General features: G+C 56.7%; 50 protein-coding genes and 4 tRNA genes (2 of these 54 cut by a window edge). 21 read left to right on the top strand and 33 right to left on the bottom strand.

Annotation, left to right across the window (positions count from 1 at the left end):
• A protein-coding gene (locus tag PVT68_RS00520) for a hypothetical protein (protein WP_280320620.1) crosses the window boundary here: on the top strand, nucleotides 1-142 show its 3' portion. It extends 266 nt beyond the left edge of the window; only the last 142 of its 408 coding nucleotides appear in the window; its start codon lies beyond the left edge, outside the window; it ends in the stop codon at nucleotides 140-142.
• Nucleotides 143-320: 178 nt separating this feature from the next.
• On the opposite strand, the gene PVT68_RS00515 is transcribed toward PVT68_RS00520, so the two are convergent.
• The 10 genes from PVT68_RS00515 to PVT68_RS00470 form a co-directional block, all read right to left on the bottom strand.
• Nucleotides 321-397 (bottom strand) — tRNA-Pro (locus tag PVT68_RS00515).
• A gap of 127 nt (nucleotides 398-524) precedes the next feature.
• Complete coding sequence (locus PVT68_RS00510; protein WP_280320619.1) at nucleotides 525-890, bottom strand: MerR family transcriptional regulator; 366 nt, start codon at nucleotides 888-890, stop codon at nucleotides 525-527.
• Nucleotides 871-1,176, bottom strand: coding sequence for an integration host factor subunit alpha (ihfA, locus tag PVT68_RS00505; RefSeq protein WP_010131375.1), 306 nt, complete (start codon nucleotides 1,174-1,176; stop codon nucleotides 871-873). The genes PVT68_RS00510 and ihfA overlap by 20 nt, the downstream gene beginning before the upstream one ends.
• A 130-nt stretch (nucleotides 1,177-1,306) precedes the next feature.
• Complete coding sequence (gene pheT / locus PVT68_RS00500) at nucleotides 1,307-3,691, bottom strand: phenylalanine--tRNA ligase subunit beta (RefSeq protein WP_280320618.1); 2,385 nt, start codon at nucleotides 3,689-3,691, stop codon at nucleotides 1,307-1,309.
• A gap of 79 nt (nucleotides 3,692-3,770) precedes the next feature.
• The gene (gene pheS / locus PVT68_RS00495; protein WP_280320617.1) at nucleotides 3,771-4,784 is read right to left on the bottom strand and encodes a phenylalanine--tRNA ligase subunit alpha; all 1,014 of its coding nucleotides are present in this window, start codon (nucleotides 4,782-4,784) and stop codon (nucleotides 3,771-3,773) included.
• Between the two features lie 225 nt (nucleotides 4,785-5,009).
• The gene (gene rplT / locus PVT68_RS00490; protein WP_280320616.1) at nucleotides 5,010-5,369 is read right to left on the bottom strand and encodes a 50S ribosomal protein L20; all 360 of its coding nucleotides are present in this window, start codon (nucleotides 5,367-5,369) and stop codon (nucleotides 5,010-5,012) included.
• 36 nt (nucleotides 5,370-5,405) lie between these two features.
• The gene (gene rpmI / locus PVT68_RS00485) at nucleotides 5,406-5,600 is read right to left on the bottom strand and encodes a 50S ribosomal protein L35 (RefSeq protein ID WP_280320615.1); all 195 of its coding nucleotides are present in this window, start codon (nucleotides 5,598-5,600) and stop codon (nucleotides 5,406-5,408) included.
• 143 nt (nucleotides 5,601-5,743) lie between these two features.
• Complete coding sequence (gene infC / locus PVT68_RS00480; RefSeq protein ID WP_280320614.1) at nucleotides 5,744-6,271, bottom strand: translation initiation factor IF-3; 528 nt, start codon at nucleotides 6,269-6,271, stop codon at nucleotides 5,744-5,746.
• A gap of 53 nt (nucleotides 6,272-6,324) precedes the next feature.
• Nucleotides 6,325-8,259 (bottom strand): threonine--tRNA ligase, encoded by a 1,935-nt coding sequence (thrS, locus tag PVT68_RS00475; protein WP_280320613.1) that lies wholly within the window; start codon nucleotides 8,257-8,259, stop codon nucleotides 6,325-6,327.
• Between the two features lie 115 nt (nucleotides 8,260-8,374).
• Nucleotides 8,375-8,451, bottom strand: a tRNA-Val gene (locus tag PVT68_RS00470).
• Between the two features lie 344 nt (nucleotides 8,452-8,795).
• Between PVT68_RS00470 and PVT68_RS00465 the strand changes: the two genes are divergently transcribed.
• The 5 genes from PVT68_RS00465 to PVT68_RS00445 all read left to right on the top strand — a co-directional run bounded on the left by PVT68_RS00465 (nucleotide 8,796) and on the right by PVT68_RS00445 (nucleotide 13,973).
• Complete coding sequence (locus PVT68_RS00465) at nucleotides 8,796-10,229, top strand: circularly permuted type 2 ATP-grasp protein (RefSeq protein WP_280320612.1); 1,434 nt, start codon at nucleotides 8,796-8,798, stop codon at nucleotides 10,227-10,229.
• On the top strand, nucleotides 10,223-11,158 hold the full coding sequence (locus PVT68_RS00460) for an alpha-E domain-containing protein (RefSeq protein WP_280320611.1): 936 nt from the start codon (nucleotides 10,223-10,225) through the stop codon (nucleotides 11,156-11,158). Before PVT68_RS00465 ends, PVT68_RS00460 begins: the two co-directional genes overlap by 7 nt.
• Complete coding sequence (locus PVT68_RS00455) at nucleotides 11,155-11,988, top strand: transglutaminase family protein (RefSeq protein ID WP_280320610.1); 834 nt, start codon at nucleotides 11,155-11,157, stop codon at nucleotides 11,986-11,988. Before PVT68_RS00460 ends, PVT68_RS00455 begins: the two co-directional genes overlap by 4 nt.
• Nucleotides 11,989-12,085: 97 nt before the next feature.
• Entirely contained in the window at nucleotides 12,086-12,796 is a 711-nt protein-coding gene (locus PVT68_RS00450; protein ID WP_280320609.1) for a proteasome-type protease, read from the top strand.
• Nucleotides 12,797-12,932: 136 nt separating this feature from the next.
• The gene (locus PVT68_RS00445; protein WP_280320608.1) at nucleotides 12,933-13,973 is read left to right on the top strand and encodes a DMT family transporter; all 1,041 of its coding nucleotides are present in this window, start codon (nucleotides 12,933-12,935) and stop codon (nucleotides 13,971-13,973) included.
• Nucleotides 13,974-14,073: 100 nt separating this feature from the next.
• On the opposite strand, the gene uvrB is transcribed toward PVT68_RS00445, so the two are convergent.
• Nucleotides 14,074-16,083: an excinuclease ABC subunit UvrB gene (gene uvrB, locus PVT68_RS00440; RefSeq protein ID WP_280320607.1), complete on the bottom strand. Its 2,010-nt coding sequence runs from the start codon at nucleotides 16,081-16,083 to the stop codon at nucleotides 14,074-14,076.
• Between the two features lie 250 nt (nucleotides 16,084-16,333).
• Between uvrB and PVT68_RS00435 the strand changes: the two genes are divergently transcribed.
• A tRNA-Asn gene (locus PVT68_RS00435) sits at nucleotides 16,334-16,409 on the top strand.
• Between the two features lie 96 nt (nucleotides 16,410-16,505).
• Nucleotides 16,506-16,581: transfer RNA gene (locus tag PVT68_RS00430), tRNA-Asn, on the top strand.
• A gap of 82 nt (nucleotides 16,582-16,663) precedes the next feature.
• Here the strand turns inward: PVT68_RS00430 and PVT68_RS00425 are convergent.
• The 14 genes from PVT68_RS00425 to gyrA all read right to left on the bottom strand — a co-directional run bounded on the left by PVT68_RS00425 (nucleotide 16,664) and on the right by gyrA (nucleotide 34,061).
• Complete coding sequence (locus tag PVT68_RS00425; protein WP_280320606.1) at nucleotides 16,664-18,664, bottom strand: polysaccharide biosynthesis protein; 2,001 nt, start codon at nucleotides 18,662-18,664, stop codon at nucleotides 16,664-16,666.
• A 168-nt stretch (nucleotides 18,665-18,832) separates the two neighbouring features.
• Nucleotides 18,833-19,750, bottom strand: a complete 918-nt coding sequence (locus PVT68_RS00420) for an MraY family glycosyltransferase (RefSeq protein WP_280320605.1) — start codon at nucleotides 19,748-19,750, stop codon at nucleotides 18,833-18,835.
• On the bottom strand, nucleotides 19,750-20,691 hold the full coding sequence (locus PVT68_RS00415; RefSeq protein ID WP_280320604.1) for an NAD-dependent epimerase/dehydratase family protein: 942 nt from the start codon (nucleotides 20,689-20,691) through the stop codon (nucleotides 19,750-19,752). Before PVT68_RS00415 ends, PVT68_RS00420 begins: the two co-directional genes overlap by 1 nt.
• 115 nt (nucleotides 20,692-20,806) lie before the next feature.
• Nucleotides 20,807-21,103, bottom strand: coding sequence for a ComEA family DNA-binding protein (locus tag PVT68_RS00410; protein WP_280320603.1), 297 nt, complete (start codon nucleotides 21,101-21,103; stop codon nucleotides 20,807-20,809).
• Nucleotides 21,104-21,406: 303 nt separating this feature from the next.
• Nucleotides 21,407-22,123, bottom strand: coding sequence for an orotidine-5'-phosphate decarboxylase (pyrF, locus tag PVT68_RS00405; protein WP_407666114.1), 717 nt, complete (start codon nucleotides 22,121-22,123; stop codon nucleotides 21,407-21,409).
• A gap of 48 nt (nucleotides 22,124-22,171) precedes the next feature.
• A complete protein-coding gene (lapB, locus tag PVT68_RS00400; protein WP_280320602.1) occupies nucleotides 22,172-23,362 on the bottom strand; it encodes a lipopolysaccharide assembly protein LapB in 1,191 nt (396 codons plus the stop codon).
• Nucleotide 23,363: 1 nt separating this feature from the next.
• On the bottom strand, nucleotides 23,364-23,672 hold the full coding sequence (locus PVT68_RS00395) for a LapA family protein (protein ID WP_280320601.1): 309 nt from the start codon (nucleotides 23,670-23,672) through the stop codon (nucleotides 23,364-23,366).
• 77 nt (nucleotides 23,673-23,749) lie between these two features.
• Nucleotides 23,750-24,058, bottom strand: coding sequence for an integration host factor subunit beta (gene ihfB, locus PVT68_RS00390; protein WP_280320600.1), 309 nt, complete (start codon nucleotides 24,056-24,058; stop codon nucleotides 23,750-23,752).
• 140 nt (nucleotides 24,059-24,198) lie between these two features.
• A complete protein-coding gene (gene rpsA, locus PVT68_RS00385; RefSeq protein ID WP_280320599.1) occupies nucleotides 24,199-25,878 on the bottom strand; it encodes a 30S ribosomal protein S1 in 1,680 nt (559 codons plus the stop codon).
• 186 nt (nucleotides 25,879-26,064) lie between these two features.
• On the bottom strand, nucleotides 26,065-26,763 hold the full coding sequence (gene cmk, locus PVT68_RS00380; protein ID WP_280320598.1) for a (d)CMP kinase: 699 nt from the start codon (nucleotides 26,761-26,763) through the stop codon (nucleotides 26,065-26,067).
• Nucleotides 26,764-26,805: 42 nt separating this feature from the next.
• Nucleotides 26,806-29,082, bottom strand: coding sequence for a bifunctional prephenate dehydrogenase/3-phosphoshikimate 1-carboxyvinyltransferase (locus PVT68_RS00375; RefSeq protein WP_280320597.1), 2,277 nt, complete (start codon nucleotides 29,080-29,082; stop codon nucleotides 26,806-26,808).
• Entirely contained in the window at nucleotides 29,083-30,186 is a 1,104-nt protein-coding gene (pheA, locus tag PVT68_RS00370) for a prephenate dehydratase (protein WP_280320596.1), read from the bottom strand. It lies immediately after the preceding gene.
• A gap of 28 nt (nucleotides 30,187-30,214) precedes the next feature.
• Entirely contained in the window at nucleotides 30,215-31,294 is a 1,080-nt protein-coding gene (serC, locus tag PVT68_RS00365) for a 3-phosphoserine/phosphohydroxythreonine transaminase (RefSeq protein ID WP_280320595.1), read from the bottom strand.
• 187 nt (nucleotides 31,295-31,481) lie between these two features.
• A complete protein-coding gene (gyrA, locus tag PVT68_RS00360) occupies nucleotides 31,482-34,061 on the bottom strand; it encodes a DNA gyrase subunit A (RefSeq protein ID WP_280320594.1) in 2,580 nt (859 codons plus the stop codon).
• Between the two features lie 248 nt (nucleotides 34,062-34,309).
• Here gyrA and PVT68_RS00355 point away from each other — a divergent pair, with 248 nt between their 5' ends.
• From PVT68_RS00355 to murQ, 5 genes are all read left to right on the top strand, one after another.
• Nucleotides 34,310-35,677, top strand: coding sequence for a TRZ/ATZ family hydrolase (locus PVT68_RS00355; RefSeq protein ID WP_280320593.1), 1,368 nt, complete (start codon nucleotides 34,310-34,312; stop codon nucleotides 35,675-35,677).
• 131 nt (nucleotides 35,678-35,808) lie between these two features.
• Nucleotides 35,809-36,513: a bifunctional 2-polyprenyl-6-hydroxyphenol methylase/3-demethylubiquinol 3-O-methyltransferase UbiG gene (gene ubiG / locus PVT68_RS00350; RefSeq protein ID WP_280322561.1), complete on the top strand. Its 705-nt coding sequence runs from the start codon at nucleotides 35,809-35,811 to the stop codon at nucleotides 36,511-36,513.
• 34 nt (nucleotides 36,514-36,547) lie between these two features.
• Nucleotides 36,548-37,225, top strand: coding sequence for an HAD family hydrolase (locus PVT68_RS00345; protein WP_280320592.1), 678 nt, complete (start codon nucleotides 36,548-36,550; stop codon nucleotides 37,223-37,225).
• 58 nt (nucleotides 37,226-37,283) lie between these two features.
• Nucleotides 37,284-38,039: a YciK family oxidoreductase gene (locus PVT68_RS00340; protein WP_280320591.1), complete on the top strand. Its 756-nt coding sequence runs from the start codon at nucleotides 37,284-37,286 to the stop codon at nucleotides 38,037-38,039.
• Nucleotides 38,040-38,283: 244 nt separating this feature from the next.
• Nucleotides 38,284-39,210: an N-acetylmuramic acid 6-phosphate etherase gene (gene murQ, locus PVT68_RS00335; RefSeq protein ID WP_280320590.1), complete on the top strand. Its 927-nt coding sequence runs from the start codon at nucleotides 38,284-38,286 to the stop codon at nucleotides 39,208-39,210.
• Between the two features lie 138 nt (nucleotides 39,211-39,348).
• On the opposite strand, the gene PVT68_RS00330 is transcribed toward murQ, so the two are convergent.
• On the bottom strand, nucleotides 39,349-39,720 hold the full coding sequence (locus PVT68_RS00330) for a hypothetical protein (RefSeq protein WP_280320589.1): 372 nt from the start codon (nucleotides 39,718-39,720) through the stop codon (nucleotides 39,349-39,351).
• Between the two features lie 242 nt (nucleotides 39,721-39,962).
• Between PVT68_RS00330 and PVT68_RS00325 the strand changes: the two genes are divergently transcribed.
• The 4 genes from PVT68_RS00325 to PVT68_RS00310 all read left to right on the top strand — a co-directional run bounded on the left by PVT68_RS00325 (nucleotide 39,963) and on the right by PVT68_RS00310 (nucleotide 43,890).
• On the top strand, nucleotides 39,963-40,340 hold the full coding sequence (locus PVT68_RS00325) for a hypothetical protein (protein ID WP_280320588.1): 378 nt from the start codon (nucleotides 39,963-39,965) through the stop codon (nucleotides 40,338-40,340).
• A gap of 360 nt (nucleotides 40,341-40,700) precedes the next feature.
• Nucleotides 40,701-41,849, top strand: coding sequence for a sigma-70 family RNA polymerase sigma factor (locus PVT68_RS00320; protein ID WP_280320587.1), 1,149 nt, complete (start codon nucleotides 40,701-40,703; stop codon nucleotides 41,847-41,849).
• Nucleotides 41,850-42,046: 197 nt separating this feature from the next.
• Nucleotides 42,047-42,631: an acyloxyacyl hydrolase gene (locus tag PVT68_RS00315; protein WP_280320586.1), complete on the top strand. Its 585-nt coding sequence runs from the start codon at nucleotides 42,047-42,049 to the stop codon at nucleotides 42,629-42,631.
• 245 nt (nucleotides 42,632-42,876) lie between these two features.
• Nucleotides 42,877-43,890 (top strand): glycosyltransferase family 4 protein, encoded by a 1,014-nt coding sequence (locus PVT68_RS00310; RefSeq protein ID WP_280320585.1) that lies wholly within the window; start codon nucleotides 42,877-42,879, stop codon nucleotides 43,888-43,890.
• Between the two features lie 11 nt (nucleotides 43,891-43,901).
• On the opposite strand, the gene PVT68_RS00305 is transcribed toward PVT68_RS00310, so the two are convergent.
• Nucleotides 43,902-45,080 carry a glycosyltransferase gene (locus PVT68_RS00305; RefSeq protein WP_280320584.1) on the bottom strand — a complete coding sequence of 393 codons (1,179 nt, stop codon included), beginning with the start codon at nucleotides 45,078-45,080 and terminating at the stop codon, nucleotides 43,902-43,904.
• 345 nt (nucleotides 45,081-45,425) lie between these two features.
• Between PVT68_RS00305 and PVT68_RS00300 the strand changes: the two genes are divergently transcribed.
• Nucleotides 45,426-46,361, top strand: a complete 936-nt coding sequence (locus PVT68_RS00300; protein WP_280320583.1) for a TraB/GumN family protein — start codon at nucleotides 45,426-45,428, stop codon at nucleotides 46,359-46,361.
• Between the two features lie 293 nt (nucleotides 46,362-46,654).
• The gene (locus PVT68_RS00295; RefSeq protein WP_280320582.1) at nucleotides 46,655-47,887 is read left to right on the top strand and encodes an OprO/OprP family phosphate-selective porin; all 1,233 of its coding nucleotides are present in this window, start codon (nucleotides 46,655-46,657) and stop codon (nucleotides 47,885-47,887) included.
• 86 nt (nucleotides 47,888-47,973) lie between these two features.
• Here the strand turns inward: PVT68_RS00295 and PVT68_RS00290 are convergent, their stop codons facing one another.
• Nucleotides 47,974-51,525, bottom strand: a complete 3,552-nt coding sequence (locus tag PVT68_RS00290) for an indolepyruvate ferredoxin oxidoreductase family protein (protein ID WP_280320581.1) — start codon at nucleotides 51,523-51,525, stop codon at nucleotides 47,974-47,976.
• Nucleotides 51,526-51,780: 255 nt separating this feature from the next.
• Here PVT68_RS00290 and PVT68_RS00285 point away from each other — a divergent pair, with 255 nt between their 5' ends.
• Nucleotides 51,781-52,251 (top strand): Lrp/AsnC family transcriptional regulator, encoded by a 471-nt coding sequence (locus tag PVT68_RS00285; protein WP_010131435.1) that lies wholly within the window; start codon nucleotides 51,781-51,783, stop codon nucleotides 52,249-52,251.
• A gap of 195 nt (nucleotides 52,252-52,446) precedes the next feature.
• Here the strand turns inward: PVT68_RS00285 and PVT68_RS00280 are convergent, their stop codons facing one another.
• Together PVT68_RS00280 and PVT68_RS00275 are read right to left on the bottom strand one after the other, a co-directional pair.
• The gene (locus PVT68_RS00280) at nucleotides 52,447-52,956 is read right to left on the bottom strand and encodes a shikimate kinase (RefSeq protein ID WP_280320580.1); all 510 of its coding nucleotides are present in this window, start codon (nucleotides 52,954-52,956) and stop codon (nucleotides 52,447-52,449) included.
• Nucleotides 52,957-52,979: 23 nt separating this feature from the next.
• Entirely contained in the window at nucleotides 52,980-53,702 is a 723-nt protein-coding gene (locus tag PVT68_RS00275; RefSeq protein WP_280320579.1) for an acyltransferase, read from the bottom strand.
• A gap of 155 nt (nucleotides 53,703-53,857) precedes the next feature.
• Between PVT68_RS00275 and PVT68_RS00270 the strand changes: the two genes are divergently transcribed.
• Nucleotides 53,858-54,478, top strand: coding sequence for a class I SAM-dependent methyltransferase (locus tag PVT68_RS00270; RefSeq protein WP_280320578.1), 621 nt, complete (start codon nucleotides 53,858-53,860; stop codon nucleotides 54,476-54,478).
• Here the strand turns inward: PVT68_RS00270 and PVT68_RS00265 are convergent.
• The 3 genes in view from PVT68_RS00265 to PVT68_RS00255 are tightly spaced (each overlapping or abutting the next) and all read right to left on the bottom strand, a layout consistent with a single transcriptional unit that may run on beyond the window.
• Entirely contained in the window at nucleotides 54,404-55,510 is a 1,107-nt protein-coding gene (locus tag PVT68_RS00265; RefSeq protein ID WP_280320577.1) for a prenyltransferase/squalene oxidase repeat-containing protein, read from the bottom strand. The genes PVT68_RS00270 and PVT68_RS00265 overlap by 75 nt on opposite strands.
• Nucleotides 55,507-56,301: a class I SAM-dependent methyltransferase gene (locus tag PVT68_RS00260; protein ID WP_280320576.1), complete on the bottom strand. Its 795-nt coding sequence runs from the start codon at nucleotides 56,299-56,301 to the stop codon at nucleotides 55,507-55,509. Before PVT68_RS00260 ends, PVT68_RS00265 begins: the two co-directional genes overlap by 4 nt.
• A protein-coding gene (locus tag PVT68_RS00255) for a glycosyltransferase family 4 protein (RefSeq protein ID WP_280320575.1) crosses the window boundary here: on the bottom strand, nucleotides 56,301-57,671 show its 3' portion. It continues 36 nt past the right edge of the window; 1,371 of the gene's 1,407 nt are visible here — the last part of the coding sequence; its start codon lies beyond the right edge, outside the window; it ends in the stop codon at nucleotides 56,301-56,303. Before PVT68_RS00255 ends, PVT68_RS00260 begins: the two co-directional genes overlap by 1 nt.

Below are 57,671 nucleotides of genomic sequence, written 5' to 3'. Positions count from 1 at the left end.
ATACTATAAGGCTCCCGAAGGCTGTCACTCCTTCAAGTCAGACCAACACATGGTGGAATGCGTAAGTCACAAAAAACGCGCTAGGCAAGAGTTTGATCGCCTATATAGCCAAGGCCAAATTACTGCAGACATAAGCACCTAATCAGAGCGAACCAGAGACTTTCTGAGCACCATTTCAACATGCCCTACCCCAGTTGCCTGGTAACTCACCCAAGTAGTGTGATCTTTTTCTCTGGACTTAATGTGGACTTAAATTTCAGCCACAAAAAAGCCCGCTCAAGAGGCGGGCTTCTAAGTCGTTGAGAACTCAACGCAAATAATGGTCGGAGTGGCCGGATTTGAACCGACGACCACCACACCCCCAGTGTGGTGCGCTACCAGGCTGCGCTACACTCCGATAAGAGCAAATCAAGCTGCGTGAAAATCGCGTAAGTGCTTGATTTATAAGGGGCATCGCTTGGCGATGAGGCGCAAATCATACCTAAGTGCGGGGGGATTGCAAGCCCGATTTACGCCTTTTTGAATCAGGCTTGGACTTCCAGCAATTCCAGCACACTTTCCAGTTCGGCGATCATTTGCGGGATCACCTGCTGCAGTTGTACGGTCTGCACTTTTTCTGAACTGCCGGTCTCCATCTGCAGGCGGGCGCCGCCGATGGTGTAGCCTTCTTCGTACAGGAGCGCGCGGATCTGGCGGATCAGGATGACATCCTGGTGCTGATAGTAGCGGCGGTTGCCGCGGCGCTTTACGGGGCTGAGCTGAGGGAATTCCTGCTCCCAGTAGCGCAACACATGAGGCTTGACCGCACACAGCTCGCTGACCTCACCGATGGTGAAATAGCGCTTACCGGGAATTACCGGCAATTCGCTGTTATGACTCGCTTCCAGCATCTTCTTCTACTCGTGCCTTGAGTTTTTGCCCCGGCTTGAAGGTAACCACCCTTCTTGCGGATATGGGGATTTCTTCGCCAGTCTTGGGGTTCCTTCCCGGACGCTGGCTTTTGTCACGCAAGTCGAAATTGCCAAACCCTGACAGTTTGACCTGCTCGTTATTTTCAAGTGCGTTGCGGATTTCTTCGAAGAAAAATTCGACGATTTCTTTGGCTTCGCGCTTGTTGAAACCCAGCTCTTCGTACAACTTTTCGGCGAGCCCGGCCTTGGTCAGTGCCTCTGTCATTGGTTCCTGCCCAACAGATTCAGAGGCGTCGACTCCGGTTTTTAAGCCTGGTACCGCTGCGGCTTGTAACCCGGAGGCAGACGCTCTCGGGATACGCTGGCAACTTGCGCATCCCGGAGCGTAGACCGGGTTAACGCAGGCTGGCGTTATATTTTTGTTTTAACTCACCAACCACCGCTTCGATAGCGGCATTGATTTCTTCGTCAGTAAGGGTGCGCGAGGGATGCTGAAAGGTCAAGCCCATGGCGACACTTTTTCTATTAAAATCAATGCCTTTGCCCTGATAGACGTCAAAAATGTTGAAGTCTGTCAAAAATTCACCAGCGGCCTCCACCGCGGTCTGGGCAAGGTGCCCTACCGGGGTTTCCACATCGGCCAGCACGGCCAGGTCGCGGCGCACTTCCGGGAACTTGGACAGCGGTGCGAATGACGGAATCACCGCCTGCCCCATGGCGTCCAGGCTCAGCTCGAACAGGAAGGCGGCCTTGGGCAGATCGAATGCCTGCTGCAGCTGCGGATGCAGGGCACCAATAATCCCCACCGGTACGCCCTTGCGCAGTACCTGGGCGCACTGGCCGGGGTGCAGTGCGGGGTGTTTCGCCGGTGCGAAGGTGAATTCCCCTTCTGCCTCGTAGTGGGTCAGCAGTGCTTCCACGTCCGCTTTGATGTCGTAGAAATCCACCAGATCCTTGCCACCGGTCCAGCCTTCCGGCTGGCGAGTGCCGTAGATCAGGCCGGCAATCATGCGCTCTTGCTTCAGCTCTGCAACGGACTGACCCGGCACGAAACGCAGGCCTGTCTCGAACAGGCGCAGGCGATCCTGCTGACGATTCAGGTTGTATTGCAGCGCCTTGACCAGGCCTGCCATCAAGGTGGTGCGCATTACCGACAGTTCAGCGCTGATCGGGTTCTGCAGGGCCACTGGCTCCACATCCGGATCGAACTTGGCGGAGGACTCACTATCGATAAAGCTGAAGGTGATCGCTTCCTGATAGCCACGGGCCAGCAGGGTCTGCTCCAGGCGGGACTGGGCCACGGCCGCTTCCGCGCGGGGCACGATGTCCAGCGACGCTTTCATGCTCACGCTGGGGATACGGTTGTAGCCGTATACACGCGCCAGTTCTTCCAGCAGGTCGGCTTCGATAGCGATATCAAAACGGAAGCTGGGCACGAGGAAATTCCAGCCCTCTTCGCTTTCAGAAAGCTTTTCCAGACCCAGACGGGTAATGATGTCGACGATCTCCTCGTCTGAGAGGGCGATACCGAGGCCGGTTTTCACCCGCTCGCGGCGCAGTGTAATACGGCGCTCGGCAGGCATGGCTTCGGTGACTTCGCGCAGGTGTACCGGGCCCGGCTCACCGCCAACGATATCCAGCAGCAGCTGGGTGGCGCGTTCAACGGCTTTTTCCTGCAGTCGGTAGTCCACCCCGCGCTCGAAGCGGTGGGAGGAATCGGTGTGCAGTCCGTAAGAGCGCGCTTTACCGGCGATGGCCAGCGGACTGAAGAAGGCGCTTTCGAGGAAGATGTCTTTGGTGTTTTCGGTTACGCAGGAATCGAGACCACCCATGATGCCGGCGATGGCCAGGGGGCCCTTTTCGTCGGCGATTACCAGGGTATCGGACTTCAGTTCCACTTCCTGCGCGTCCAGCAGGGTCAGCTTTTCGCCCTGCTCCGCCATGCGCACAAAAATGCCGCCGCTCAGTTTGGCGAGGTCGAAGGCGTGCATGGGCTGGCCCAATTCCAGCAGAACATAGTTGGTAACGTCCACCACCGGGTCGATGCTGCGCACGCCACTGCGACGCAGGCGCTCCTGCATCCACAGGGGTGTGGTAGCGCTGATATCGATATTGCGGATAACGCGGCCTACATAGCGCGGGCAGGCGTCTTCGGCCAGCAGGGATACCGGCAGGCTGTCGTCGATACGTGGAGTGACGGCTTCAATGGAAGGCTCGGTTACCGCACAGCGGTTCAGTACACCCACTTCCCGTGCGATGCCGGCTACACCGAGGCAGTCGGAGCGGTTGGGGGTCAGGTCCACTTCGATGGTGCTGTCGTTCAGCAGCAGGTATTCACGCAGATCGGTGCCGGTGGGCGCGTCTGCGGGCAGTTCCCAGATGCCGTCGCTGTCGTCACCCAATTCCAGCTCGGTCTGGGCGCACAGCATGCCGAAGCTCTCGACACCGCGCAGCTTGGCTTTTTTGATTTTGAAGTCGCCGGGCAGCTTGGCGCCCACCAGGGCAAACGGGATCTTGATGCCGACGCGGGCATTCGGCGCGCCGCACACGACCTGCATTTCCCCTTCCGGGTGGCCTTTTACTTTACATACGCGCAGTTTGTCTGCGTCCGGGTGCTGTTCGCAGCCAACGATTTCGCCCACTACGACACCGGAAAATTCGCCAGCCACCGCTTCTACTGCGTCCACTTCCAGACCTGCCATGGTGATCTGGTCGGCCAGCTGTTGTGCTGTCAGGTCCGGGTTTACCCACTCCCGCAACCATGCGTTGCTGAATTTCATAATCGTTCTCTAATTCTGAATTCTGTTTTGCGCTTTGCGCGGTTCGCCTGCAAGGCAGGCTCCTACATGGTGGATTCGCTTAGAACTGCTTCAGGAAGCGCAGGTCGTTGTCGAAGAACAGGCGCAGGTCGTTCACGCCGTAGCGCAGCATGGCCATGCGCTCGACACCGAGGCCGAAGGCGAAACCGGAGTATTTTTCGCTGTCGATATCGCAGGAGGCGAATACGTTCGGGTGCACCATGCCGCAGCCGAGAATTTCCAGCCAGCCGGTGCCGGAACACACGCGGCAGCCTTCGCCACCGCAGTTGGTGCACTGGATGTCCGCCTCAGCGGAGGGCTCGGTAAACGGGAAGTATGACGGGCGGAAGCGCACCGGTACGTCCGCTTCAAAGAAGGCCTTGAGGAACTGGTCGATACAGCCTTTCAGGTCCGCAAAGCTCACGCCTTCATCAATCACCAGACCTTCCACCTGGTGGAACATGGGCGAATGGGTGACGTCGGAATCACAGCGGTACACGCGGCCCGGGCAGATGATGCGCAGGGGCGGGTTGGTTTTTTCCATGGTGCGGATCTGCACCGAAGAGGTGTGCGTGCGCAGTACCGTGGTCGGGTCGATATAGAAGGTATCGTGCATCGCGCGCGCCGGGTGATGCGCGGGGATGTTCAGGGCTTCAAAGTTGTAATAGTCACCTTCGACCTCAGGCCCCTGCTCTACGGAAAAGCCGAGACGCTGGAAGATTTCTTCAATGCGGCGCAGGGTGCGGGTGATGGGGTGCATGCTGCCCTGCTCTTCACCGCGCCCGGGCAGGGTAACGTCGATGGTTTCCTTGGCCAGCTTTTCCTCGATGGCGGCCTTCTCCATCGCTTCGCGACGGGCATTGATGGCGGCCTGCACTTGCTGCTTGGCTTCGTTGATCTTGGCTCCCGCGGCCGGGCGCTCTTCGGCAGACAGTTTGCCGAGGCCTTTCAGCAATGCGGTGAGCGGGCCTTTTTTACCGAGGTAATCTACCCGCACCTGATCCAGTGCCGCCAGGTCACTGGCTTCTTCTACCAGCGCAAGTGCCTGTTCGGTGAGGGATTGCAATTCTTGCATTGAAACCTTCTCGTTCTGATCGATGAGTGACAACTAATAAAGTTTTTATTCGCAGCCGTACGTAGCTAGCAACAAGCAACAAAATGTAACTAGCGGATAGTAACGGACGGATGCGTTCAGAATTCTTGCAAAGCAGATAAAAAAATAGGGAAGAGCCGTACAGCCCTTCCCTATTTTCAATGCATAAACCAGCCCTCACGGGCCAGTTCATTCTGCAGGCGCTAATTAAGCTGCCAGGGCTGCCTTGGCTTTTTCAACTACGGCAGCAAAAGCGGCTTTGTCGTATACCGCCAGATCAGCCAGAACACGGCGATCCAGGGCGATATCCGCCTTTTTCAGGCCAGCAATCAGTCGGCTGTAGCTCATGCCTTCAGCGCGGGACTGGGCGTTGATACGCGTGATCCACAGAGCGCGGAAGTTACGCTTCTTGACGCGACGGTCGCGGTAAGCGTACTGACCAGCTTTGATGACTGCCTGCTTGGCTACGCGGAATACGCGAGAACGCGCACCGTAGTAACCTTTAGCCTGCTTCAGAATTTTCTTGTGACTGCGACGCGCCACTACACCACGTTTAACACGGGCCATAAATCTATCCTCTTAAACCTTTGTGACTGGAGCCAATTACTTGGCGCGCAGCATACGATCGACCAAACCAGCATCAGACTTGTTCATAGTCTGAGTGCCGCGCAGCTGACGCTTACGCTTGGTGGACATCTTGGTGAGGATGTGGCTCTTGTTCGCGTGCTTGTGCTTGTAGCCCGAAGCCGTCTTCTTGAAGCGCTTGGCAGCGCCACTGTGTACTTTTGCTTTCGGCATTTTGTACTCCAAAGTAAATAATGACCCACGAGTGGGCTTAGTTAATTGGCCACAGGCCGAAACCTGGGGCTATGCGGGAGTGAGAAGGCAGCCGTCGCCCGACCACATCCCGAAAAGAAGACTCAAATATTGCTATTTGGGTCTTACTTTTTCTTTTTACTGGGCGCGATGACCATGATCATCTGACGGCCTTCCATTTTCGGCCGCTGCTCCACAGTACCCAGCTCCTCGAGATCTTTCTCGATACGCTGCATCATTTCCATCCCCAGCTCCTGGTGGGCCATTTCGCGGCCGCGGAAGCGCAGGGATACTTTTGCCTTGTCGCCGTCTTCCAGGAAGCGGGTCAGGGCGCGCAGTTTGATCTGGTAGTCGCCGATATCGGTACCGGGACGGAACTTCATTTCCTTGATCTGCTGCTGCTTTTGTTTCTTCTTAGCCGCATTTTTAGCCTTTTTGGCCTCAAATACATGCTTGCCATAGTCCATGATCTTACAGACTATGGGATCGGAGTCCGGTGCAATTTCAACGAGATCCAGGCTGGCTTTCTGCGCTGCTTCCAGTGCTTCTTCCAGCGTAACAATTCCTACCTGTTCACCATCCGCACCAATCAACCGCAGCTGAGAAACCTCAATCTGATCGTTAATGCGGGCCTTCTTGGACCGTGCTTTCATATCTCGTTTAATAACGCTCGTCTCCAGTTACCTAAAAAAGCTATCGGGGGCGCTTAGTCTTGCGCGCCCGCAATAGAAGGACGGCCGCGGCGCTCCACGTCCTGGCGGATCAGATCAAGGAAAGACTCATAGGTCATGGTTCCAAGATCCTCACCACTGCGCGTGCGCACGGCGACCGTCTGGTTTTCCACTTCCTTATCGCCGATGACCAGCAGATAAGGGACACGCTGAAGCGTGTGCTCGCGGATTTTAAAGCCGATCTTCTCGTTTCTCAAGTCAGCAGCGGCGCGGAAACCTTCCGCACCCAGCTTGGACTCAAGGTTTTTACAATATTCTGCCTGGCGATCGGTGATATTCAGCACCGCAACCTGCTGGGGCGCGAGCCAGGTCGGGAAAGCGCCTTCGTAGTTCTCGATCAGAATGCCGATAAAGCGCTCGAAGGACCCAAGGGTCGCGCGGTGCAGCATTACCGGCGTCTGACGGGATCCATCTTCCGCCACATACTGGGCGTCGAGGCGACCCGGCATGGAGAAATCCACCTGAATAGTACCGCACTGCCATACGCGGCCAAGGCAGTCCTTCAGGGAGAATTCGATCTTGGGCCCGTAGAAGGCGCCCTCGCCCGGCAGTTCTTCCCACGGCAGGCCAGCAGCATCCAGCGCATCCGCCAGTGCTTTCTCGGCCTTGTCCCAGCTTTCTTCGGAACCGACCCGCTGTTCAGGACGAGTAGATAAACGATAGATCACTTCGTCGAAGCCGAAGTCCTTATACACCGCGTGCAGCAGGTCCATGAACTCGGATACTTCGGATTGAATCTGGTCTTCGGTACAGAAGATGTGGCCATCGTCCTGTACGAAACCGCGCACGCGCATCAGACCGTGCAGGGAGCCAGAGGGCTCGCTGCGGTGACAGGAACCGAATTCCGCCAGGCGCAGCGGCAGGTCGCGGTAGCTGCGCAGGCCCTGGTTGAACACCTGCACATGGCAGGGGCAGTTCATCGGCTTGATGGCAAACTGACGCTCTTCGCTGGTCAGGGTGAACATGCCGTCAGCAAATTTTTCCGCGTGACCGGACTTCTGCCACAGAGAGATATCCACCAGCTGCGGGGTCTTGATCTCTTTATAGCCGCGCTCGCGCTGGCGGCTGCGCATGTACTGCTCCACCGTGCTGTACACGGTCCAGCCATTGGGGTGCCAGAACACCATTCCCGGCGCCTCTTCCTGGATATGGAACAGGTCGAACTTCTTCGCCAGCTTGCGGTGATCGCGCTTTTCCGCCTCGGCAATACGGTGCAGATACGCCTTGAGCTCTTTCTTGTTAGCCCAGGCAGTACCGTATACACGGGTCAGCATTTCGTTTTTGGCATCGCCGCGCCAGTAGGCACCGGCCACTTTGGTCAACTTGAACGCCTTGAGCTTGCCGGTTGACGGCACGTGCGGGCCACGGCACAGGTCTTCAAAGTCGCCCTGGCGATACAGGGAGATATCTTCATTGGTGGGAATGCTGGCGATAATTTCCGCCTTGTATTCCTCACCCATTTCGCGGAAGTATTTCACCGCTTCATCGCGCGGCAGCAGGCGGCGATTGACCGGAAGATCTTCCTTGGCCAACTCTTCCATACGCGCTTCGATCTTCTCGAGATCTTCCGGCGTGAACTGGCGCTCGTAGGCGAAATCGTAATAGAAGCCGTCTTCGATCACCGGACCGATGGTAACCTGGGCACCGGGATAGAGCTGCTTAACCGCCTGGGCCAGCAGGTGCGCGGTGGAGTGACGGATGATTTCCAGCCCTTCCGGCTGGCGCTCGGTCACAATCGCCAGCTCGGCGTCGTGATCGATAACAAAACTGGTATCCACTTCCTTACCGTCAACGACACCCGCCAGCGCAGCTTTGGCCAGACCGGGACCAATATCATTGGCAACGTCAAATACGGAAACAGGATTGGAGAATTCGCGACGGGAACCGTCAGGGAGGGTGACGACAGGCATTGCACTTCCTTTTCTATCAGTGGCGATCCCTACGAAAGACCGCTTGATTCACTTGGGTGATGACGGGCGATTTTGCCCTGTGCAGACTACCTATAAAAAGTACCCTGCAGAAAAGTGGTAGACCCGAGCAGACTCGAACTGCTGACCTCTGCCATGTCAAGGCAGCGCTCTAACCAACTGAGCTACGGGTCTATAAAGTGGCAGACTGGGGATGCACCCCGCTGCAGAGGTCGCGAACTTTAGCACCGCCTTTGAGGCAATTCAACAATTCAAATAGAGTTTTTTGGCGCCAAAATTTCCAATGCTCGGTTCACGCTGAAAATATGTACACACGACCGTTCTGCGCACCAGGAGCGCACTGGTTTGGGGCGAGATGGCGCGATAGTTCACATAGGCACACCGCCAAAACGGCACCGCGGAGCGCAACGGCCGCCATCACCCCCAATATTGGGCAAAACCACGCACTCCGTTGAGGCGCAAGCACTGGCACGGCGCTTGCTATTTTATCCATGCCATACATAAAAACGGATTCACGGATGACTGAGATCCCAGCAGTAGCCCCAGGGCTATACGATGAAATGCTGCGCGGTGAAGGCGCCCGCGCGCACTATCAGGCCTACCTCGACTGGCTGAAAAAAACACCCGATGCCACGCTTGAGCAGAAGCACCGGGAGGCAGACACCCTCTTCCGCCGCTTCGGCATCACCTTCAATGTTTACGGTGAAGAGGAAGGCACCGAGCGCCTGATTCCCTTCGACCTGATCCCCCGCATCATACCCGCCGATGAATGGCAGAAACTGGAACTGGGGTTGCGCCAGCGGGTCTCCGCGCTGAACCGGTTTTTGCACGACATTTATCACGACCAGGAAATTTTGAAAGCGGGCATCATCCCGGCGGAACAGGTGCTGACCAACCAGCAGTTTCAGGTCGCCATGCTCGGCGTCGATCTTCCCGGGGAAACCTACGCCCATATAACCGGTGTCGACCTGATTCGCGCAAGCGATGGAGAGTACTACGTGCTGGAGGACAACCTCCGCACCCCGTCGGGCGTGTCGTACATGCTCGAAAACCGCAAAATGATGATGCGACTGTTCCCCGAGCTGTTTCTGTCCCAGAGCGTGGCGCCGGTAGAACACTACCCGAACCTGTTACTGGATACGCTGCAAAGCGCTATTGAGGCAGACAGCCCCTGCGTGGTGGTGCTGACACCCGGGCGCTACAACAGCGCCTTCTTTGAACACGCGTTCCTGGCTCAGCAAATGGGTGTTCCGCTGGTAGAGGGTGCTGACCTGTTTGTGCAGAAGGGCTGCGTGTTCATGCGCACCACTACCGGCTCCCGCCGCGTGCACGTCATTTACCGGCGTATTGACGACGCCTTTCTCGATCCACTGGCGTTCAACCCGGACTCCATGCTGGGGGTTCCGGGACTACTGTCTGTCTATCGCGATGGCAATGTGATTCTTGCCAATGCCCTGGGTACCGGGGTGGCCGATGACAAGTCCATCTACCCCTATGTACCGGATATGATCCGTTTTTACCTGGACGAAACCCCAATCCTCAACAACGTGCCTACCTGGCAATGCCGCAAGGAAGAAGACCTGAACCACGTCCTGGAAAATCTCCACGAATTAGTGGTGAAAGAAGTGCACGGTGCGGGCGGTTACGGCATGCTCATCGGTCCCAAGGCCAGCCGCGACGAGATCGAGCAGTTTCGTCAGCTTCTGCAGCAGAACCCGGCCAACTACATCGCCCAGCCCACCCTGTGCCTCTCCACCTGCCCCACCATGGTGGCGGAAGGCATAGCGCCCCGGCATATTGACCTGCGCCCCTTTGTGCTTACCGGCCGGGAAATCCGGCTGGTGCCCGGCGGACTCACCCGTGTGGCCCTGCGGGATGGGTCCCTGGTGGTCAATTCCTCCCAGGGCGGTGGCACCAAAGACACCTGGGTACTGGAGGGCAGCCCATGTTAAGTCGTACAGCAAACAATATTTACTGGATGGCACGCAGCCTCGAACGCGCAGAAAACATGACGCGCCTACTGGATGTCAGCCACAACATGGCCCTGATGCCAAATTCCCGGGGCGGCCAACAGGAACTTCTGGCACCGCTCTCGATTACCGGTCGCCGGGATCAGTTTCACGCCCGCCACGACAAGGTAAGCACCGAAGCGCTGCTGGAATTTTTTCTGTTCGATGAGAGTAATGACGGCTCTATTTTCAGCTGTATTCAGCTGGCCAGGGCAAACGCCCACAGCGTGCGCGACCGGCTTTCGGCGGAGGCCTGGGAAAGTATCAATACCACCTGGCTGGAACTGCGTCATCGCCGCCATCGCAGTATCAACCACGAGGGGGTCAAAGGGCTGTTCGACTGGATCAAACAGCGCTCCCATGAATTTCGCGGCGCAGCCTACGGCACCATGCTGCACAACGATGCCTTCCTGTTCATGCGCCTGGGTACGTTTATCGAGCGGGCCGACAACACAGCGCGTATTCTGAACGCCAAGCTGGAAGTCATGGCCGGCGAGCGCGACAGCAATCAGGCCATCGATTTTTACCAGTGGAACGCGCTACTGCAGAGCCTGGGCGCCTATGAGGCCTATCACTACAGCTACACCGGTGGCCTTTCCGCCCGCAACGTCACCGAGCTGCTTATTTTATCCGCGCAACTTCCGCGCTCGCTGCGCTATTGCGTGGGCGCCATCATGGAGCAACTGTCGTCCATCGAGGGCAGCCAGGGACTCGCGGCCAAGCGCCTGTGTTCAGAACTGCATGCGCGACTCCAATACGGTGAAGTGGACTACATTCTGGAGTTCGGCCTGCACGACTATCTCAACGATTTACTACGACGCATCAACACCATCGGCGATGAAATTCATCGCAGCTACTGGGAAGGCGCATGATACTCAATATCGATCACGTAACGGATTTTTCCTACGACGCCGAAGTCACCCACAGCATCCAGCATCTGCGCCTCACGCCGCGGCAACGGAACGGCCAAAAAATATTGAATTGGAAACTGGAAACACCCGGCACGCTGTACAAAACCACCGATGCCTATGGCAACCTGATGCATATCTGCACCGTCGACCAGCCACATCGAGGTATCAACATTCGCGCCCAGGGCACCGTCGAAATCAGTGAAGAAGAGATACCGGAAAGTGAAAACCGGGTGCCTCCCGAGGTGTTTTTACGCAGTACGCCCCTGACGGAAATCAGTGAAGCCATGCGTGAATTCACCCGCGGTTTCACCACTACCAACGACCAGTCGCCTGAGCGCCAGCAGCTGATCGAACTGATGACGGCACTCCTTGAACGCATTCCCTACCGCCCCGGTATGACCCACGTGCAAACCAGCGCGGCGGATGCCTTTGCGCAGGGCTTCGGCGTTTGCCAGGATCACAGCCACATATTTATCGCCTGCTGCCGCTGCCTGCAGATCCCCGCACGCTATATCAGCGGCTACCTGCACACCGGGGATGACCAGCACATCGCCAGTCACGCCTGGGTGGAGGCCTGGGTTGAAAATGCCTGGTTCAGTTTCGATGTCAGCAACGGGCTTGCCAGTAATATTCACCACCTGAAACTGGCGCACGGGGTGGACTATCTGGATGCATCCCCGGTGCGCGGTGTGCGCTGGGGTGGAGGCAATGAAAGTATGCGCGCCTATGCCCTGGTGGATCAGGTCGACCAGCGACAGTCGGTACAACAAGCCCAGCAGACCCAGCAGTAGTAATCCGCTTCATGACAAGCCCCAAACCCCGTGCTATGTTCCTGCGGCGTTTTTTGCATTTTTTATCGTAGTAGTCGTTTTTGCAGACAGGGATTCCATGACGTATTGCATTGCCATGTGGCTGAACGAGGGGCTGATTTTTGCCTCAGATACCCGCACCAACGCCGGTGTTGATCAGATTGCCAGCTTCCGCAAAATGCACCTGTTTCAACAGCCGGGAGCGCGCTGCTTTGCCCTGCTGACCTCCGGCAACCTGGCCACCTCCCAAAACCTGGTCAGCCGACTGCGCTCGCAGCTCGAAAACGACGAACAACCCAACCTGTATAACGCCGGCAATATGTTTGAGGCGGCAGAAATTGTGGGTGAACAGATCAAGGCGATCATCGCCCACAATACCAAGGGGCAACAGAATGCCGGGGTGGATTTCGGCTGCCACGTACTGTTCGGCGGCCAGATCGAAGGCGAGCCACCGCGGCTTTACCATATCTATCCGGAAGGCAACTTTATCGAGGCCACGGAAGACACCCCCTATTTCCAGATCGGCGAAAGCAAATACGGCAAACCGATTCTCGACCGTATCATCCGCCACGACACCAACCTCCATCAGGCGATGAAATGCGCACTGATTTCTTTCGACTCCACCATGCATTCCAACCTGTCGGTGGGCATGCCACTGGACGTGGCGGTTTACCGCAATGACGCCCTAGAACTGAGCAGTGAGCGCATCCAGGAGAACGATGGTTATTTCCAGCGATTGCGGGAATCCTGGAGTACCGGAATCCGGCAACTGTTCAACGACCTGCCCTAGCATCGACTACCGGTAATGTCAGACTTGCCGCCGGGAACCTGCCCCGGCATTTCGCGCGGCCCTTTCCGCGCCCGGAATCAGACATTATCATCTGCCCCCAAAATGGATTTACCCCGCCCGCTTTATAAGGATTTTCGTGTTAACCCCGCCATCTCCATCGACACCGTTGTGGCACAACGGCTATGTGCTTGCGTTTGGCTCCGCCGCGCTTTTTTCGATCAAAGCCATTTTTATCAAGCTGGCGTATCGCTACGGCGTGGATGTGGACACCTTCATCCTGTTGCGAATGTCACTGGCGCTGCCGTTTTACCTGGCCATTATTTTTACCCTCCACAGAAGTGATCATTGGCAACCGGTAACACAGCGCACACTGCTGCAAGTGGTTGTGCTCGGGCTGTGTAGTTACTACCTGGCCAGTTACCTGGATTTGCAGGGGCTGCGCTATATCAGCGCCAACTTCGAGCGCCTGATCATCTACCTCTACCCCACACTGGTCCTGTTTCTGGGCTGGGCATTTCTCGGCCGCCGTATCTCTATGCGGCAGAGTCTGTGCATACTCTGTGCTTACGGGGGAATTCTGCTGATTTTCTGGCAGGATCAGGGATTTACGACCGGTGTAGCGACGCCGGGATGGGTGAATCTCTCCCCTCTCAGCTGGGGGGCGCTGCTGACGTTCGGCAGCGCGCTGTCGTTTGCCATATATGTGGCCTTTAGCGAAAACGTAATTCGCACACTGGGCAGCCGCCAGTTTACGGCGCTGGCGATGATTGCCGCGAGCGCGGCGATTGCCCTGCACGTTCTCACCAGGGGAGACCTGTCCCGGTTGCAGCAACCCTGGCCGGTTTACGGTTACGCCCTCACCGTCGCCTTTGTCTGCACCGTGATGCCATCACTGATGATGAGCGCCGCAATCCAGAAAATTGGCTCCGCCACCACCGGTGCCATCGGCACCACCGGCCCCATAGTAACCCTGCTGTCCGCGGCCTGGGTTCTCGGAGAGCCGTTTGGTGTCATGCACTTGATTGGAATGGGCGTCATCATCGCCAGTCTGCTGATGATGAAAAAGCCAGCAGCTAAGACTGCAGCCCCGATGGTGGAGGAAGGGAAAGACGACGCCGGGGGAGTAAAAGGCGAAGCCAGGACCGGCCAGGACCTCGCAAGTGCCTCGAAAGACTAAAAGTTTTCGGGGCACTTCACGTTAACCGGCATCGCTCCGCCACCGCCGGATTCCTCCGGTGATCGTGGTACAGCTTGCCGGCAGGATCAGTCAGGCGCTTTTATTCAGGTTCTTTCAGCCGCGAGATTTCATCGCGCAACTTCGCTGCCGCCTCGAACTCCAGGTTCTTGGCGTGGTTGTACATCTGCTCTTCCAGCTCCTCAATTCTGCTCCAGCGCTGCTGGTCCGTAAGCGGCTTCTGGTCCGCCTTGTACTCGCCGCCCTTCTCCGCCACCTTACGGCGGCCACGTCCGGGCACGCCCGGTGCAATGGCCCCCTCCAGGATATCCGCGACACTTTTGTGGATACCTTTAGGAATAATTCCGTGCTCGGCGTTATGCGCTACCTGTTTTTCACGACGGCGCTGGGTTTCATCCAGCGCCCGCCGCATAGAGTCGGTAATTTTGTCGGCGTACAGTATCGCCCGGCCCTCCAGATTCCGCGCAGCGCGACCGATGGTCTGGATGAGTGAGCGATCGGAGCGCAGGAAGCCCTCTTTATCGGCGTCGAAGATCGCCACCAAGGCCACCTCAGGCATATCCAGCCCTTCCCTCAACAGGTTGATACCCACCAGTACATCGAACTCACCGATCCGCAGGTCGCGAATGATCTCCACCCGTTCCACGGTATCGATGTCGGAATGCAGGTAGCGCACCCGCACGTCGTTGTCCCGCAGGTACTCGGTCAGGTCCTCCGCCATGCGTTTGGTGAGCACGGTAATGAGCACCCGCTGTTCCGCCGCAACACAGCGGCGGATTTCCGATAAGGTATCGTCTACCTGGGTGGCCGCCGGCCGCACTTCCACCTCGGGATCCACCAGGCCGGTGGGGCGAACCACCTGCTCCACGACCGCACCGGCGTGTTCTCCCTCGTACTTCCCGGGGGTGGCAGATACGAAAATGGTTTGCGGAGACAGATGCTCCCACTCTTCAAACTTGAGCGGGCGATTATCCAGCGCGGACGGCAGCCGGAAACCATATTCCACCAGGGTTTCCTTGCGCGAGCGGTCGCCGCGGTACATGCCACCGATCTGGGGCACGGTCACATGACTCTCATCGATAAACAGCAGTGAGTCATGGGGCAGATAATCGAACAATGTGGGCGGGGGCTGTCCGGGGTCGCGCCCGGAGAGATAACGGGAATAGTTTTCCACCCCGTTGCAGTACCCCAGTTCCTGCATCATTTCCAGGTCGTAGCGCGTACGCTGCTCCAGGCGTTGCGCCTCCAGCAACTTGTTGTTGTCGCGCAACTGCTCGAGACGGTCCTTGAGCTCATCCTTGATCTGGTCGATGGCGTCGAGAATCGTCTCACGCGGTGTGACGTAGTGGGACTTCGGGAAAATCGTGATACGCGGCACCTTCTGCAGCACCTCTCCGGTCAGCGGATCGAACAGCGTGATTTCCTCGATCTCTTCGTCGAACAGCGACAGGCGCACCGCCTCCAGATCGGAATCTGCGGGATAGATATCGATAATGTCCCCACGTACCCGGTAGGTAGCGCGGCGGAAATCCGCATCATTGCGGGTGTACTGCAATTCGGCGAGGCGGCGCAGGATGGTACGCTGGTCGACGATGTCTCCCCGATCCAGATGCAGGACCATTTTGAGGTACTTGTCCGGATCGCCCAGACCATAAATGGCGGAAACGGTCGCCACCACAATGACGTCCTTGCGCTCGATCAACGCCTTGGTAGCGGACAGACGCATCTGCTCGATGTGCTCGTTGACCGAGGCATCCTTCTCGATAAAGGTGTCCGAAGACGGCACATAGGCTTCCGGCTGGTAGTAGTCGTAATATGAAACAAAATATTCCACGGCATTCTTGGGGAAAAATTCTTTCAGTTCCCCGTACAGCTGCGCCGCCAGTGTCTTGTTGTGTGCCATCACGATGGCCGGCCGCTGCACCCGCGCAATCACATTGGCCATGGTGAAGGTCTTGCCGGAGCCGGTTACCCCCAACAACGTCTGGTGTGCCAGACCGTCGTTCACGCCCTCCACCAGCGCTTCGATTGCGGCCGGCTGGTCACCCGCCGGCTCGTATTTACTCGCCACCTGAAACGGCCGCGTCTCCATAAGCTGCTACCTGTTTGCCTTTTTGCCCCGCCTGGGCTTGTGAGGGGGAAATTGTAGGCGCTGCAGCGGCAGCACGACAAATGTACCCTCTCCAGCCCTGGGGCCGCGCTGATACAGCCGGCGAGAAAATAAACACTGAAAAATCAATAGGTTATTTTTGAACACAGAGGGGTTGACCTGCCCAAAGGTGCTCTATAAGATACGCGCCATCTGACCGACACGGCATACGCCAGACTGATCAGACACCGATTCCGCCTTAGCTCAGTTGGTAGAGCAAATGACTGTTAATCATTGGGTCGCTGGTTCGAGCCCAGCAGGCGGAGCCAAATTTAAGAACCCCGTAGATCGAATCGATTACGGGGTTTTTATTTAGAACGGACGCGCTTGCGCGACTCTGCTCAGCCGTCGTTCAACCAAAAAATTCCGCCTTAGCTCAGTTGGTAGAGCAAATGACTGTTAATCATTGGGTCGCTGGTTCGAGCCCAGCAGGCGGAGCCAAATAAAGAAAACCCCGCACCTGTAAAGGTCGCGGGGTTTTTCTTTTGTGGGGCGATTATCACTACGGGGCAGGTAAGAGCCGCTACATTTGTGGTGTTTCCCCGGTCAGGCGCTGAACCTTGCTGCGCCCGGCAATCGCAAGCCGTGTCACCTCTGCCCCCTCTGTCAATACAGGCAACCGGCGGGTATCGCCGCCCTCTTCTAGCATCTGCGACCACACCACATCCAGCAGGTCCTGTTTCGGCGCATAGTCTTTCACCGATGCCAGCAACAGCCTGTGTACCGCTTCGCAATCCTGCCTGACACAAGCCTCTTTTAAATCGCCAATGATGAGCTGAAGCTTCTCGCTGGACAGCCGCTCTTCTTCTGCGCGCATGATCATCGGGTGGTCAGTGCCCGAAACCTTGTCCCCAAGCAACAATTCTTCATACAGTTTTTCCCCGGGGCGCAAGCCGCTTATCTGGATCTCGATATCCCCGTCGGGATTCGCTTCATCCCGCACGGTATGCCCCATGATCTGAATCAGGCGCCGGGCGATATCCAGAATCCGCACCGGCTCACCCATATCCAACACGAACACTTCGCCATTGCGCCCCATGCTGCCCGCCTGAAGGACCAGCTGCGCCGCCTCTGGAATGGTCATAAAGAAGCGGGTCACTTTGGGGTGTGTCACCGTCACCGGACCACCGGCATTGATTTGATCGGTGAACAAGGGAATGACCGAGCCAGACGAGCCCAGCACATTGCCGAAACGCACCATACAAACCCGGGTACGCCCGAAGCGACGACCAAAATCCTGGCAGATTAATTCCGCCAGGCGCTTGGTCGCCCCCATCACGTTGGTGGGGCGCACCGCCTTGTCGGTAGAAACCAGCACAAACTGCTCGACACCGGATACTTCCGCAGCCTCCAACACCGCCAGGGTTCCCAACACATTGTTTTCTGCCCCGACGACCACATTCTGCTCCACCATCGGCACATGCTTGTATGCCGCGGCATGGTAGATGGTGTGCACCTGAAAAGACTGCAGAACTTCCATCACCCTGGCCCGGTTGCGCACGTCTCCCAACAGCGCGGTCACTTCCACAAGAAGATTTTCATCCAGTTTCTGCTGACGCAATTCACGCTCAATCTGGTAGAGGGAGAATTCAGAGGCTTCGAGCATGATCAACTTTGCCGGCTCCCACTGAACGATCTGGCGACAAAGCTCAGAACCGATGGAGCCTCCCGCCCCGGTCACCAACACCACCTTGCCGGCGATGGACGCGGAAATCAGTTCTTTTTGCGGCTCTACCGGTGCGCGACCCAGAATGTTCTCGTAAATCTGGGATATATCGGAAACCCGACCGGCACTATCCACCAGCTCTTCCATTCCGGGAATCACTTTTACCACAACGCCCCGCTCACGTAGATTGCGGGTAATTTCCCGTCGCCGAAGTTTTGGGACGCCGGGCATGGCCAACAACACCTCTGAAATATCCCGCTCCGCGATCACCTCGTGGATATTGCTCGGGCTGTAAACCAATACACCGTCAATCAGGGTATTCTGTTTCGACGCATTGTCATCAAAAAATGCGACCGTTTTATACATTTCCCCATGGATAAGCCCCTTATACAGCTGCAGGCCAGCAGTGCCAGCACCGTAAATCGCCACCCGGGTCTTGTGTATTTCCAGTGCCATCTGATAATAAATTCGCACCAACCAGCGCGAACCGCCAACGGCAATCAACGCAAAGCACCAGTAGATAACCGGAACCGAACGGGGAACACCTGCGTAAGTGAGATAGGAAGCGACGGCAAGCACCACCGCGGAGGCCGTCACCCCCTGAAGCACAGCGACCAGCGCCTGCTGGCCCATGTAGCGGATGACCGTGCGGTACAAACCCAGGCGAAGAAAAATGAAACTGCTGGAAACCAGTGTCATCCCCAGGCAGAGTGCCATCGCTGGCTGAGTAATCAGTCCCGCGCCGTTAAAGCGAATATTCATCGCCAGTAGGAACGCGGCGGTCAATATCAACAGGTCATAGCACAGCATCAATACTGGCTTGTAGTTCTTTTGTGCGGCTCTATAAAAGCGCTTCACCACGCCCCCAATGCATTCCTTGCCTGGACTCTTTCACCCACCATTAAAGTGAGTACGACGCAACCATTCGAACAAAACTAGCAGTCAACTCCGGCGAACTCCGGGAGAAACCCTCTAAACCAGTACATTAAAACCAACTCATCAAAGTGACCCTATCAAAACGGTTTATCAAACCAGACCGAAAACCACCAAAAGCAATGTAATGGTTGACGTACAAAACATAATACACAGTTCAATAAAGAGAGATTTCCTGACACCAAACTTCATCGCCATACGTTGATAAAAATGCTGGCGATGCGCTTCCCACCAGCGCTCTCTTTTCACAACCCTGACCAACAGCGTAGCAGTTGCATCGAGCCAGAACGGCAAAAAAATCATCAATGGAACCGCTAAATTCAGAACGCCTTGCTGCCACCCGGCAACGCTTAGGGAAAATACTGCGAGACCAATCGTGGTGGATCCAGCATCGCCCAGGAAAATTCGTGCGCGCGGCCAATTGTAGTACAGAAAAATAGCGCTACTTGCGGCGATCAAATAGCAGAAATACGCCAACTGCTCGGCGCCCTTGATAAAAAAAACAGAGCCCAGACTAAAGAATCCGATACAGGTTACACCACCGGCAAACCCATCCATACCATCCATAAAATTGTATAAATTCACGACCCAGACGCCGGTTACGACCAGCAATGGCCAGAGAAACCAGAAATGCAGCTCAAGTCTTAACGAATAAAACAGCAGAGACACTGACAGGGTTTGCACGACAAAACGTATACGCGCGCTGAGCGAGCGAAAATCGTCGAAGAGAGAGACGGAGAGCAAAGAAAAAAAGGCGGCAAACACGCCCACAGAAATCTGGACGCCGGCGATTAGGATTCCGACAAAAACACCCGCTAACACAGCAACACCGCCAGTGCGAGGGACTGCAACCTCATGCAGTGAACGATGATTAGGCGCGTCCAGCGCCACTTCTCGTAAGTGCGTCAAAAACACCCACAACATGACCAGTGTTACGGTGCCCGAAAGAATCAGTGGGAAGGCCAGTACAGCAATTTTCGCCCCGCCCCACCAATCGGGCATATACTCCATCAATCACTCCTCAAATACTCACTGAAGCGCACCCTGGGTCGCCACTTCAGCACAGACTTCAAATGCCTTGCACTGTATAGCTCACTTTTTTGCACATCGTAAAAGTCGACTTTAAAACCCACATGAGAAAGAACGTCAAAAATCATCAGCGCCAACCTGGTCAGCACAACACTGTGTTTTATTGCCCGCCCCGTCACAGCCGAGCTGATTGCACGCATGTCATAGAAACTGGGCTCTGCAGCAATAAATATTTCCCCGTCGCAGGAAGACTCACCGATCAGAACAATGGCTCTAAGCAGATCCTCAATGGAAACGAAACTCCGGTAGCCGGTGGCCGGCACCAACGGAAAGATACGCCCCCAGAATTTCAGCCTGCGCCTCCATAAAAATGCACGCTTGTGCACAACACTCTCAGCCTGCCCAACCAAAGGCAACCTGCCCTGCTGCTCACCGTATACTGCTGCCGGCCGCAGAATATTGACTCGAGTCTCGTGACTTCCGGATAGCAACAAACTTTCCGCCACCCACTTACTGCGCCCGTAGGAATCTACCGCGGGCTCGCCCTCGCACTCCGAGGCGACGACACCACTCGTCGCCCGCCGCGCTTTGACACTGGATAGGTAGAGAAAATTATCCGCCCCAGCCCGCTCCGCCAGTGCGAGTAACTCTACCGGTAACTGGCTATTAAGCGTCTTCGCCTGCTGCGGACATTTACGACATTGAGATACAGATGAGACTCCCGCCGCATAAATAACACGATCACCGGAGTGAAAAACTCCGGCAAAATCCTCGGCCGAAAAATTCTCTATTTGAATATGAAGACAGCCAGCGGGACCGCTGACTCGACGGGATACGGAAACAACCTCATGCCCCGCACGCTCAAGGTAATGACACAGAGCGGAGCCGATATATCCGGAGCTACCAACAATTACCCAACGCATCTATTTCACACGCGAGCCATCTCGCATTTTGATACTGACCTGATGCAAAGGATAGCGCACAAAAAAAGACAGCGCCGTTGGGCGCTGTCTCGTTGGCATCGTTGTAGCTGAATTGTTAAAGCTGCATTCGATCCTTATTTTTTTCCAGGGTGGCGATACCTATCCCCTTGACTTCCAACAGCTGCTCAACACTTGAAAACTTTCCATGCTCTTCCCGGTATTGCACGATCAACTCCGCCTTGGCAGAGCCGACACCAACCAACACTTCAGACAGCTCTTCTGCAGTCGCGGTATTCAGGTTGACCAGCATTTGCTCCTGAACAACCGGTTCCTCGGCATTGGCTAGCTGGACGTTTACCAGCAGCAGGCTAACGGCAAACAGTGCCGCCAGTGGGATACGAAAAAATTTCACGGTAAATCCTCCTTGTGAGTTTATCAGTCATCATTCCATGGGACTGCAAACCTCCCCAAGGAGGAGCCGACTTTACCAGTAAATTAATTCGTTCAGGTGTTACACCTTCTTACAAGGCATCACACCCAGTCACCAAGTGGGACAGCGGTACTGTTACGCGTTGTTAAAGCCTCCAAACCGGGGAAAAATGCCGCTGGAACTAAAACGAACGTACTTAATATCCACGACCGCACTTACGGACACATACCGCAATCACGGCACAAAAAATTGCCAGGACGATCAATTTCAGAAAGTTGGCTCTAATCAATCCCGGTTACTTTTTATATCACTCACGATGGCCTCTAGCGCCGCCGCAGGGTTTTCCGCCCCGGTAATCGGACGACCGATCACCAGATAATCGGATCCGCTGTTCAGCGCATCCACTGGGGTAACGATTCTGCGCTGATCATCTGCAGCAGACCCTGCCGGACGAATACCCGGTGTCACCAACGCAAACCCGGTACCACAAGCCTGCTTGAGCACTTGCGCCTCCATCGCGGAACAGACCACACCATCGAGTCCGCTGTTTTTTGCCAGCTGAGCCAGTGCAACCACCTGATCCTTCAACGGGCGAGAAACACCCACCGGCGCCAGCTCATCTTCCGCAGTGCTGGTCAACACCGTTACACCAATTAATAGCGGCCGCCCTTCCCCCAGGGAGGAAAGCGCCTCTGCAGCCGCCCGCATCATGCGCTCGCCGCCACTGGCATGGACATTGACCATCCACACCCCGAGGTTGGCGGCCGCTCGCACCGCTGCCGCCACGGTATTGGGAATATCGTGAAACTTGAGATCGAGGAAAACATCAAATCCCGCAGCCACCAGCTTGCGCACCAGGTCTGGCCCGGCAATCGTAAACAGCTCCTTGCCCACCTTTACGCGGCAAACCGAAGGATCGAGTTTTGCCGCCATTGCCAGAGCATCCCCGGCGTTGTCGTAATCCAGGGCCACAATCACGGGAGAAGAAACAGATTCAGTCAATGGAAACCTCTAATTCAGAACTTTTTCGGCGAAACACCCAATGTGCCGCTATTCGCCTTCGATACCTTTTACCGAGCGCACACTGTCCCAGCGCTTGCAGCTAGGGCACAGCCAGTGTAGCTGGTTGCCGGAAAAGCCACAGTTGCTGCAGCGATAATGGGGGCGACTGGCGATCAATTGATCCACCAGGGTTTTGAGTAGCGACAGATTTTCCCGGGCACGTCCCTGGGTACTGTCGATATGCAGATTGAGAAAGTGTCCCAGGCCTCTCAGGGACGGGCGCATCGCCAGCTGCTTCCCCATAAAGGCGGCGGCCTCGGCCTCACTCTTCTGCTGCTGAATTCTCTCCGTGAGCGCAATCAGCACGCTGTTTGAGGGGTGCTCCCTGAGCAGACTTTCCAGATAGCGCTCCAGCGCCCGCTCGTCGCCAATAGCCTCATAGCAGGTAATCAGGAGGTCGAGAATCTCGGGGATATAATCCGGATTCTGCTTTGGCACCCGTTCCAGCACCTTGATGGCTTCCTGCGGACGCCCCAACAAGTATTCCAGGCGCCCCAACAACAGGTTTGCTCGCACCGAGTGGCGATCATAATTGAGCGCCGCATCGATGTGCTTGCGTGCACTCAGGTAATCCTTACCGTTTATGGCCTCTTCCGCCAACTCACAACAGAAGTGTGCCTGCACCGGCGCCCACTCCTCCGGCAACCTCTTGAAGCGGCGGCTGTGCAGTAGATTGACAGCGTGGATGGCCTTGGCCCATTCGCGCTCATCCCGATACACCTCCACCAGGTATTCGAGACTGACATTGCGCAAATCCGGAGACGTTTCCACCAGTTCCTGCAACAGTCGCTCGGCCCTGTCCAGCCACCCGGCAGCAATATAGTCCCGGGCCAGCTCCAGCTGCGCCTTCTGCTGACTGATACGGTTAAGACTTGGCCGTGCGAGGAGATTTTGGTGAACCCGTATTGCCTGGTCGTGCTCTCCGCGCTTGCGCAGCAGATTTCCCAGGGCCAGATGGGTTTCAAAAGTGGCGCTGCTGACTTCCAGCGCATCGATGAACTTTTCTATGGCGTCGTTGTGACGCTCACTGAGCAGATAATTGAGCCCCTGCACATAAGACTGCGCCAGCGCCTGATGCGGATTATTTTTAGCACCTTTCTTTTTGCCACTCTGGCGACCGAGGTACCAACCGATGGCAATGGCCGCAAAGACGAAAATGAAAAATGTCAGGTCGCTCAAATCAATCTCCGGCAACCTGGCGGCGCACCGTCTGTAGCTCGCGCTCGGTACGCAACAGCTGGCGCTCCAAACCCTTTACCCTGCGACGCTCCGTGTAATACGGCAGCAGGCTGGCAAGAAAACCCAGCATTGCACCAATCAACAAAAATCCGATCAGCCAGAACCCAACACTACCGGGAAATAGCGGATAACCGGCAAACCTTGGGGTAATACTTTCGGGATTGTCCACAGCGAAATAGACGCCCAGCACAATGCAGGCCAGTGCGAGCACCCCGAACAGCAGCCGTGATACCCAACGCAGAAATGACAAGAAAACCTCCGATCCCGGAAGCGGGAATAATCTTTAAATCCGTTACAGTGTTTAGTCCACCGCAACCAGCCCGGCAATCACGCACTCTCGAGGACGTCACGCCGCATCTGCTGATTTACCCTGTCCCTGAGCTCTTTCCCCGGTTTGAAATGGGGCACATACTTACCGGCCAACTCCACAGAGTCTCCGGTTTTCGGGTTCCGCCCTGTGCGCGGGGCACGGTAATGCAGCGAAAAGCTGCCAAAACCGCGGATTTCAATCCGCTCCCCCTCAGCCAATACGCCAGACATAGTATCCAGCATGACTTTGACTGCCAGCTCAACATCCTTAACCGGCAGCTGATCCAACCTCAGAGCAATTTTCTCGATCAGTTCAGACTTGGTCATGCAGTCCGCAATCCTTTCTAAGTCATTGATTATTCTGGGATAGCGGCAATCATCTAATAGAAAGCCGGACTGGGCAACCCCAGTCCGGCTTTCGGATAGCCCCAATTCATCGAATTGGGGCCTTGAATAGCAAGGAATTATTATTCCTTGTTATTCATTTGCGCCTTGATCAGGTCACCGATAGTAGCCGGCTGAACCTGTTCAGCCTGCTTCTTGCTGTGATCCTTGATGGCTTGCTTCTCGTCGTCCTGATCTTTGGCCTTGATGGAGAGGCTGATCACGCGGTTCTTGCGATCCACGCTGGTGATCTTGGTCTCAACTTCTTCGCCTTCTTTCAGAGCGTTGCGAGCATCTTCAACCTTGTCGCGGCTGATTTCGGAAGCGCGCAGAACACCTTCCACTTCGTCCGCCAGGGTGATGATGGCCTGCTTGGCGTCAACTTCCTTGATTACACCCATAACGATGCTGCCGCGATCGTTGGTGGCAACGTAATCAGAGAACGGATCGGATTCCAGCTGCTTGATACCCAGGGAGATACGCTCGCGGTCGGAGTCGATACCCAGGATAACGGTTTCCAGCTCGTCACCTTTCTTGAACTTGCGTACGGCTTCTTCGCCAGCTTCGTTCCAGGAGATGTCGGACAGGTGAACCAGACCGTCGATGCTGCCGTCCAGACCGATGAAGATACCGAAGTCAGTGATGGACTTGATCTTACCGGAGATCTTGTCGCCTTTAGCGAATTTACGCGCGAAGGCATCCCACGGGTTTTCCTGACACTGCTTGATACCCAGGGAGATACGACGACGCTCTTCGTCGATATCCAGAATCATTACCTCGACCTCGTCGCCAACATTGACAACTTTGGACGGGTGAATGTTCTTGTTGGTCCAATCCATTTCGGAAACGTGTACCAGACCTTCCACACCTTCTTCCAGCTCGGCGAAACAGCCGTAGTCGGTCAGGTTGGTTACAACCGCCTTCACGCGGCTGTTTTCCGGGTAACGCTGCTTGATGGATACCCACGGATCTTCGCCCAGTTGCTTCAGACCCAGGGATACGCGGCTGCGATCGCGGTCGAACTTCAGGACTTTTACTTCGATCTCGTCGCCAACGTTCACGATCTCGCTCGGGTGCTTAATGCGCTTCCAAGCCATATCGGTGATGTGCAGCAGGCCGTCGATACCGCCCAGATCTACGAATGCACCGTAGTCGGTCAGGTTCTTCACGATACCCTTGATCGCCATACCTTCTTGCAGGCTGGCCAGCAGTGCTTCTCGCTCTTCGCTGTTCGCTGCTTCCATTACCGCACGGCGGGAAACAACAACGTTGTTGCGCTTGGCGTCCAGCTTGATCACTTTGAAGTCGAGCTCTTTGCCTTCCAGGTGCGCGGTGTCGCGAACCGGACGTACGTCTACCAGAGAACCCGGCAGGAACGCGCGGATGTTGGCAACGTCAACAGTAAAGCCACCTTTAACCTTGCCACTGATAACACCTTTAACCACTTCGTCTGCAGCGTGTGCAGCGTCGAGGATTTTCCAGGCTTCAGCGCGCTTGGCCTTTTCACGGGACAGACGGGTTTCACCGAAACCGTCTTCTACCGCTTCCAGGGCAACCTGTACTTCGTCGCCCACCTGCAGTTCCACTTCACCCTTGTCGTTCTTGAACTGGTCAGCAGGGATAACGCCTTCAGACTTCAGGCCCGCGTGTACGGTTACCCAGTCTTTGTCCACGTCGATAACAACACCGGTCACGATGGCGCCGGGTGCCATTTCAACGCTCTTCAGGCTCTCTTCAAATAGTTCAGCAAAGCTCTCGCTCATTACATTACCTATATATATGGACTCCGCCGACAGCAACTAGGAAGTTTAGTCAGCCACCAGCTAAAGCCCCACCGCGCTGCCAGTACGCGGGTCGGATTACAACAACGGCCGGGCAATTCTGGCTGATCCCGGCCGCTGCTGTTAAAAATTCTGTTAAAAATCGGGAGCCCACAGGCCCCGACAGTCTCAACCAATACGCTGTTGCACCAGGTCGAGCACGCGCTGCAGAACACCCTGGATATCGATCTCGGTGCTATCCAGCACCACAGCATCTTCTGCAGGCGCCAGAGGTGACGTTGCGCGATTCATATCCCGGTCGTCCCGGGCGCGGATGTCCTCCAGCAGGTCGCGGAGGCTAACAGAAACACCCCTGCCCTGCAACTGGGCATGACGTCGGCGGGCACGCTCTTCCGCGCTCGCGGTCAGAAATATTTTGACCGGCGCGTCAGGGAACACCGTAGTGCCCATATCGCGCCCATCTGCCACCAGTCCGGGGGCAGTGCGAAAGTCCCGCTGGCGTTGCAGCAGTGCGTCGCGCACCTCGGGAATAGCCGCCACTTTCGAGGCCGCCATGCTCACCCGCTCCATACGGATATCCTGGCTCACATCCACTCCATCCAGAATTGCACTCACTTCGGCGTCAGCAATGGCAAAGCGGATATCCAGATTCGCCGCGATTCGGGCAACTTTTTCCGCGTCGTCCAGATCCGCACCAGCATTCAGCGCCGCCAGCGCCGTCAGGCGGTATAGGGCACCGGAATCCAGCAGCGCAAAGCCGAGACGATCGGCCACCAGTTTGGCGATAGTGCCCTTGCCGGAGCCACTGGGGCCATCAATAGTGACCACCGGGGCCTGATCAGTCTGAAAGTTTTCTGTTTCGGTCATAACTAAGTCGGTACTGCTTGAGTTAGTTGTAAGGTGAGCAGACTAGCTCACCTCCAGATTCATCCCCGCGCGCCTGGCCAATTCCGCGAAATTCGGGAAAGACGTAGCCACGTTCGCGCAGTGCTGAATGCGGATATCGGCACCGGCGCGCAGTGCCGCCACCGCAAACGACATGGCAATACGATGGTCGCCGAGACTGTCTACCACACCGCCACCAAACACAGGCGCGGCACTATCCCCCCCTTTACCCTGGATGACAATGCCATCCGGCGTCGGCTCGGCGTTAATACCCAGAATCCTCAGACCATCTGCCATCGCCTGGATACGGTCACTCTCCTTGACCCGCAGCTCTTCGGCACCGGTCAATACCGTTTCACCGTCTGCGCAAGCGGCAGCGACAAAAATCGCCGGGAACTCATCAATCGCCAACGGCACCTGATCTTCAGGAATCTGGATACCTTTCAGCGGGGCGTAGCGCACGCGAATATCTGCCACCGGCTCACCGCCCACTTCGCGGCGGTTTTCCAGGGTGATGTCGGCGCCCATGGCGCGCAGAATATTGATAGCGCCATCGCGGGTGGGGTTGATACCCACATGCCGCAGCAACACATCGGAACCGGGCGCGATGGAAGCGGCAACCATAAAGAACGTCGCCGATGAAATGTCTGCGGGCACGTCGATATGACATGCCGTCAGGCTGCCGCCACCAACAAGACTGGCCCGCGAAGCATCTCGCAGCACCTCATAGCCGAAACCGGCAAGCATACGCTCGGTATGATCGCGAGTCGGTGCTGGCTCGGTGGTACTGGTTTTCCCGTCCGCATAGAGTCCTGCCAGCAACACGCAGGATTTCACCTGAGCGCTGGCCATCGGCAGGGTGTAATCAATGGCCTTCAGCGCCCTGCCACCTTTGATCTTCAGTGGCGGACGGCCATCTTCAGCCGTTTCCACCTCGGCGCCCATTTCACGCAGGGGATTGGCCACCCGGTTCATGGGGCGCTTGGAAAGGGACTCATCCCCGGTCAATACGCTATCAAACGCCTGCCCGGCCAGCAGACCCGCCAGCAAGCGCATGGAGGTACCGGAGTTCCCCACATACAGTGGTCCCGGAGGCGCTTGCAAGCCGTGCATACCGACACCGTGGATAGTGACCCGGCCGTCCACCGGCCCCTCGATCACCACGCCCATATCCCGGAAGGATTGCAGGGTCGCCAAGGCGTCCTCCCCCTCGAGAAACCCCTCTACCTCAGTGACACCTTCCGCCAGGGATCCGAGCATGATCGAGCGGTGGGACATGGACTTGTCCCCCGGTACGCGCAGATCGCCATTTACCGCGCCGCCCGGCCGGGCGACAAAAGTTACTTCCGTTGCTTGCATAGTTTCCGTGTACGCTTTTTTGGCCAGCATTTTGGTGAAGTGATCCCGCGCCGCCTTAGCCCGGGTAAATACCCCCATCAGACGTTCACTGTCGCCGCTGGCTATGGCACTGCGCAGAGAATCCAGGTTGGAGGTATAGAGATCGATAGACTTTAAAATCGCGTCCCGATTGGCGAGCATAATGTCCCGCCACATGACCGGGTCGCTGGAAGCAATCCGGGTGAAATCCCGGAAGCCGCCCGCCGCATAGCGGAATATATTTTCATTTTCCGCGTCGTGGGCCAGAGTATCCACCAGCCCGTAAGCAATCACGTGGGGTAAATGACTGGTCGCCGCCAGCACTTCGTCGTGCTCCGCAACCGGCATGGTCAATACCTCTGCACCCACCGACTCCCACATTGTCTGGATACGCCGAAGATGCTGTTCGTCGGTGTTTTCCATCGGAGTCAGGATAATCCGGTGTGCGATGTACAGATCGTCGCGGGCCGCTGTGACACCGCTCTGCTCGGAGCCGGCGATGGGATGGCCCGGCACCAGGAAGTCTGGCACGTCGCCCCATACACGTTGCGCCGCAGTGACCACACTGCCCTTGACACTGGCGCCATCCGTAACCACCACCCCACCGGGCAGCCCATTCTTTAACTGCGCAAACACCGCCTCTACGGCCAGGGTCGGCACCGCAACGAACACCACATCACCGGGCTCCAGCTCAGGCAGTATGGTTTCGATATCCGTCACCGCGCGGTCCACCACACCGAGGGCGACCGCCTGCTCGCAGACCTCCGACCGCCGCGCGACGCCGATAATTTCCCGACACCCGCGAGCGGCTTTCAGACCCAGCGCCAGACTGCCGCCGATCAGACCGACCCCGACAACCACCAAACGCCCTATTTCCTGCACAGTGGTTTCCTGCGCCATGCATCCCTGCCCCGAAACTGCCATTTACAAAACTCCACGCGGGTAAGAACCCAGCACTTTCATATCCGATGCGCAGGCACCCACTTCCCTCAGTGCTGCGGCCACATTTTCACTGTCCCGGTGACCGACAAAGTCGATGAAGAATACATAGGTCCAATTACCGCTCTGGGCCGGACGTGTTTCAACCCGGGTCAGATCAATGCCGTGTTCCTGGAAAGGCACCAGCAGATCGTGCAGTGCGCCCGGCGCGTTGCGCATGGACACCATCAGCGACGTTTTGTCATCGCCACTGGGGGGCACGGCCTGGGTACCGATAATCAGAAAGCGGGTGGAATTGTCCGGACGATCCTCGATTTTTTCGTTCAGGATTTTCAGCCCGTACAGCTCCGCCGCCATATCACCGGCGATGGCCGCCGCATTCCACTCACCCTTCACCCGCCTGGCCGCTTCCGCGTTACTCGCCACCGCCACACGCTCGACATTCGGGTAATAGGAGTCGAGCCATTTGCGGCACTGCGCCAGACTCTGGGCATGGGAATAGATACGGGTAATCGAATCCTTGCGAGTGACATCGGAAATCATCAGGTGTTGATGAATCCGCAGCTCCACTTCGCCACAGATTTTCAGATTGGAGGTCATGAAATTGTCGAGGGTGTGATTCACCACACCCTCGGTGGAATTTTCCACCGGCACCACCCCGTAATTAACCGCGCCAGCCTCTACCTCGCGGAACACTTCGTCGATCGCTGCCAGTGGCTTGGACACGGCGGAGTGGCCGAAATGTTTCAGCGCAGCCTGCTGGGTGAAGGTGCCCTCGGGGCCCAGATAGGCCACCTTGAGGGGATCTTCCAGCGCCAGGCAGGCGGACATGATCTCGCGGAACAAGCGCGCCATTTCCTCATTGGTCAGCGGCCCCGGATTGCGCTGCATGGCCCTGCGCAGCACCTGCGCCTCACGCTCGGGACGATAGAAGAGGACATCCTCGCCGTTGCTCTTTTTTACCTCGGCCACTTCCAGTGCGCAGTTGGCGCGCTCGGAAATCAGCCGTGCGATATCGCTGTCGATACTGTCAATGCGATCGCGCAGCTCCAGCAGGCGCTCATCCTGTTGCGACTTATCTTCAGACATAATTCTCGCCTAGATTTTCAATGTTTTATCAACCGTGACGCCGCTCGAAATCTGCCATAAAGGCGACCAACGCCTCTACCGCTTCCAGCGAAACCGCGTTGTACAGGGACGCACGCATTCCACCCACAGAACGGTGCCCCTTCAGGTTCAGCAATCCGGCCTCTTCCGACTCCTGCAGGAATTGCTTGTCCAGCTTGTCATCTGCCAGCACAAACGGAACATTCATCCGCGAGCGGCTTTCCGTTGACACAGGGCTGGAAAAAAATGCACTGCGATCCAGGAAGTCGTACAGCAATCCTGATTTCTTGAGGCTGAGTTCCGCCATCGCGCTGACACCACCCTGCGCCTTCAGCCACTTGAACACCAGCCCGGACAGGTACCAGGCAAAAGTGGGCGGCGTGTTATCCATGGACTGCGCTTCCGCGGCAATCTTCCAGCTCAGGCTGCGGGGAATATCCGGCAACGCACGATCCAGCAGGTCGTCGCGCACGATGCCGACGGCAATGCCGGATGGCCCGATATTTTTCTGTGCTCCCGCGTAGATAAAGCCAAACTTCTCTACCGGAATCGGCTGCGAAAGAATAGTGGATGACATATCTGCGATCAGCGGACTTTTCACATCCGGAATATACGGAAACTCGACCCCACCAATGGTCTCGTTTGGCGTGTAGTGGAAGTAGGCAGTATCTGCACTCTCTTCCCAGGAATCCGCCGCCGGCGCGTAGGAAAAATTACGGTCCTCGGACGAGGCAACAATATTGACCTCTCCGTAGCGGCGTGCCTCATTGATCGCCTTGTCGGCCCACTGTCCGGTATGGATGTAATCCGCCTGCTTGCTGCCAGCCCCGAACAGGTTCCAGGGCACCGCACTGAACTGCGCAGTCGCACCACCCTGCAGAAACATCACCTTGTAGTTGTCGGGAATCCCCAGCAGATCGCGCAAATCCTGTTCGGCCTGTTCCGCCACCGTGGTAAATTCCCCGGAACGGTGGCTGACTTCCATCACCGAGCAGCCAAGCCCCTGCCAATCCAGCAATTCTTCCTGCGCCTGACGCAACACCGGTTCCGGCAACGCCGCAGGACCCGCACAGAAATTAAACTTCCTCATCGATTCACTTCCACAGAAGAAAACACACTTGAATTAAATCGTCACAAATCCGACAAAATGCGAGAGCATCGAACCAACAACAACGCCTATCACGTTACGTGGATTTCGCGTCAAAGATATTTCACCGGACAAAGTCAAAAAAGGCCGCGAGAATTCGCAGCCTTTTCGGGTTAACAGAGATCCGCCGTCACTCCTCGGCGCCGCCGTCACCGGCCGCACCCTCTTCGTCACTGGCATCTTCGGTTTCCTGGATCCGCGCCAGGCTCACCAGGTGCTCCCCCTCTTTGAGGCGGATAACCCGGACGCCCTGAGTGTTGCGCCCGAGCACAGACACTTCGTCTACCCGGGTGCGCACCATGGTGCCCTGATCGGAAATCAGCATGATTTCCTCAGCGGGATGCACCTGACAGGCGCCGACCAGAGCACCGTTGCGCTCACTCTCGGCAATTGCGATGACACCCTGGGTACCGCGCCCCTTGGTGGGGAAATCGGACGTTGCGGTGCGCTTGCCGTAACCGTTCTCGGTCACCATCATCACCGAACCGCCCTCTTCCGGGATCACCATAGCGATCACGGAAACACCATCGGCCATACGGATGCCGCGCACACCGCGGGACACACGCCCCATGGAGCGGACATTTTCTTCGGCAAAACGCGCCGCCTTGCCGGCACTGGTCAGCAACAACACATCGCGACTGCCATCGGTAATCGCCGTCGCCACCAGGCGGTCGTCGTCATCCAGCTCGATCGCCCGCAGTCCAACACTGCGCGGGCGGGAGAAAGCGGTAAGCGGCGTTTTCTTGACCGTGCCGTTGGCGGTGGCAAAGAAAATAAAGTGATCTTCGTCGTACTCGGATACCGGCATCAGACTGCTGATGCGCTCACCCTCATCCAGCGGCAACATATTCACCATCGGACGGCCACGGGACGCGCGCCCGGCAGTGGGTACTTCGTAGACTTTCAACCAGTACACCTTGCCGTGATTGGAGAAACACAGGATGGTGTCGTGGGAGTTGGCGATCAACAGGTGCTCAACGAAATCCTCGTCTTTTACCTGGGTGGCGGACTTACCCATACCGCCGCGACGCTGCGCCTGGTAGTCCGCCAGCGGCTGACTCTTGGCGTAACCGCCGTGAGAGATGGTCACCACCTTGTCTTCCGGGGTGATCAGGTCTTCTACGGAGAGATCCTGACGGGAAGCCACGATATCGGTGCGGCGCTCATCGCCGTATTCTTTTTCCAGCAGCTCCAGCTCTTCGCGGATCACCTGCATCAGACGCTCAGGGCTGCCGAGAATTTCCAGATACTCGGCGATCTGCTCCAGGCGCTCGCTGTATTCCGCCAGCAGCTTGTCGTGCTCCATACCGGTCAGGCGGTGCAGGCGCAGTTCGAGAATCGCCTGTGCCTGGGCCGGCGACAGATAATAGGCACCGTCGCGCAGACCGAACTCTTTCGGCAGATCGTCCGGGCGACAGGCATCGGCACCGGCGCGCTCCAGGAACTGCTCCACTTCACCCACCGGCCAGCCTTTGGCCAGCAGCGCTTCGCGGGCTTCCGCAGGAGTCGCGGACGCCTTGATCAGCTCGATCACCGGGTCGATATTGGAAATCGCAATCGCCAGACCTTCGAGGATATGCCCACGCTCCCGCGCCTTGCGCAGCAGATATACCGTACGGCGGGTCACCACTTCCTGGCGATGGCGAATGAAGTATTCCAGCAGCTGCTTCAGGTTCAACAGCTTGGGCTGGCCATCCACCAGCGCCACCATGTTGATACCAAAAACGCTTTCCAGTTGCGTCTGGGAGTAGAGGTTGTTCAGAACAACATCCCCCAGCTCGCCGCGCTTCAGCTCGATCACTACACGCAGTCCGTCTTTATCGGACTCGTCGCGCAGCTCGGAAATACCTTCGATTTTCTTTTCCTTGACCAGCTCGGCGATACGCTCAATCAGGCGCGCCTTGTTCAGCTGGTAGGGAATCTCGTGGACGATGATGGTTTCGCGATTGGTTTTGTCATCGCGAACTACTTCGGCTTTCGCGCGAATATAGATACGTCCGCGACCGGTGCGGTAGGCCATCAGAATGCCCGCGCGACCATTGATGGTGGCGCCAGTGGGGAAATCAGGGCCCGGGATATACTCCATCAACTCGTCAATGGACAGCTCGCTGTTGTCAATCAGCGCCAGACACCCTTTGACCACCTCACTCAGGTTATGTGGCGGAATATTCGTGGCCATACCCACGGCAATACCTGAGGAACCGTTCACCAGCAGGTTGGGTACCCGCGACGGCAACACTTCCGGCATCTGTTCGGAGCCGTCGTAGTTGTCGATGAAATTGACGGTTTCCTTGTCCAGATCCGACAACAGCTCGTGGGCGAGCTTGTCCATGCGGATCTCGGTGTAACGCATGGCCGCCGCGCTGTCGCCGTCGATGGAACCGAAGTTGCCCTGGCCGTCTACCAGCATGTAGCGCAGGGAAAACGGCTGTGCCATACGCACAATGGTGTCGTACACCGCACTGTCGCCATGCGGGTGATACTTACCGATCACGTCACCCACCACACGGGCAGACTTCTTGTAGGGTTTGTTCCAGTCGTTCTTGAGTTCGCTCATGGCGTAAAGCACGCGCCGGTGCACCGGCTTCAGGCCATCGCGCACATCTGGCAACGCACGGCCCACAATCACGCTCATCGCATAGTCGAGGTAGGACTGCTTCAGCTCTTCTTCGATATTGATCGGAGAAATTTCTTTGGCTAATTCGCCCATATTTTCAGGCATTCCTTATCGTTAACGCCGCCAGCAGGGCTGGCTCCCTCGGCACCTGGCGCCGCGGCTCTCTGCTCGAGCGCACATGGCAACAGGCTGGGAATCAGGTGGGGCCAGCTGGTCACAGACCCCGATCAAGCGGGCGATTCTACCACAATTGACGCGCAGAAGGACGACTTGTGCACACTTGTTCACGGCTCCCCACGCCGCTAAAGTCTGCGACTTTCCTGCGGAATAAAAAACACACAATGGCCATCAGTAACACCACCGAAAATCACGAGAAATCGAACAAAAAACAACCGATAGACACCCTGATTCACGCCCGCTGGATCATCCCGGTGGTACCCGAGCAGCGCCTGTACGAAAACTGTTCGCTGGCCATCCATAACGGCAAGATACAGGCCCTGCTCCCCAGCACAGAGGCCCGCGGGCGTTTCCTCGCCGCGGAAGAGTTCGACCTGGACAATCAACTCTTAATACCCGGTCTCATCAACACGCACAATCACGCCGCCATGAGCTTGCTGCGGGGATTCGCCGACGACCATCCATTGATGACCTGGCTGCAGCAACATATTTGGCCCGCAGAACAGAAATGGGTCAGCCCCGACTTCGTCACCGATGGCACCCGCCTCGCCATGGCGGAAATGCTCCGCAGCGGCACCACCACCTTTGCTGACCAGTACTTCTTTCCCGAAGCCACTGCGGCCGCTGCCCGCGAAGCCGGCATGCGCGCCCAGATTGCTTTTCCTGTGATTGATTTCCCCAACGCCTGGTCGAGAAACAGCGACGAAGCCATCGACAAAGGCCTGGCCCTAAGAGATGACTACCGCTCCCACACCCGCATCGGTCTCGCCTTTGCGCCTCATGCCCCCTATACCGTGAGCGACGAGACTCTCAAAAAAATCGCCATCTACGCCAACGAACTGCAGATGCCGGTACAAATGCACCTGCACGAAACCGCCGGAGAAGTAGAGGAAGCACAAACCAAGTCGGGCGAACGTCCCATCGAGCGCCTGCACAAACTGGGGCTGCTATCACCACAGATGCTCTGCGTACACATGACCGCACTGAATGACGGCGATATCGACCTGCTGCAAAAAACCGGGGCGCATATCGCCCACTGCCCCCGCTCCAACCTCAAGCTCGCATCCGGTTTCACCCCTGTGGCCAGACTTATCGACGCCGGCGTCAACGTCGCCATCGGCACCGACGGCGCTGCCAGCAACAATGGCCTCGATATGCTGCAGGAGACCAATACCGCCGCCCTCCTCGCCAAAGCGGTCTCCGGCAATGCTGCCGCCCTGCCCGCCCACCAGGCCCTCGCCATGGCCACCATCAATGGTGCCCGCGCCCTGGGGATCGACGATGTGACCGGCAGTATCGAAGTGGGTAAGGCCGCGGACCTTTGCGCCATCGACCTCAATGAACTGGAGCAGCAACCCCTGCACGACCCGCTTTCGCAACTGATCTACACCGCGAATGGGCACCATGTCCGCAATGTGTGGGTGGCGGGGAAACTATTGTTGAAGGATCGCAGACTAATGACCCTGAACGAGCAAGAACTGCGGCAACGGGCGGGGGTATGGCGTGATAGAATCGCCGGTCTCGCGAAATAGCTTGAACGGAATGCGCTTCCTACGAAGCCAAACTCTCAGAATTGAAGGCGGCGCTCCCGGGAACCGTTTCCGGGAGCGCCGCCGCCACCTATGGTGGGTAAGACAGGCCACCAAATGAAAACAAAGCCATGATGACCAACGTAGACCCGGCGGAAATCGCCAAATTTGAACAACTGGCCAGCCGCTGGTGGGACCAGCAGGGTGAATTCAAACCCCTGCACGAGATCAACCCCCTGCGCGCCAACCACATCGATCAGCGTGCTCCCGTCGCCGGCAAGAAGCTGCTTGACGTCGGTTGTGGCGGCGGCATTCTCACCGAAGCCATGGCCCAACGGGGCGCCCAGGTAACCGGCATCGACATGGGCGAAGCCCCCCTCAACGTCGCCAGGCTGCACGCCCTCGAATCCGGCGTCAGTGTCGACTACCGCCGCATCCCCGTCGAAGAACTCGCCGAAGCCGAACCGGAAAGCTACGATGTCGTCACCTGCCTCGAAATGCTCGAGCATGTACCCGATCCCGCCTCCGTCGTACGCGCCTGCGCCAAACTTGTAAAGCCCGGCGGCCAGCTCTTTTTCTCAACCATAAACCGGACGCCAAAAGGCTGGCTTTTCGCCGTCGTTGGTGCCGAATATGTGCTGCGCATGCTGCCTAAAGGCACTCACGAATACGGCAAATTCATCCGCCCTTCGGAACTCGGTCGCTGGGTGCGCGAAGCCGGCCTCGAAACCCGCGACATTACCGGTATGACCTACAATCCGATCACCCGCAGTTACAAACTCGACCCCCGGGACGTAGACGTCAATTACCTGATGCACACCAGTCGTCCGGCCAAATAAATAATCCGCGGCACTCAGCCGCCGCGGAATTAAAATGAAGTACCCGACTATGAAAGCAGTACTCTTCGACCTCGACGGCACCTTGTTCGACACCGCCCCCGACTTCGTGGTGGTGCTCAACGAGTTGCGCCAGCAGGAGCACCTGCCACCGCTGGCTGACGCCACCATCCGTGAAGTCGTCTCCAATGGCGCCCGCGCCATGGTGCGCCTGGGATTCGGCGTCGACGAAGGAGAAGTCGGGTTCGACGACCTGCGCCAAAGGCTGCTCGACCTGTACCTGGTACACCTGGCCAGTCACACTGTACCCTTTCCCGGTATCGAACTGCTGCTGACACAACTGGCGGAAAATGGCATCGCCTGGGGAGTAGTCACCAACAAACCTTCCGCCTACACCATCCCACTGTTACGCGCCTTTGCCCACCTGCCAACACCGAGAGCCATTGTCTGCCCGGATGACGTCGCCCGCCGCAAGCCGGACCCCGAACCCATTCTGCTGGCCTGTAGCCGCATTGGCTGCGCGCCCTCGGAAGCGGTGTACGTCGGTGATCACGAGCGCGACATCATGGCTGGCCGTGCGGCAGGGATGCCAACCATCGCCTGCAGCTACGGCTACATCGACAGCGACGACGACCCCAGCAACTGGCAGGCGGACCACCTGATTCACCATGCCGAAGAAATCTGGCCACTACTGCAGCAGTTTTACCTCAAGTAAAACGCACGACGTAAACCAGAATTGCAAACGACAACCAGAGATAACAACGGACTTATTGATGTCTGAGACCATCACCGATTACACCGCCCGCCCCGACCTGCTCAAAGACAAAATCATTCTGGTTACCGGCGCCGGGGACGGCATTGGCCGTGTGGCCGCGAAAACGTTCGCCGCCCACGGCGCCACCCTGATTCTGCTGGGGCGGACCACGCCAAAACTGGAAGTGGTATACGATGAAATTGAGGCCGCCGGGGGCGCAAAACCCGCAATCCTGCCGGTGGACCTGTCCGGTGTACGATGGGAAGAACTGGAGTACCTGGCTCAAGGCGTGGAACAGGAATTCGGCCGTCTCGACGGCCTGCTGCACAATGCCAGCCTGCTGGGTCAGCGCACCCCCATGGCCAACTACCACTACTCCGTGTGGCAACAGGTGATGCAGGTGAATGTGAACGCTGCCTTCGGCCTCACTAAAGCCATGCTGCCGCTGCTGGAGGAATCTGCCGCTGGCTCGATAATATTTACCGGCTCTGGTGTCGGGCTCAAAGGTCGCGCTTACTGGGGCGCTTACTCGGTATCAAAATTTGCCACCGAAGGCATGATGCAGGTGCTGGCAGACGAAGTGGATGGTGTGTCGAACATCCGCGTCAACAGCATTAACCCCGGTGCCACCCGCACCAACATGCGCGCCGCCGCCTACCCCGCCGAAGACCCAAAAACCGTGGCTACGCCGGAAGACATCATGCCCACCTACCTGTACCTGATGGGCGATGACAGCATCGGAATCAACGGCAAGCAGTTCAACGCTCAGGGCTGAGCCGCCAGCCCGGCAAGCCCTGACCCCGGGCGGGAGAGACCACGTTCTTCCGCCCATCACCCGACGATATATTTTCTCAGTATCTCTTGCGCAATATCCCCTCCTCACTGACTGCAGGAGGTGGTGCCTTCATTCTGCCGGCACTAAACTTTTGGCGGCAAACAATGCCGGTTGCCAATCACCTGTTCGGGCTGTGGCCTTTACTTGCTGCAGCTCAAAAGTCACGCCGCACCGGCGAGGGGACATGAAGATATCACTCGCAAATGAACTTGGATCCCTGGCCAGCGAATCCCGTAATCCCGACACTCTGGATATAGACCTGTTACCCACCACAGGGATTCTGGAAAAAATCAACGACGCCGATGCCAGCGTGCCCGGCGTGGTCCGCGAAGTGCTGCCGGAGGTTACAAAGGCGGTGAACGCCGTGGTCGAGGCATTCCGGTCCGGAGGGCGCTTGATCTATATGGGCGCCGGCACCAGCGGTCGCATTGGTCTGCTTGACGCGGTGGAGTGCCCTCCCACATACGGTGTTCCTGAAGGCATGGTGATCTCACTGATCGCCGGTGGCGAGGCTGCAGTTCACCGGGCGCAGGAAGGTGCGGAGGATAATCCCGAGCTGGGCGAGGCCGATCTGAAACGGATCGGATTGCAGAGTAAAGACGTCGTCGTTGGGATCGCCGCCAGCGGGCGCACCCCCTACGTCACCGGTGGTCTGCGTTACGCCCGCCGCCTCGGCTGCACCACTGTCGCCCTCGCCTGTAACAAGGCCGCAGCCATCGCCAACGAAGCGGACATCGCCATCCTTCCGGAAGTCGGCCCGGAAATTCTCACCGGTTCCACCCGCATGAAAGCCGGTACCGCGCAAAAGCTGGTTCTGAATATGATTACCACCGCCAGCATGATTCGCATGGGCAAAAGTTTTTACAATCTGATGGTGGATGTGAAGGCGACCAACCAGAAGCTGCTGGATCGCACCCGGCGTATCGTGGTGGAAGCGACCGGGGTTACCTACGATGAGGCGGACAGCGTGTTGGAGCAGTGCGACCACAATGCCAAGCTGGCCATTATGATGATATTGAGTGGGCTGGAACGCGAACCAGCAGAAGCCGCCCTCGACAAAGCACGCGGATTCTTACGGCTCGCGTTGCAGGCGGTCGATGAAAGCCACTGATGCACCCGGCTATTTCCTACGGCGAAGTAAAATACCCGCGCCCTAAAACCGGGACAGCATCGCCTCCGGTAATCCTCCCCACGCCGCTGACTGAAAAGTCGCTGACTGAAAGGTTACCGACTTAACAGTTGCCGAAACTTACTCTTCGGCGTGGTCGATGTCTTCTGAGGCTTCAGCAGTCTGATCCACGATTTCATCCGCAATCTCTGCGGCAGTTTCAACGGCGTCTTCACCGGCATCCTCGATGGCTTCGGCGGTTTCCTCCAGTGCCTCACCCATGGCTTCCGGCACATCGGCGAATACATCACCATCGACGGAGGCAGTCACGGCCTGAGCCGCATCACCGGCGTCCGCGGCCACAGACTTGGCCTCCGTCACTGCGGCATCCACCGCCTCAACGATGGCCTGTTCACCATCATCAACCTGCGGCGCAGCAGACTCCATATTGGCGTAGTAGAAATAACCGCCGATTGCGGCAATAGCGAGTGCGGGAACAACGAGCTTTTTCATAGTCTACCCCTGAGAGTGTTGTCTTATGGTTATATTTAAAGGCATTCAGCCTCTTCATTGTTCCACGGCACCAGCTGCGGAAATGTGACCAAAAACCCAAATTGATTGTCCCGCACGCGCCAACAAGGCAGAATTCAGACCTCATCCAACGGGACTGAACAGGCGAAACTGACAATATGCGAATTTCATCCATCCACTGCGGGTTCACCCTGTTTTGTTCTGCCATTCTGCTCGTACCCCCCATGTCACACGCAGAATCTCTCGCGGACAAGCTGCAGCAATGCAGCCAATTCAGTGACGACACCAAGCGGCTCGCCTGCTACGACGGAATTTCCGGCAACCTGCGCCAATACGCCGAACAACAATTCGGTCACGAACAGCAGGTGGCCCTGGAAGAGACCCCGGAGTCCATCACCGCAACCATCCGCGCGACTCAGGCGGGAGCCTACGACAAATACACCTTTACACTGGACAACGGCCAGGTCTGGCGCCAGATAGATAACACCAGAAATATCTGGAAAGGCGGCGAAGAGGTCATTCTCGAGCGCGGTGCCTTCGGATCCTTTTTTATGCGCAAGATCACCGGCGGCCGCTCGTTGCGGGTAAAACGCATTCAATAACGACCGTTTACCAATCACGATACGACTCACATCTTCAGGTCACTGGCGGCGTACTGGCGTGGCCGCCTCCATTTATACTTGCATACTTGCGGATCGCTATAACCAATACTGCTTTCCAGCTGACGGGCAATTACTTCTAGTGTCCATCAACACCTGCCAGCGCCCCGCTTCAACGCCAGACAAACCGATCAGTCAGACATTTTCCGACGCCTCTTTCAACCCTCATCTATAGTCAGTATGTCCGCATGGGAATTTGAGCGCCATGCATTAATCCTGCGAATGGATGACGCCGGTGGTTTTACGGCAAGTCGAACGGAGCGGGATTGCTGCACCGTTCGACCACAGTAGAAGGTTCAGACTTTGTCCCGAGTAAATATCAACTCAAGGGATGACGAATGGCTGAAGGACAGTAGCGACAATCTCGCCGGGAATGACTTCTCCCAGGAAGACCCGGAACAATCCATAGAGGGTCGCTCCGACCTGATTGAGGAGGATACCAACGGGGATTCCGCCGGCGAAAACGTCGGTACACCAATGCAGAACTACCTCAAGCATCTGTACCGACTGAACCTGTTAACACCTGAAGACGAACACACCACAACCTGCCTGCTGCGCGAACTGGAAGACAAGATTATCGCCCTGCTGCAAAAGCGCGGTATTACCCTTGTCGACCTGCGCAGCGAAGGTGTAGAACAGCGCGGCAGTACCGGAGCTTACGACCACGGCCTGATTATTGCCAAAGCGGAAGAGCTGCTCGCCAACGGAAAAATATCCAAGCGCGATCGCAGTTCCCTGCAGACCCTGATGAAACGCTTCAAGGAACAGCGCAAAAAACTGATCCAGTGCAATCTGCGCCTGGTCATTGCTATCGCCAAGCGGTTCCGCAATCCATCGGTACCGTTTATCGACCTGATTCAGGAGGGCAATGTCGGGCTGATGAAAGCGATCGAGCGCTTCAAGCCCCAGATGGGTTATCGCTTTTCCACCTATGCGTATTGGTGGATTCAGCAGGAAATTCAACTTACCTTGCGCCGTAACGATGACATGGTTCGCCAACCGGCCAATGTACAGGACGATTTGCGCAATATTTACCGCGCCATCAATCAGGTGCGATCGGAAGGTCTGCCCGCCTCCGATGAAAATATTGCCAAACAGACAGGGCTGGATCTGGAGCGGGTACAGAGCCTGTTAAAACTGCCGGGACCTACCGGTTCTCTGGACGACCCAATCTCCGACGATCAGAGCAGTACGCGGCTGGATTATGCGCCGGCCAGTGAACTGTTAAACACCGACGAGCTTGTCTCAAACCAGGAACTGGCCCAGAGGCTGCGCGATGCCGTCGCCAAATTGCCCCCCAGGCAGCGAACAGTACTGAGCCTACGCTATGGCCTGATTTCTGACCGGGACTGCTCTTTCCGGGTAATCGGCGAGCAACTGGGACTGAGCCAGGAGCGAGCACGGCAACTGCACTCGGATGCCCTGCGGCAGTTGAAGCGCCAGTGGCGATAGTTGTAGCAATGGCTGTGGCAAGCATTCAGTTCACTCTGACAGCCCACGCATTTGCGCTCCTTGTTCACTGACTACAGGGGCGGCACGGTCTCACCTTGCCGCCCCTGGACTATCCCCATGCCTCAAGCTTGCGATTATGGCGATCAGGGCTAATCTTGCTGAAGCAAGCCTTTGACAGCAATAACAGACAAAAGCCCATGCCCCGCTCCTGTATTTCTCCTATCTCTGTGCACCTGTACGCAACCCTGCTCCTTATCTTCGGCACCATACTGTCTCCGCTATCGCACGCCGAAAAAGGCAATCAGGAACTCATCCTCAGCGGTGGCAAAGGACTGGACAACACCCTGATTCAACAGAAGTCCATCGCCAGTGCAGAAATGCTGGGGGTCAACTGGTCCTACCAGTTTTACGACTATCCCGGCAAACACCGCCTGCAGTGGTGGGCCCAGGTGAGTTACAGCTATATGTGGGAGGACCATAAAGGAGACGAGCAAACCCAGCAGATCTGGGAACTGAAACCCGTATTACGCTGGTACCCTCGGCACGAAGCGCAAGGTCTGTTTGGAGAACTGGGTATTGGTGCGGCTTACCTTACCGAGCGCAGTTTCGGAGCCATTGATCTCTCCACCAACCTGAACTTTTCCCTGCACTTTGGCGCCGGCTATACCCTGCTCAATGGCAGTACGATTTCCCTCCGATACAGCCATTTCTCCAACGGCTACACCAACACCCCCAACCCGGGCTTCGACTTCGCATCGCTGAACTGGCACGTGCACTTCTAAACGATTGCGCCCAGGAGTTGCCCTGTCCACGATTGCACCCGCCAATACACGGGTACGCAATAAAACAGTCACAATACAATCAAATTCCTGTCATGGGCGGCGGCGAAAATGTCCTATTGCCGGACTGCTCCCCTCCAATCGCGGGCACAGTCGGTGACCTGGCGCCGTTTCGATACTGCGAATTTCGCCTATCACGCCTGAATAAAAAATCCACCGACGGCGCAATACATCGGACATGTAGCCGTATGATTGAAACCATCTGCCACCTGATTGCGAGCCGCGAACACGGCGGACTGGAAAAGCATGTAGCCGATCTCGCCCGCTGGCAGGCGCAAAATACCGGCGCCCGGGTGGCGGTGATCGCACACCCCCGCTACCTGACGACACTGGATGAAAACGTTCAGTTTATTCCACTGAACACGGACCGCAGTCGACATCACCCCAATCTCGTATGGCGATTGGCCAACCTGATTCGCAAAGGCGGTTACCAGATCACTCACGGCCACGGATCAAAAAGCGCTCAGCTACTGGCCGCAGTGCAACCTTACACGGAAACCCGCCGGGTCATTACCCGGCACAATGTTCGGCATCCCCGGGACAAGCTCGCGAGCGCGTTTGACGCCCGTATCGCCATCAGCCACAACTCGGTGGCAAATTCCAAACTGGACTGGAACATCATTCCCAACGGCGTAGAGATACCTCCAGTCCCCGCCAACCTACCGCTACTGCAATCGCTGCCTGCCAATAAGCAGACCGTGCTGGTGGCAAGCCGATTGATCAAGGCGCGCAATGTGGATCAACTGGTTGCCGCCATGCCGCTGCTACCTGACGTTTGCCTGATGGTACTCGGAGACGGCCCGGAAAAAGATCACCTGCAACAGCAGGTGGCGGCACTGAACCTGGAAGAGCGGGTGGAATTTTTCTCTGGCTGCGGTGCGATTGGCAATTTCATTCAGGCAGCCGATCTTGTCGTCGTTCCGACCTCCGCAGAGGGTGCACCTTATACGCTGATCGAGGCGCTATTGCACCGCAAACCGGTGATTGCCAATCGCGCCGGTGATGCGGTGGACTATCTTCCCCCGGAATATCTTCTGGAAACTCTCGAGCCGATGCACATCGCGGAAAAAATACGTGGTGCACTCCTAAACCCAACACTGCAGCAAGAGTTCACGCCACTGTTCGATCGCGCAGAACAGGAATTCACTCTGGACTCCATGGCCAAAGCAACCTGGCAGGTGTACACACAACTGATCGCCTGACCCGGCAACCGTCAAACCACTTCTGAGCCTGGCGCACCCGGCTGGGCCCCTGCGCGCTCAACATCGAGCAATGCATCAAACCAGCCCACCGCGCGGGCAGTGGTCTGCGCAAGGCTGAAGCCGTCGAAATGCACAGTTTCCGCGTTGCTCAGAATTTCACTAGACACACTGACGAGTTGCGCCACGTCGAGGCTGTCTACCACCCCTCGCGGAAAACAGTGTCGCAGAAGCTCAACACTGGTCCCCGAGGCAGCAATAGCGGGACAACCCATGGCCAACGCCTCCGCCACACTGCGCCCGTTGGAGAGAGCAGCATCGGCGAGGTCAAGGGTAAGTCGCGCGCTGCCATACAATTCACGCATATCCCGGCGCGCACCGAGGAACAGAACATATTCATTCAACCCCATGGATGCTGCCTGGCGTTCGAGAGCGCGAGCAAACTTTTCTTGCCCCGGTTCGACATCGCCAATCACCAGTCCGAAAACATCCTCCCGCTCCTGCTTCAGCGCCGCGATCAACTCGAGAAAACGTTGCTGCCCCCGGCCCGGTGCGACAGGCCCGGGGAGTAGTAACCAGTTGCGGCCCTCCAGTTGCGGAAAATCGTTCAGCAGGCGCTGGTGCCAATGTCCTGACACCTGGGCATGGCGATCCAGCTCTCTGGTATTTACCCCGCGGTATAGTGTGCGCGGATTGCCCTTGCCCGAAGTGTTCGAATCGGCCAACAAACTACCGAATTTTTGCTGTAATTCCTGCCCCAACCACTGAGACGCCGCCAGTACCAGCTCTCCGCGCGCCACCGCACTGCCGATGCCGCTGCTGAACAGCCCCCGCTTCCTTGAGCGCTCCTGACTCCAGGTCACCAGATGTGGACGACTCGCGACGGACATTTTTTTCCACACCATCCACCCGTGCCAGCAACACAATGGACCTCGCGCAAGAAGAATGTCCGGTTCCAGCGTAGTCAGTAGCTGGCGCAGTTTCCCGTGCAAACGAAAATTGAACTGCCGTTTGCGATCTACCGACAAGGTGAAATGCTGGCAGCCGTGCAATGTCAGGCGGGAAACCAAGGCCCCACCGGTGGAAATAACGATGGAGTCGTGCCCTTGTCGAGCCAGTTCCTGGGCAAATTCCAGGGCTTCATGAGCCTGTGCTCCGCCGGCCATTGCCGGTACCAGCTGAACTATTCGCATACTCCTACTTCACCCCGATTCACTGTGAAATTTACTCGCCCCCTGCCAGTACCCACCGTCGGAACCGGCGTTGATTGAAAATAATGCAAATTGAAATGGGGCCAACGACGAATTGTACCGCTGATATTTGCGCCACGACGCACAATTTTCGTATCGGAGAAGAAAGTCACAAATTTCGTGGTATACAGTACGACTTCTTCGGCGAAAGGGCGGAGTCTGGGAGAAGAAGAATTGTGACTTTTCCTACACGCCGTTGCAGCGCCACGCAGTATCTCTACCAACTGTCGTGACACTCGTGGCTAACGTAGTGAACAACGTATTGAACAACGTAGAAAGGAAACCCGAATGGCAACCCAAACCAGGAAAACCCACGCGCGCAGACACACCCAAGCCATGACAGACTGGTTTACCCGCGCCCTGCAGGCGCTGCTACTGTTACTCGTTTTTTGCCAGGCCCAGGCGGCCAATGACAAGGGACTGCTACTGGAAGCGAGCAAAGAGGGTCGCACCGTCTATTTGCTCGGATCCATACATCTGGCCGACAAAAGCTTCTATCCCCTCAGACCCGCCATTGAAGAAGCCTACAAAGACAGCCAGGCCCTGGTGGTGGAAGCCGATGTCATCGCCATGGAATCGGATCTGGCATTGCAGCAACAGGTTATGCTGGAATCCCTCTACCCACCGGGACAGAAGCTGAAGGACCACATTCCCGAAGATGTATACCGGCAGTTACAGGACTGGCTGCACAAACGCCAGTTGCCGGAAGAACATTTCAACCGCCTCCGTCCCGCTATCGCCATGATCACCCTCAGCCTGATTGAAATGCAGGCCCGCGGCCTGGATCCAAAGGCCGGTATCGACCGCCACTTTCTCAACCAGGCTCATCGCAACGACAAAACCACATTGGAACTGGAGAGCGTTTTGGGGCAACTACGCATGTTGAACAGTCTGGAAAGGCCGGAACTGTATCTGCAGCAGACCCTGGCGCAACTGGGCGAAATGGATAGCTTTGTACCGCGTATGACCGAAGCCTGGAAAAGCGGGGACCAGAGCAGGCTGCACGAACTGGTGATAAAAGAAAGCCTGCAGCAATACCCGGAGCTTGCCCAGCTCTTCGACCTACTGTTCTACCAGCGCAATGTCGAGATGGCAGAAAAAATCCGCCACTTCAGCAGACAGCACAAAAAACTGTTTGTGGTGGTGGGTGCCGGACACCTGGTTGGGGAAAAATCCGTTCCCTATTACCTGCAGGCGGCCGGTTTTGACATAAAACAGATCTGATCCCAACCGCCGACTCAGCAACCAGCACGTCGCTGAAAACACTTTTCAGCGGCGCCTCCTCTTTCCCCCCCCCCCGAAAATCTCCGCTGAAACTTGCCAGAACGACTTTTTCTGTGCGCTGCTAGACTGGTGAGGCAACCTGTTACCCCGAATTGTTACGTTTTTATTACAGGCGGTAATATTTATTTCTATGGGCGCCAAATATTTCAAAAATGTTTCCAATTTTTGACACACACCATCTACTGCTAGAATCCACCGCCATCAAAACAGCCATAAGACACGGGATATTCAACATGGACTGCCGCTATAAGAGCCTGATGGCCATCACCCTTACCAGCCTGCTCTCAAGCACTGCGGCCGCGGATCAAGCAACCACCAAGGGGAACCTGGAAATCAAGTCGGAGGACGGTAACTTTTCCGCATCCCTCGGCGGGCGTATTCATTTCGATACCTACCTGTTTGACACCGATCTGGAAGACCCTATCAGCACCACGGAATTCCGCCGCGCACGGATTACCCTGAAAGGCAACATCTATGCCTGGAGCTATGTACTCGAGCAGGACTTTACCGGTGGCGACACCCTGAGCGGCTATCGCGATGTGTATCTGGCCCACGAATTTCTCAACGGCGAAATCCGCATTGGCCAGTTCAAGCCCTTCCGCTCAATGGCGGAAATGACGAGCTCCAACGAGATAACCATGCTGGAACGCCCATTTTCAAGTGCCACGGGGCTCTACGAAGGCAACCAGTTCCAGCAGGGAATCGGCTGGACGGGTGTAATGGACTGCTTCACCGTCGGCATGATGGCGTTCAATCTGAGAGACGCAGGCACTCCGCGCAATGAGGGCGTGGGTGCGGCAGGGCGCGTGGCCTGGCATCCCATCAACACCGATGAAGCCACCTTTCACCTGGGTACTGCCATCAGCTACGAGAATGCCAACCAGGGCTCCCAGGCACTGATCGCGGAAGCCGACTACGCCGGCCGTCGCGGTCCATCACAGCTGATGGCAATGAGTCCAACCGGTGACGCATCTACCGCGTCACTGGAACTGGCCGGCAGCTATGGTCCGCTGTACCTCCAGGCGGAGTACGTCATCGGTGGACTCGAGGGAGATTATTACCTCTCAGAAGAAGCCTTCGCAGAGGAGTTTGGCGCGCCCGCCCCCTTTCCCTGTGATCCGGAATTCGGCTGCTATATCGACAACCAGACGATTCAAACCTGGTATATCCAGGGCAGCTGGATGCTGACGGGAGAACACAAGACTTACAGTAAGAAACGCGGCGCATTCAGCTCCGCCAAACCCAGCGGCGACGGGTTGTGGGGTGCGGCGTGGGAGCTGACATTCCGCTATGACACCATGGAAAACCGGGATATCAGCCATCTGCAGGCCCGTAGCACCATCATCGGCCTCAATATCTACGCCAATCGCAATGTCCGTTTCATGCTGAATTACATCATGGGTGACGACGATTTTACCGGCGACGATACCAATCAGTTTGGTGTGCGGGCACAGATTGGCTGGTAACTTCACTAATATCTGGCGATAAAAATGTCTGTACAAAAAAGGCGAGCCGCTGACTCGCCTTTTTTATTTTCAGTCTGCCCGAGGAATTACCCCACCTGCTGGGCCTTGGCTGGATCGAACACTTCCACCGCTGTCGCCGTATCCTGCACACTTACTTTTGGATTGTAAAAACGCTCTAGTGACTGCAACTTCACCTGATTTGCCTTGTTCACGTTCTCGTCCTTAACCGGCCCATAGCCGCGGATCAAATCGGGGTAACTGAGCAGTTCGATCGCAGCCGCGTGATTTTTTGTATTCAGTTTACCCACCACTTCATCGACCAACCGCTCATATTCACCAATCAGGGCGCGTTCCATTTTTCGCTCACGGGTGTACCCGAAGACATCCACCGCCGAGCCCCGCAAAAATTTCAATTTCGCCAGCAGGCGGAAAGCGTTCAGCATCCACCCCCCGAATTTCAATTTGCGCGGCCGGCCGGTATTTTTGTCAAACGGGCTCAGCAGTGGCGGGGCGAGATTGAATTCCAATTCAATATCACCCGAGAAATTCTCCTGTAGGGCCTCGACAAAACGAGGGTCGCTGTAAAGACGCGCGACTTCATATTCGTCTTTGTAGGCAAGTAATTTCGCGTAATTGTGTGCGACGGTTTCTGCCAACGCTTCACTGCCCGGGACCTTATAGATCTCCGCATCCCTTACCTTGTCTACCAGAGCCCGGTAGCGTCTCGCCAACCCGGCATTTTGATACCCGGTAAGGTGGTCCATGCGATGTGCAACCACAGCCTCCAGCCCCTGCGGAAGAGCCTTAGTTTTGCCCTTCGCCAGAAGCCGGTTCAGGACAGAGGGGTCCGCCGCCGCCAGACGCCCGGCCGCCAATCCCTGCAGATTTGCCTCCACCGCCACACCGTTGAGCCTTATGGCCTCACTGATCGCCTCGAGACCCAGCGGAATCAACCCTTTCTGCCAGGCGAAGCCAAGCATGAATATATTCGCCGCTAGCGTGTCGCCGAGGGCAGCCTCGGTCAGCTTGTGACCTTCCACCACATCGAGCTCGAGCACCGCTTCCTTGATAGTATCCAGCACAGCCTGGGGGGAGTGGATATCTTCGCGGCCGAGTACAGATGCCGCAGTGGGACTCAGATGGGTATTGACCACAGCACGGCTGTGGGTCTCATCCAGTTTGGCGAGACTCGCCGACAGGTTGCCCGCAGCAATCAGATCGCAGGCCATCAGCGCATCCGCGCGACCATCGGAAATCCGCACCGCCTGCAACGCTTCCGGGCGGCGAGCGAAACGCACGTGTGAATACACCGCCCCACCTTTCTGTGCGAGGCCGGTCTGGTCCAGGGTGCTGCAGGCTTTGCCTTCAATGTGCGCGGCCATTGCCAGTAACGCGCCGATAGTTACCACACCGGTACCACCAACACCGGTCACCAGCAGGTTGAACGGTTCGCTCAAGTCCGAAAAACGCGGCAATGGCAGCTCGTCGGCTGCTTCGCACAAGGCATCGCCAACACCGGCGCGTTTATTCAGCTTACCGCCCTTGACGGTGACAAAAGACGGACAGAACCCGTTGACACAGGACATATCCTGGTTGCACGTTGTCTGATTGATACGACGCTTGTCGCCCAGCGCGGTATCAACTTTCTCCACCGCAATACAACTCGACTGGGTGACGCAATCCCCGCATCCCTCGCAAACCAGTTCATTAATAAACGGGCGTCCCTCTGCCTTCGGCAACAGGCCCCGCTTGCGCTTGCGGCGCAGTTCGGTGGCACATGTCTGGTCGTAGATGATGACAGTGCAACCCGATTGTTCCCGCAGTTCCTTCATGACCGCGGGCATATGATCCCGGTGGCGAATTTCCACGGCACTGGGGAAAGTGATTGCACCGCGGTATTTGTCCGGGTTGTCCATGACCACAACAACTTTATTGACCCCTTCCGCCAATACCTGCTGGCAGATCATATCCGGGCGCAATTCGCCGTCGTGAGGCTGACCGCCCGTCATGGCCACTGCATCATTGAACAGAATTTTGTAGGTAATATTTACACGAGCGGCCACCGCGGCACGGATGGCGAGAATGCCGGAATGGAAATAAGTTCCGTCTCCCAGGTTCACAAACACGTGGCGCTCACTGGTAAAGGGCGCCTGCCCGATCCAGTTCACCCCCTCGGCGCCCATCTGGGTAAAGGTGTAGGTTTCACGATCGAGCCACTGCGCCATGTAGTGGCAACCAATACCGGCCAGCGCGCGGCTGCCCTCCGGCACCCGGGTGGAGCGGTTGTGGGGACAGCCAGCGCAAAACATGGGAAGGCGGGCGACACTGGAGCCCGCCTGCGCAGCAATACGCTCCGCCAGTGCGTCCAGGCGCATCAACCGGTGCCGGGCGCGCTCGTGGAGTTTGTCCTCACCCAGCAGATACCCCAGCACTTGTGCCACCACCGCCGGCGACAATTCGCCGTACATGGGCAACAGCGGGTTATCGTGCTCATCGACCTTGCCGAGAATACGGGGGAAGTGCGGGTCGCGCAGATGCACGTTATACAGCTCTTCTTTTAACTGCACTTCCATCAGGCTGCGCTTTTCCTCCAGCACCAGCAGGGAATCCAGGCCCCGCGCAAACTCCTGAATACCGGGAACATCCAGTGGATAGGTCATGCCGACCTTGAGGATACGTATGCCTAGTGCCCGGGCGCGGGCCTCATCGATGCCCATATCCTCAAACGCCTGCATCAGATCCAGATGCGCCTTGCCGGCGGTGACGATACCCAGGGTCGCATCGGGGTTATCCAGTACCAGTTTGTTGAGCTGATTGGCGCGGGCAAACGCCAGTGCTGCAGGACGCTTGTAACGCCAAAGACGCTCTTCCTGCTCCAGCGGGTTATCCTGCTTGCGGATATTGAGCCCGCCCGCTGGGCGCTGGATTTCGGGATATGCAAACGAAACTCGGGCAGGATCCACTTCCACCGTAGAGGCGCTATCCATATTCTCAGCCAGCGTGATCATCGCCACCCAGCACCCTGAGAATCGCGAAAGCTCAAGCCCGTAGAGGCCGTAATCCAATACTTCCTGCACGGTAGAAGGGTTGAGCACCGGAATATGCATATCCACGAAGGCAAATTCAGATTGCCCGGGATAGGAAGAAGACTTACACCCGTGGTCATCACCAGCGACAATCAGCGCACCGCCCCTGGGGGAGGAACCGGCCGCGTTGGCGTGTCGGAAGGCGTCACATGAACGGTCGACCCCCGGTGTCTTGCCATACCAGATCCCACAGACGCCATCGACTTGCGCCCCTTCAAACAGCCCCACCTGCTGGGAACCCCACACGGAGGTTGCGGCCAGTTCTTCATTCACCCCCGGAACAAACTGGATACGGTATTCATCCAGCAGTTTTTTGGCGCGCGACAGCTGTTGGTCATAACCGCCGAGGGGAGAACCGCGATAACCGGAAATAAAAGTAGCGGTATTGAGGCCGCGGGCCCGGTCGATACGCATCTGATCAATTGGCAGACGTACCAATGCCTGGATACCCGAAAGGAGCACCCTTCCCTTTTCGGTGGTGAATCGATCGTCGAGAGATACCGCTTTGGTGGCCACTGGCCGAGACTCGGCACGCACGTTTTGCTCGCTCATATGCCTACTTCTTTCCGCTTTTGTGTGGAAGCCCGCGATGAACCGGCCCCCGCTAATTATTGTGATTCGAGGCGCGCGTCGCCGGATTAGGCACCGATTTATACGACTTTTAATACGGTGGCCAAAGTTGACGACGGCGTGGTCAAGCCATACTAGTGCCTAAGGCATGATGGAACATTGCTTTATTTACGTGTTTAGACGTAAAATTATGACGACTATCTCGAAATAAGCTGAAAGTGTAGGACAGGAGTTTATATGAAGCGCTCAACAGACCTGGATGATTTCGACCGCAAGATTCTGCGGGCGCTGCAGGAAAACGCCGATTATTCCATGGCTGAGCTGGGAGACAAAGTGGGGCTTTCCCATACCCCTTGCTGGCGCCGTATCAAGCGCCTTGAGGCCGAAGGCATCATCCGTGGCCGCGTTACCCTTCTGGATCCACGCAAGCTTGACCTGGGAGTCACAGTATACTGCTACGTCACCATACACAACCACGATGAAGATTCCCTGAACAATTTCGAGTCGGCAGTGCAGGATGTTCAGGAGGTGGTGGAATGCTACTCCACCAGTGGTGACAAGGACTATGTACTGCGGGTTGTGGTGGACAGCGTTGAGCACTATGAACAATTGCTCAAACGCTCACTGGTTCACCTGCCGAATGTAGCCTCCGTGAACTCTACCTTTGCATTGAAGCAGGTTAAGTACACTACCCAGCTCCCCCTTTGAGCATCCGTTGCCTCGCCCCAATGTATTTCAGCTCGGCGAAAAGCTCAGCGGCGAAAGTCACTGGGCGCAACTTTGTGAAACCTACACCGCCACGAATGACGGTGTAGAGCCCGCGGGCATGGTGTTCTGCGTGTTTCACAAAGCTGCCCGGGGTTGTGGCACGTCCACAAATTACCTGCGAAGTGCACGAAAACTTCAGCGGTCTTCCAATCGGCTGACTACTTGTGCAAGAACCTGCTCAAGATCCTTTCCATCACAATCCACAATAATATCCGCATAGCGGCGATAAAGCGCCTGGCGCTCCTCGAACAGTTCTTCAAAGCTCTGCCCCGGTGCCTTCGCAATACCACGGCTTTCATAGTTGTGGATGCGGCGACGCAGCTCATCCGCGGAGCAATTCAGAAATACCGCAGGACCAAACTTAAGCAGGTTACGCATACCCTCTTCACTGTAGACCGCACTACCGCCGGTGGCGATCACGCAATTGGGAAGGTCCGCTTCCGCAATCACCTCCCCCTCGATACGCCGCAGATTCAGATAGTCACTTTCATTCATGATCTCCTGCAGAGTCTTGTTCTCCCGCAGCTGGATCAGCACATCCGTATCCACAAAATCCTTTGCCAGCTCTTTTGCCAGCAACACCCCAAGTGTACTCTTGCCGGCTCCCGGCATTCCAATCAGTACCACACTGCCCTGTTTATGCATTGTTATAAGACATCCAAACCAGGTTAATCCCCTCGCCGCGGCCAAACTAGCGACCGCAGCCAACCAAACAGGCTATTGCCTGTGAGCAGCATTTTATCCAATTCATCCAGATTGTGCGCCTGTCGAAAGCTATCTGCGAACAGCGCCTCGCGGGTAATCATGCGGCGGCGGGGATTGATTTGCTTGATCTCGCGAGCGGGATTGCCAGCGACAACCGCATTCGCGGGCACATCGCGGGTCACGATACTCCCGGCGCCGATAACCGCATTATCACCAATCGTTACCCCCTTGCAGATAATCGCACTGTCCCCGATCCACACATTGTTGCCAATCCTGATTGGCGCAGTGCAGCGAAATGGCCGTGTGCGGTTGTACAGCCCGTGCCAGTCTGAGTCGGAGATATAGGCGTTAGCCGCCACCATACAGGCATCGCCAAAGGTGATGGACTCCCCTGCAGAAATTCGCACACCCGGTGAGATGAGCACATAATCACCAATCTTGATATACGCATCGCCACCCCGGTGGCCCATCGCCGTGAAACGGATGCAGTTGTCTGCCGTGGATATCAGGTGAGGGAAATTGCCGAGGCGAATATTGCTACCGAAAACCTTGACCGATGGCGGGTGCATAATTTCCGGTTCACGGCCGATGGCATCAAACTGGGGCAACAGGAAGTGACGGCAACGCCAGTTGCGAAATTGCAACTGCAGGCGCTTGAGCCAGTATGGTCTATGATCTTTGCGCATTACCGCGATACCTATCAGATACTTTTTATTCCCGTGACCGATTTCTACAATCCGACAACAAAGTTGTGTCATCCGGATTGTGTCAAGCGCGCATTGCAAATCCCTTGTACTGCCGTTACCGTCACTCGCAATCCAATCAAGCGAAAATCAAAAAAATGGAAGTATCCCTACCTCTCGAAATTGATACCGTAAAAGGCTTTCTCGACAGTCGGGAAGGCAACGCCCTGTACCGCCTGGCGGCAGATGCCAGCAATCTTGGCCCCTGCCTGGAAGTGGGCAGCTACTGCGGAAAATCAACGGTATATATCGGCAGTGCCTGCAAGCTGATGAACAACACCCTGTTCGCGGTAGACCACCACCGAGGCTCCGAAGAACATCAGCCGGGGGAGGAATATCACGATAGTGATCTGTTCGATATCCGCAGTCAGTTGATGGACAGCTTTCACAATTTCCGCAGTAATATGCGCGCGGCGCAGCTTGAGGAACATGTGGTACCGGTGGTTGCGCCCTCTGCGGTTGCCGCCCGCCACTGGAATACACCCCTGGGGCTGGTATTTATCGATGGCGGCCACTCCCTGCAGGCGGCGTTAACCGATTACCGCTGCTGGGCGCGGCACATTGTGCCCGGCGGTTATCTCGCCATTCACGATATATTCCCGAACCCGCAAGACGGTGGCCAGGCGCCCTACGAAATCTACAAGCTAGCGCTGGCTTCCGCTCAATTCGAACTGGTGGAGATAGTCAAGACCCTCGCTATTCTCAGGCGCGTCCAGTAGATTCACCGACGTAAACAGCGCACTGGCAGGCGTCAAGCCTGCCAGTGCATCTGCGGCGAGCAACATGGCACCTACGGTCCAGGTGGTTTTCTCTTCAGGCCAGATAGCGCTGTCGCGATAAACGTAACCGGTCCAGTAACCGCCGTCCTCATCCTGCCAACGGTGCAGCGCTCGATAGATATGCTGCGCTTTGGTCTTTTCCCCCGCCGCCAGCAGCGCCATGGTCAATTCACAAGACTCCGCCACAGTCACCCAGGGCTCGTCATTGACACAGCGGCAACCGAGTCCGGCAACCACAAATTCATCCCACTTTTTCTGCAACCGCGCCCTGGCACTGGTACCCGTAATCGCCCCCGCAAGAACCGGATAAAACCAATCCATGGAAAAGCGCGCCTTGCTCTCCCAGGAACGGTCGAACCTTTCCGGCCTGTCACGCAGGGCTCGCCCAAGCTGTTCCCTCGCCCTGCGCCAGCTTCGATCGTCCCACCCCAGAGTAGCAGCAATATTGACGCCGCATTCCAGACTCTTGTAGATGGAGGCACAGCCGGTAACCAGGGCGTCATTGAGAACCGCGCCCTGCGCATCCACTGCCCACTGGATCTCACCATGTTCCGACTGCAGCGACAGCACAAAATCCAGCGCCCGCGATACGGTCGGCCAGAAGCGTAATAAGAATGCACGCTCGCCAGTAATCAGATAGTGGTGCCAGACGCCGGTGGCAATATAAGCGACGAAGTTAGTTTCCCGTCGCTCCCTATTATCGACGCGATCATTCCGGTAGGCTGCCCACCAGCTACCGTCCGACAGCTGTTGCTGCGCGAGCCACTCATAGGCTCTTTCCGCCGCAGCATACTCCCCGGCAATGCTAAGCCCCATGGCAGCTTCCACATGGTCCCACGGATCCGCGTAGTGGCCCTGAAACCAGGGAATGCAACCATTTTCCTGTTGCTGGGAGCGAATATAATCCGCGCTACGGCGAACAAAATCTGTTGGGAACAGGGGGGTCGCGGCCTCTATTGTCGCCGCACTCACGCTGCCACCTCGCGCTCGGATGCCACAACAGTTTCAGGTGTTCGGACATCGCCAGTGGAAGGCCGGCCAAGTACTGCAAGGGAACGCGCCGGCTTCACAAAATACAGTGCAATACTTTTTCCCAACAGAGGATTGAGCAGTTTTTCCAGCCAGCGAGTAATGAGTGGTTTTTGCATCAGGTCCCACACCAGAAAACGGTGGTAAGCCTTGACCACTGGTTTGTCATCCTGCTCCCAGAACAGACACTTCAACCACCAGTAAGGTGCATGCAGAGCGTGCGCCTTGTGCCTGGCAAAATATTGGTGGCCAAACGCCTCGATATTTTTACGCAGCTGTTTTTCGCGAAAAATACGAATATGTCCGCCTTCCACCTGGTGGTAGGCATCAGACAGTTTCCAGCACACCCATTCCGGGAAAAATGCCGGCACTGTGGCTGCGAACACACCGGAAGGTTTCAGCACCCGATCTATTTCCGCCAGCACTCCCTGATAATTTTCAATATGCTCCAGCACTTCCGAGCAGATCACCACATCGAAAAAATTATCCGCAAACGGCAACTTCAGCGCGTCCCCCACTCCCAACAGCAAGCGCCCGGCAACCTCCTCCCCATCGAAAAATGGCGCGGCACGCTCACTTGCTGTACGCACGTCATTCAAACTCAGGTCAACCCCGAAAACGTCCACGGGGTCACTCAGGGAAATATGGATGGCGTGACGCCCCTCACCGCAACCCAGATCCAGAACTCGCTGACCAGGCTGTAAATTCAACAGCGCGGGATCAATGGTAATCATCAGGCTGCCTCCCCCTGACGCTTTGGACTGCTGCTGTCGTTCCGCCACACACCGGACGCAGGTGTACTCATGTTACCAACACTGATTTCCTGCGCTGCTATTCCGGCTTCGTCCGGCGCTTCCAGAGCGGACTGTCCGCGGATAATTTCCCGGTAATAAGTTACAAGGTGATCCGCCGCTACCTGCCAGGAAAAAAGCTGTTCAATTCGTTGTCGGCCCTTGCGAGCGAGTGATTGGCACAGGGACTCGTCGGCCAGCAGTTTTTCAATCGCACGGGCCAGTGCCCCGCTGTCTCCCGCGGGCACCACAATGCCGGCATCCCCAACCACTTCCGGCAGAGCGCCGCCGTCACTGGAAATTACCGGCACCCCGCAGGCCATTGCCTCCCCCGCGGGCAAGCCGAACCCTTCGTACAGGGAAGGACACACCACCATGCCGGAAGAAGCGTAATACGCAGCCATTTCACCGTTAGAAATACCGGACACGAAGCGCACAGTAGAATCGAGTTTGAGCTCTCTTAACAGCCTTTCAGTGGCACCACCTTCCTGCAACTTGCCCACCACCAAAACCTTCAGTTGTGGATAGCGGGACTGCAACAGGGCGACAGCCTGCAATAGAAAACGCAGTCCCTTCAACGGCTGATCCGCGGATGCGGTAGTCATGATCTGGAATTTGTCAGCTTGCAGGTCAGACCGCGGTTTGAAAATACCGGTGTCGATCCCGTTATAAATCAATTTCAGCCGCGAAGGCGCAACCCCGAATTGTTCGACAATATCATTCAGGGATTGTGTCGAAACCGTGACAATATGCCTAAGCCGGCGAGACACCTTGATTTGCATATTGAGAAAACTGTGCCAGCGGCGCACCAGCAAACGGTAAAACCAGTCCGGCGCGGCATCCAGGGCAAGTTGTCTGTCGCGAGTGATTGGATGGTGGATGGTGGCAACGACTGGCACACCCGTTTTTGCAATATCGAGCAGCCCGTAACAGAGAGACTGGTTGTCGTGCACTATATCGTAATGCTGCCCGCATTTACGCAAATAGCGCGCTACCCGCCGCCCGAATGCGTAGGGCTCGGCAAAAGCGCCGGTCAGTTTCCCAAACCACTCATAGAAGTCTGCCCAGCTCTTCAGATGCCGGGGGCGCAGTGCACGCACAGGATTTTCGTGTTCGTAGAGGTTCAACCCGGGCATCTTGATCAGCTGCACCCGCGGATCCAGCTCGGGGTAAGGCTGGCCGGAAATAACATCCACATTGTGCCCCGCGTCCACCAGGGCTTTACTCAGATAGTGAAGATATACCCCCTGACCACCACAATGGGGATGACTGCGATAACCCAGCAAGCAGATATTCAGTGGCCGGAACCCGGC

This window comes from Microbulbifer bruguierae (assembly GCF_029869925.1).
In the GTDB taxonomy this organism is placed as follows: domain Bacteria; phylum Pseudomonadota; class Gammaproteobacteria; order Pseudomonadales; family Cellvibrionaceae; genus Microbulbifer; species Microbulbifer bruguierae.
Note: the sequence above shows the minus strand (reverse complement) of the source record. Positions and strands in the feature narration are given on the sequence as shown.

Coding starts and splice junctions, on each gene's coding strand:
- PVT68_RS00510 (WP_280320619.1), bottom strand. CDS start 890: ATGCTGGAAGCGAGTCATAACAGCGAATTGCCGGTAATTCCCGGTAAG.
- ihfA (WP_010131375.1), bottom strand. CDS start 1,176: ATGACAGAGGCACTGACCAAGGCCGGGCTCGCCGAAAAGTTGTACGAA.
- pheT (WP_280320618.1), bottom strand. CDS start 3,691: ATGAAATTCAGCAACGCATGGTTGCGGGAGTGGGTAAACCCGGACCTG.
- pheS (WP_280320617.1), bottom strand. CDS start 4,784: ATGCAAGAATTGCAATCCCTCACCGAACAGGCACTTGCGCTGGTAGAA.
- rplT (WP_280320616.1), bottom strand. CDS start 5,369: ATGGCCCGTGTTAAACGTGGTGTAGTGGCGCGTCGCAGTCACAAGAAA.
- rpmI (WP_280320615.1), bottom strand. CDS start 5,600: ATGCCGAAAGCAAAAGTACACAGTGGCGCTGCCAAGCGCTTCAAGAAG.
- infC (WP_280320614.1), bottom strand. CDS start 6,271: ATGAAAGCACGGTCCAAGAAGGCCCGCATTAACGATCAGATTGAGGTT.
- thrS (WP_280320613.1), bottom strand. CDS start 8,259: ATGCCTGTCGTCACCCTCCCTGACGGTTCCCGTCGCGAATTCTCCAAT.
- PVT68_RS00465 (WP_280320612.1), top strand. CDS start 8,796: ATGACTGAGATCCCAGCAGTAGCCCCAGGGCTATACGATGAAATGCTG.
- PVT68_RS00460 (WP_280320611.1), top strand. CDS start 10,223: ATGTTAAGTCGTACAGCAAACAATATTTACTGGATGGCACGCAGCCTC.
- PVT68_RS00455 (WP_280320610.1), top strand. CDS start 11,155: ATGATACTCAATATCGATCACGTAACGGATTTTTCCTACGACGCCGAA.
- PVT68_RS00450 (WP_280320609.1), top strand. CDS start 12,086: ATGACGTATTGCATTGCCATGTGGCTGAACGAGGGGCTGATTTTTGCC.
- uvrB (WP_280320607.1), bottom strand. CDS start 16,083: ATGGAGACGCGGCCGTTTCAGGTGGCGAGTAAATACGAGCCGGCGGGT.
- PVT68_RS00420 (WP_280320605.1), bottom strand. CDS start 19,750: ATGGAGTATATGCCCGATTGGTGGGGCGGGGCGAAAATTGCTGTACTG.
- PVT68_RS00415 (WP_280320604.1), bottom strand. CDS start 20,691: ATGCGTTGGGTAATTGTTGGTAGCTCCGGATATATCGGCTCCGCTCTG.
- ihfB (WP_280320600.1), bottom strand. CDS start 24,058: ATGACCAAGTCTGAACTGATCGAGAAAATTGCTCTGAGGTTGGATCAG.
- rpsA (WP_280320599.1), bottom strand. CDS start 25,878: ATGAGCGAGAGCTTTGCTGAACTATTTGAAGAGAGCCTGAAGAGCGTT.
- cmk (WP_280320598.1), bottom strand. CDS start 26,763: ATGACCGAAACAGAAAACTTTCAGACTGATCAGGCCCCGGTGGTCACT.
- PVT68_RS00375 (WP_280320597.1), bottom strand. CDS start 29,082: ATGGCAGTTTCGGGGCAGGGATGCATGGCGCAGGAAACCACTGTGCAG.
- pheA (WP_280320596.1), bottom strand. CDS start 30,186: ATGTCTGAAGATAAGTCGCAACAGGATGAGCGCCTGCTGGAGCTGCGC.
- serC (WP_280320595.1), bottom strand. CDS start 31,294: ATGAGGAAGTTTAATTTCTGTGCGGGTCCTGCGGCGTTGCCGGAACCG.
- gyrA (WP_280320594.1), bottom strand. CDS start 34,061: ATGGGCGAATTAGCCAAAGAAATTTCTCCGATCAATATCGAAGAAGAG.
- PVT68_RS00355 (WP_280320593.1), top strand. CDS start 34,310: ATGGCCATCAGTAACACCACCGAAAATCACGAGAAATCGAACAAAAAA.
- ubiG (WP_280322561.1), top strand. CDS start 35,809: ATGACCAACGTAGACCCGGCGGAAATCGCCAAATTTGAACAACTGGCC.
- PVT68_RS00345 (WP_280320592.1), top strand. CDS start 36,548: ATGAAGTACCCGACTATGAAAGCAGTACTCTTCGACCTCGACGGCACC.
- PVT68_RS00340 (WP_280320591.1), top strand. CDS start 37,284: ATGTCTGAGACCATCACCGATTACACCGCCCGCCCCGACCTGCTCAAA.
- murQ (WP_280320590.1), top strand. CDS start 38,284: ATGAAGATATCACTCGCAAATGAACTTGGATCCCTGGCCAGCGAATCC.
- PVT68_RS00330 (WP_280320589.1), bottom strand. CDS start 39,720: ATGAAAAAGCTCGTTGTTCCCGCACTCGCTATTGCCGCAATCGGCGGT.
- PVT68_RS00325 (WP_280320588.1), top strand. CDS start 39,963: ATGTCACACGCAGAATCTCTCGCGGACAAGCTGCAGCAATGCAGCCAA.
- PVT68_RS00315 (WP_280320586.1), top strand. CDS start 42,047: ATGCCCCGCTCCTGTATTTCTCCTATCTCTGTGCACCTGTACGCAACC.
- PVT68_RS00310 (WP_280320585.1), top strand. CDS start 42,877: ATGATTGAAACCATCTGCCACCTGATTGCGAGCCGCGAACACGGCGGA.
- PVT68_RS00305 (WP_280320584.1), bottom strand. CDS start 45,080: ATGCGAATAGTTCAGCTGGTACCGGCAATGGCCGGCGGAGCACAGGCT.
- PVT68_RS00300 (WP_280320583.1), top strand. CDS start 45,426: ATGGCAACCCAAACCAGGAAAACCCACGCGCGCAGACACACCCAAGCC.
- PVT68_RS00295 (WP_280320582.1), top strand. CDS start 46,655: ATGGACTGCCGCTATAAGAGCCTGATGGCCATCACCCTTACCAGCCTG.
- PVT68_RS00290 (WP_280320581.1), bottom strand. CDS start 51,525: ATGAGCGAGCAAAACGTGCGTGCCGAGTCTCGGCCAGTGGCCACCAAA.
- PVT68_RS00285 (WP_010131435.1), top strand. CDS start 51,781: ATGAAGCGCTCAACAGACCTGGATGATTTCGACCGCAAGATTCTGCGG.
- PVT68_RS00280 (WP_280320580.1), bottom strand. CDS start 52,956: ATGCATAAACAGGGCAGTGTGGTACTGATTGGAATGCCGGGAGCCGGC.
- PVT68_RS00275 (WP_280320579.1), bottom strand. CDS start 53,702: ATGCGCAAAGATCATAGACCATACTGGCTCAAGCGCCTGCAGTTGCAA.
- PVT68_RS00270 (WP_280320578.1), top strand. CDS start 53,858: ATGGAAGTATCCCTACCTCTCGAAATTGATACCGTAAAAGGCTTTCTC.
- PVT68_RS00260 (WP_280320576.1), bottom strand. CDS start 56,301: ATGATTACCATTGATCCCGCGCTGTTGAATTTACAGCCTGGTCAGCGA.